General features: G+C 59.4%; 52 protein-coding genes and 5 tRNA genes (2 of these 57 only partly in view). 18 read left to right on the top strand and 39 right to left on the bottom strand.

The window, feature by feature from the left end; genetic code table 11:
- The 7 genes in view from B7E11_RS15745 to B7E11_RS15715 are tightly spaced (at most 24 nt apart) and all read right to left on the bottom strand, a layout consistent with a single transcriptional unit that may run on beyond the window.
- A protein-coding gene (locus tag B7E11_RS15745; RefSeq protein WP_080836313.1) for a hypothetical protein crosses the window boundary here: on the bottom strand, nucleotides 1-942 show its beginning. The gene continues 1350 nt to the left of window position 1, outside the view; 942 of the gene's 2292 nt are visible here — the first part of the coding sequence; it begins with the start codon at nucleotides 940-942; the stop codon falls past the left edge of the window.
- A gap of 17 nt (nucleotides 943-959) precedes the next feature.
- Nucleotides 960-1655 carry a hypothetical protein gene (locus B7E11_RS15740; RefSeq protein ID WP_080836311.1) on the bottom strand — a complete coding sequence of 232 codons (696 nt, stop codon included), beginning with the start codon at nucleotides 1653-1655 and terminating at the stop codon, nucleotides 960-962.
- Nucleotides 1642-1848 carry a Flp1 family type IVb pilin gene (locus B7E11_RS15735; RefSeq protein WP_080836309.1) on the bottom strand — a complete coding sequence of 69 codons (207 nt, stop codon included), beginning with the start codon at nucleotides 1846-1848 and terminating at the stop codon, nucleotides 1642-1644. Before B7E11_RS15735 ends, B7E11_RS15740 begins: the two co-directional genes overlap by 14 nt.
- Nucleotides 1849-1872: 24 nt before the next feature.
- The gene (locus B7E11_RS15730; protein ID WP_176220783.1) at nucleotides 1873-2718 is read right to left on the bottom strand and encodes a type II secretion system F family protein; all 846 of its coding nucleotides are present in this window, start codon (nucleotides 2716-2718) and stop codon (nucleotides 1873-1875) included.
- On the bottom strand, nucleotides 2718-3458 hold the full coding sequence (locus tag B7E11_RS15725) for a type II secretion system F family protein (protein WP_080836305.1): 741 nt from the start codon (nucleotides 3456-3458) through the stop codon (nucleotides 2718-2720). The genes B7E11_RS15730 and B7E11_RS15725 overlap by 1 nt, the downstream gene beginning before the upstream one ends.
- Nucleotides 3459-3462: 4 nt before the next feature.
- Nucleotides 3463-4698: a TadA family conjugal transfer-associated ATPase gene (locus B7E11_RS15720; RefSeq protein WP_245809743.1), complete on the bottom strand. Its 1236-nt coding sequence runs from the start codon at nucleotides 4696-4698 to the stop codon at nucleotides 3463-3465.
- The gene (locus B7E11_RS15715) at nucleotides 4692-5807 is read right to left on the bottom strand and encodes a P-loop NTPase family protein (protein WP_080836301.1); all 1116 of its coding nucleotides are present in this window, start codon (nucleotides 5805-5807) and stop codon (nucleotides 4692-4694) included. The genes B7E11_RS15720 and B7E11_RS15715 overlap by 7 nt, the downstream gene beginning before the upstream one ends.
- A gap of 253 nt (nucleotides 5808-6060) precedes the next feature.
- Here B7E11_RS15715 and B7E11_RS15710 point away from each other — a divergent pair, with 253 nt between their 5' ends.
- Together B7E11_RS15710 and B7E11_RS15705 are read left to right on the top strand one after the other, a co-directional pair.
- Nucleotides 6061-7275, top strand: a complete 1215-nt coding sequence (locus tag B7E11_RS15710) for a WD40/YVTN/BNR-like repeat-containing protein (RefSeq protein WP_080836298.1) — start codon at nucleotides 6061-6063, stop codon at nucleotides 7273-7275.
- 295 nt (nucleotides 7276-7570) lie between these two features.
- Nucleotides 7571-8500, top strand: a complete 930-nt coding sequence (locus B7E11_RS15705) for a hypothetical protein (RefSeq protein WP_080836295.1) — start codon at nucleotides 7571-7573, stop codon at nucleotides 8498-8500.
- A 65-nt stretch (nucleotides 8501-8565) separates the two neighbouring features.
- Here B7E11_RS15705 and B7E11_RS15700 read toward each other — a convergent pair whose 3' ends face one another.
- The gene (locus tag B7E11_RS15700) at nucleotides 8566-8946 is read right to left on the bottom strand and encodes a hypothetical protein (protein ID WP_080836293.1); all 381 of its coding nucleotides are present in this window, start codon (nucleotides 8944-8946) and stop codon (nucleotides 8566-8568) included.
- A gap of 329 nt (nucleotides 8947-9275) precedes the next feature.
- On the opposite strand from B7E11_RS15700, the gene B7E11_RS15695 reads away from it, so the two are divergent.
- Together B7E11_RS15695 and B7E11_RS15690 are read left to right on the top strand one after the other, a co-directional pair.
- A complete protein-coding gene (locus B7E11_RS15695; RefSeq protein WP_080836291.1) occupies nucleotides 9276-9404 on the top strand; it encodes a sporulation protein YjcZ in 129 nt (42 codons plus the stop codon).
- Between the two features lie 172 nt (nucleotides 9405-9576).
- Nucleotides 9577-10146, top strand: a complete 570-nt coding sequence (locus B7E11_RS15690) for a stalk domain-containing protein (RefSeq protein WP_080836288.1) — start codon at nucleotides 9577-9579, stop codon at nucleotides 10144-10146.
- A gap of 78 nt (nucleotides 10147-10224) precedes the next feature.
- Here the strand turns inward: B7E11_RS15690 and B7E11_RS15685 are convergent, their stop codons facing one another.
- The 8 genes from B7E11_RS15685 to B7E11_RS15655 form a co-directional block, all read right to left on the bottom strand.
- On the bottom strand, nucleotides 10225-11613 hold the full coding sequence (locus B7E11_RS15685) for a ComF family protein (protein ID WP_080836287.1): 1389 nt from the start codon (nucleotides 11611-11613) through the stop codon (nucleotides 10225-10227).
- Between the two features lie 18 nt (nucleotides 11614-11631).
- The gene (locus B7E11_RS15680; protein ID WP_176220782.1) at nucleotides 11632-12540 is read right to left on the bottom strand and encodes a DNA-processing protein DprA; all 909 of its coding nucleotides are present in this window, start codon (nucleotides 12538-12540) and stop codon (nucleotides 11632-11634) included.
- A gap of 142 nt (nucleotides 12541-12682) precedes the next feature.
- Nucleotides 12683-13513: an SDR family NAD(P)-dependent oxidoreductase gene (locus tag B7E11_RS15675; RefSeq protein WP_205428406.1), complete on the bottom strand. Its 831-nt coding sequence runs from the start codon at nucleotides 13511-13513 to the stop codon at nucleotides 12683-12685.
- 437 nt (nucleotides 13514-13950) lie between these two features.
- The gene (locus B7E11_RS15670; RefSeq protein ID WP_080836282.1) at nucleotides 13951-14571 is read right to left on the bottom strand and encodes a GNAT family acetyltransferase; all 621 of its coding nucleotides are present in this window, start codon (nucleotides 14569-14571) and stop codon (nucleotides 13951-13953) included.
- Complete coding sequence (locus tag B7E11_RS29620; protein WP_176220781.1) at nucleotides 14571-14747, bottom strand: hypothetical protein; 177 nt, start codon at nucleotides 14745-14747, stop codon at nucleotides 14571-14573. The genes B7E11_RS15670 and B7E11_RS29620 overlap by 1 nt, the downstream gene beginning before the upstream one ends.
- 761 nt (nucleotides 14748-15508) lie before the next feature.
- Nucleotides 15509-15594, bottom strand: a tRNA-Leu gene (locus tag B7E11_RS15665).
- 60 nt (nucleotides 15595-15654) lie between these two features.
- Nucleotides 15655-15730: transfer RNA gene (locus B7E11_RS15660), tRNA-Lys, on the bottom strand.
- 3 nt (nucleotides 15731-15733) lie between these two features.
- A tRNA-Glu gene (locus B7E11_RS15655) sits at nucleotides 15734-15808 on the bottom strand.
- Nucleotides 15809-15954: 146 nt separating this feature from the next.
- Here B7E11_RS15655 and corA point away from each other — a divergent pair.
- On the top strand, nucleotides 15955-16896 hold the full coding sequence (corA, locus tag B7E11_RS15650) for a magnesium/cobalt transporter CorA (protein ID WP_080836280.1): 942 nt from the start codon (nucleotides 15955-15957) through the stop codon (nucleotides 16894-16896).
- A gap of 402 nt (nucleotides 16897-17298) precedes the next feature.
- Here corA and B7E11_RS15645 read toward each other — a convergent pair.
- The 3 genes from B7E11_RS15645 to B7E11_RS15635 all read right to left on the bottom strand — a co-directional run bounded on the left by B7E11_RS15645 (nucleotide 17299) and on the right by B7E11_RS15635 (nucleotide 18019).
- A tRNA-Ser gene (locus B7E11_RS15645) sits at nucleotides 17299-17387 on the bottom strand.
- A 3-nt stretch (nucleotides 17388-17390) separates the two neighbouring features.
- Nucleotides 17391-17466, bottom strand: a tRNA-Asn gene (locus B7E11_RS15640).
- Between the two features lie 49 nt (nucleotides 17467-17515).
- Entirely contained in the window at nucleotides 17516-18019 is a 504-nt protein-coding gene (locus B7E11_RS15635; RefSeq protein WP_080836278.1) for a SprT family protein, read from the bottom strand.
- Between the two features lie 147 nt (nucleotides 18020-18166).
- Here B7E11_RS15635 and B7E11_RS15630 point away from each other — a divergent pair, with 147 nt between their 5' ends.
- Both B7E11_RS15630 and cmpA read left to right on the top strand, forming a co-directional pair.
- Entirely contained in the window at nucleotides 18167-18523 is a 357-nt protein-coding gene (locus B7E11_RS15630; protein WP_080836276.1) for a hydrolase/acyltransferase, read from the top strand.
- A gap of 162 nt (nucleotides 18524-18685) precedes the next feature.
- On the top strand, nucleotides 18686-18829 hold the full coding sequence (gene cmpA, locus B7E11_RS29040; protein WP_139787221.1) for a cortex morphogenetic protein CmpA: 144 nt from the start codon (nucleotides 18686-18688) through the stop codon (nucleotides 18827-18829).
- 176 nt (nucleotides 18830-19005) lie between these two features.
- Here cmpA and B7E11_RS15625 read toward each other — a convergent pair whose 3' ends face one another.
- The 8 genes from B7E11_RS15625 to B7E11_RS15590 all read right to left on the bottom strand — a co-directional run bounded on the left by B7E11_RS15625 (nucleotide 19006) and on the right by B7E11_RS15590 (nucleotide 27727).
- A complete protein-coding gene (locus B7E11_RS15625; RefSeq protein ID WP_080836275.1) occupies nucleotides 19006-21195 on the bottom strand; it encodes a Tex family protein in 2190 nt (729 codons plus the stop codon).
- A 67-nt stretch (nucleotides 21196-21262) separates the two neighbouring features.
- The gene (locus B7E11_RS15620; RefSeq protein WP_080836273.1) at nucleotides 21263-21871 is read right to left on the bottom strand and encodes a TetR/AcrR family transcriptional regulator; all 609 of its coding nucleotides are present in this window, start codon (nucleotides 21869-21871) and stop codon (nucleotides 21263-21265) included.
- 75 nt (nucleotides 21872-21946) lie between these two features.
- The gene (locus B7E11_RS15615; RefSeq protein WP_080836271.1) at nucleotides 21947-23095 is read right to left on the bottom strand and encodes a YhgE/Pip domain-containing protein; all 1149 of its coding nucleotides are present in this window, start codon (nucleotides 23093-23095) and stop codon (nucleotides 21947-21949) included.
- Between the two features lie 148 nt (nucleotides 23096-23243).
- Complete coding sequence (locus B7E11_RS15610) at nucleotides 23244-23594, bottom strand: type II toxin-antitoxin system PemK/MazF family toxin (RefSeq protein ID WP_080836270.1); 351 nt, start codon at nucleotides 23592-23594, stop codon at nucleotides 23244-23246.
- 4 nt (nucleotides 23595-23598) lie between these two features.
- Nucleotides 23599-23880 (bottom strand): CopG family ribbon-helix-helix protein, encoded by a 282-nt coding sequence (locus B7E11_RS15605; RefSeq protein WP_080836268.1) that lies wholly within the window; start codon nucleotides 23878-23880, stop codon nucleotides 23599-23601.
- 157 nt (nucleotides 23881-24037) lie between these two features.
- Complete coding sequence (gene alr / locus B7E11_RS15600; protein WP_080836266.1) at nucleotides 24038-25216, bottom strand: alanine racemase; 1179 nt, start codon at nucleotides 25214-25216, stop codon at nucleotides 24038-24040.
- Between the two features lie 179 nt (nucleotides 25217-25395).
- Nucleotides 25396-26568, bottom strand: coding sequence for an outer membrane lipoprotein-sorting protein (locus B7E11_RS15595; protein WP_080836264.1), 1173 nt, complete (start codon nucleotides 26566-26568; stop codon nucleotides 25396-25398).
- Between the two features lie 133 nt (nucleotides 26569-26701).
- Nucleotides 26702-27727: a peptidoglycan DD-metalloendopeptidase family protein gene (locus tag B7E11_RS15590; RefSeq protein ID WP_080836262.1), complete on the bottom strand. Its 1026-nt coding sequence runs from the start codon at nucleotides 27725-27727 to the stop codon at nucleotides 26702-26704.
- A 195-nt stretch (nucleotides 27728-27922) separates the two neighbouring features.
- Here B7E11_RS15590 and B7E11_RS15585 point away from each other — a divergent pair, with 195 nt between their 5' ends.
- The 4 genes from B7E11_RS15585 to B7E11_RS15570 all read left to right on the top strand — a co-directional run bounded on the left by B7E11_RS15585 (nucleotide 27923) and on the right by B7E11_RS15570 (nucleotide 32513).
- The gene (locus B7E11_RS15585; RefSeq protein ID WP_080836260.1) at nucleotides 27923-28663 is read left to right on the top strand and encodes a response regulator transcription factor; all 741 of its coding nucleotides are present in this window, start codon (nucleotides 27923-27925) and stop codon (nucleotides 28661-28663) included.
- Nucleotides 28653-30422 carry a sensor histidine kinase gene (locus tag B7E11_RS15580; RefSeq protein ID WP_080836259.1) on the top strand — a complete coding sequence of 590 codons (1770 nt, stop codon included), beginning with the start codon at nucleotides 28653-28655 and terminating at the stop codon, nucleotides 30420-30422. The genes B7E11_RS15585 and B7E11_RS15580 overlap by 11 nt, the downstream gene beginning before the upstream one ends.
- 119 nt (nucleotides 30423-30541) lie before the next feature.
- Entirely contained in the window at nucleotides 30542-31876 is a 1335-nt protein-coding gene (locus B7E11_RS15575) for a sensor histidine kinase (RefSeq protein WP_080836257.1), read from the top strand.
- Nucleotide 31877: 1 nt separating this feature from the next.
- The gene (locus B7E11_RS15570) at nucleotides 31878-32513 is read left to right on the top strand and encodes a response regulator transcription factor (protein ID WP_080836255.1); all 636 of its coding nucleotides are present in this window, start codon (nucleotides 31878-31880) and stop codon (nucleotides 32511-32513) included.
- Nucleotides 32514-33145: 632 nt separating this feature from the next.
- On the opposite strand, the gene B7E11_RS15560 is transcribed toward B7E11_RS15570, so the two are convergent.
- The 10 genes from B7E11_RS15560 to B7E11_RS15510 all read right to left on the bottom strand — a co-directional run bounded on the left by B7E11_RS15560 (nucleotide 33146) and on the right by B7E11_RS15510 (nucleotide 47182).
- Nucleotides 33146-36376 carry a glycosyl hydrolase gene (locus tag B7E11_RS15560; RefSeq protein ID WP_139787220.1) on the bottom strand — a complete coding sequence of 1077 codons (3231 nt, stop codon included), beginning with the start codon at nucleotides 36374-36376 and terminating at the stop codon, nucleotides 33146-33148.
- A 26-nt stretch (nucleotides 36377-36402) separates the two neighbouring features.
- Nucleotides 36403-38691 carry a helix-turn-helix domain-containing protein gene (locus tag B7E11_RS15555; RefSeq protein ID WP_080836249.1) on the bottom strand — a complete coding sequence of 763 codons (2289 nt, stop codon included), beginning with the start codon at nucleotides 38689-38691 and terminating at the stop codon, nucleotides 36403-36405.
- Between the two features lie 64 nt (nucleotides 38692-38755).
- Nucleotides 38756-40309 (bottom strand): extracellular solute-binding protein, encoded by a 1554-nt coding sequence (locus B7E11_RS15550; protein WP_080836247.1) that lies wholly within the window; start codon nucleotides 40307-40309, stop codon nucleotides 38756-38758.
- Nucleotides 40310-40368: 59 nt separating this feature from the next.
- Nucleotides 40369-41241 carry a carbohydrate ABC transporter permease gene (locus tag B7E11_RS15545; RefSeq protein ID WP_080836245.1) on the bottom strand — a complete coding sequence of 291 codons (873 nt, stop codon included), beginning with the start codon at nucleotides 41239-41241 and terminating at the stop codon, nucleotides 40369-40371.
- Nucleotides 41242-41261: 20 nt separating this feature from the next.
- Nucleotides 41262-42203, bottom strand: coding sequence for an ABC transporter permease (locus B7E11_RS15540; protein WP_240353476.1), 942 nt, complete (start codon nucleotides 42201-42203; stop codon nucleotides 41262-41264).
- A 407-nt stretch (nucleotides 42204-42610) separates the two neighbouring features.
- Nucleotides 42611-43219, bottom strand: coding sequence for a response regulator transcription factor (locus tag B7E11_RS15530; RefSeq protein ID WP_080836239.1), 609 nt, complete (start codon nucleotides 43217-43219; stop codon nucleotides 42611-42613).
- A gap of 421 nt (nucleotides 43220-43640) precedes the next feature.
- The gene (locus B7E11_RS15525; protein WP_080836237.1) at nucleotides 43641-44810 is read right to left on the bottom strand and encodes a sensor histidine kinase; all 1170 of its coding nucleotides are present in this window, start codon (nucleotides 44808-44810) and stop codon (nucleotides 43641-43643) included.
- Nucleotides 44811-44817: 7 nt separating this feature from the next.
- Nucleotides 44818-45504, bottom strand: a complete 687-nt coding sequence (locus tag B7E11_RS15520) for an ABC transporter permease (RefSeq protein WP_080836235.1) — start codon at nucleotides 45502-45504, stop codon at nucleotides 44818-44820.
- Nucleotides 45501-46235 (bottom strand): ABC transporter permease, encoded by a 735-nt coding sequence (locus B7E11_RS15515; protein WP_080836234.1) that lies wholly within the window; start codon nucleotides 46233-46235, stop codon nucleotides 45501-45503. The genes B7E11_RS15520 and B7E11_RS15515 overlap by 4 nt, the downstream gene beginning before the upstream one ends.
- Nucleotides 46236-46237: 2 nt before the next feature.
- Complete coding sequence (locus B7E11_RS15510; RefSeq protein WP_080836232.1) at nucleotides 46238-47182, bottom strand: ABC transporter ATP-binding protein; 945 nt, start codon at nucleotides 47180-47182, stop codon at nucleotides 46238-46240.
- Nucleotides 47183-47803: 621 nt separating this feature from the next.
- Between B7E11_RS15510 and B7E11_RS15505 the strand changes: the two genes are divergently transcribed.
- The 6 genes from B7E11_RS15505 (at nucleotide 47804) to B7E11_RS15480 (ending at nucleotide 53006) form a co-directional block, all read left to right on the top strand.
- A complete protein-coding gene (locus B7E11_RS15505) occupies nucleotides 47804-48286 on the top strand; it encodes a thiol-disulfide oxidoreductase DCC family protein (protein WP_245809742.1) in 483 nt (160 codons plus the stop codon).
- A gap of 12 nt (nucleotides 48287-48298) precedes the next feature.
- On the top strand, nucleotides 48299-49279 hold the full coding sequence (locus tag B7E11_RS15500; RefSeq protein WP_080836230.1) for a DoxX-like family protein: 981 nt from the start codon (nucleotides 48299-48301) through the stop codon (nucleotides 49277-49279).
- Nucleotides 49245-49922, top strand: coding sequence for a DUF4166 domain-containing protein (locus B7E11_RS15495; RefSeq protein ID WP_080836228.1), 678 nt, complete (start codon nucleotides 49245-49247; stop codon nucleotides 49920-49922). The genes B7E11_RS15500 and B7E11_RS15495 overlap by 35 nt, the downstream gene beginning before the upstream one ends.
- Before the next feature lie 109 nt (nucleotides 49923-50031).
- Nucleotides 50032-51405, top strand: coding sequence for a dipeptidase (locus B7E11_RS15490; protein ID WP_080836227.1), 1374 nt, complete (start codon nucleotides 50032-50034; stop codon nucleotides 51403-51405).
- 189 nt (nucleotides 51406-51594) lie between these two features.
- The gene (locus tag B7E11_RS15485) at nucleotides 51595-52323 is read left to right on the top strand and encodes a glycosyltransferase family 2 protein (RefSeq protein ID WP_080836226.1); all 729 of its coding nucleotides are present in this window, start codon (nucleotides 51595-51597) and stop codon (nucleotides 52321-52323) included.
- 5 nt (nucleotides 52324-52328) lie between these two features.
- On the top strand, nucleotides 52329-53006 hold the full coding sequence (locus B7E11_RS15480; RefSeq protein WP_080836224.1) for a glycosyltransferase family 2 protein: 678 nt from the start codon (nucleotides 52329-52331) through the stop codon (nucleotides 53004-53006).
- Between the two features lie 35 nt (nucleotides 53007-53041).
- Here B7E11_RS15480 and B7E11_RS15475 read toward each other — a convergent pair whose 3' ends face one another.
- Nucleotides 53042-53941: a LysR family transcriptional regulator gene (locus B7E11_RS15475; protein ID WP_080836222.1), complete on the bottom strand. Its 900-nt coding sequence runs from the start codon at nucleotides 53939-53941 to the stop codon at nucleotides 53042-53044.
- 126 nt (nucleotides 53942-54067) lie between these two features.
- On the opposite strand from B7E11_RS15475, the gene B7E11_RS15470 reads away from it, so the two are divergent.
- Nucleotides 54068-55321 carry an MFS transporter gene (locus B7E11_RS15470; protein WP_080836219.1) on the top strand — a complete coding sequence of 418 codons (1254 nt, stop codon included), beginning with the start codon at nucleotides 54068-54070 and terminating at the stop codon, nucleotides 55319-55321.
- Here the strand turns inward: B7E11_RS15470 and B7E11_RS15465 are convergent.
- Nucleotides 55285-56719, bottom strand: the 3' portion of a protein-coding gene (locus tag B7E11_RS15465; RefSeq protein WP_080836218.1) for a serine hydrolase domain-containing protein. 32 nt of this gene lie beyond the right edge of the window; 1435 of the gene's 1467 nt are visible here — the last part of the coding sequence; its start codon lies off the right edge, out of view; the stop codon is at nucleotides 55285-55287. The genes B7E11_RS15470 and B7E11_RS15465 overlap by 37 nt on opposite strands.

Here is a 56719-nt window from a genome sequence, read left to right as displayed (position 1 = left end):
TTCGAGCGCTTCCCATGCCTCTCGTTCCGCCTTGCGCAGCTTGTCCGGCAAATCGGACGCGATTTCCGCCATCCCGGAAGCGTATGCGTTCGTCGCCGCCGTATGCATCGCCCCGCCGGCAGGATAAGGCTCGCGAAACGGCTTTCCTTCCGCTGCCGCCGCCTCGCGGCGGCTGTTCCATTGCGCGACCGCTTCGCCGTGCGCCCGGCTGCGTTCCTCGTCCTCCATACGTTTCGTCCAGTAATCCGGATACATCAGCGCCGCGTCCGCGATGTCGGCGACATCTCTCGCCGGCCTTGTCCCCGACATGGAGACGGCCGGATCGGGAACGTAGCCCGCCATCGCTTTCTCCAGCTTTTCTCCCGCTTCCTTCTGGCGCTTCAGAACTTCCTCCAGAGCGGCTTGCCGGCGGTCGTAAGCCTTCCGCATCTTCTCCAGCACGTCGACCGTCCGCTTCGTCTCCTTCATCGCTTCGTCCACGCCGCGAAATCGCGACAGCAGCTCGATCGTCAAATCGATCGGAGCCTTGTACTTCATGTCCTCCAGCACCTGTCGGCGAAATACGTCGTGCGAAGCGAGCGGACGGCTTTCCGTCACTTCCGAGCCGTCCCACCTCGCATCCAGAAACCGGAACGTCCGCGGGCCGTCCTGCTCCAGATTGCCTTCCAGCGTTCGGCGAAACACATCGTTTGCCGGCTCGCCTCCCCGGATAAACAAGCCGTACCGGGCATATACTCCCGGATCGAAGGAGGACAGGACCGAGCGGGCGCCCGATTTCGCCGCGAGCTCGGCCTGCTTGCGAAAAGCGGCTACCCGGGCGAAATCGATCAGCAGGCCGTTCAGCAAAACGAAAGCCGCCGTCGCCGCGATAAAATAAACGGAAACGGCTCCTTCCGCGCGTTTTCTTCGGCCGGCGTCTTGTTCCTTTCGTTCCCACGGCAAGGGTTCCCCCTCCTCTCTTATTGGCTCTTTCGCTCTTCCAGGACGCCGGCGGCCTGTTTGCGGTAGGCGGCCGCTCCGCCCGCCGCGTTCCGGATTTTCACCGAGTAATAGCGGAGAAGATCGATTGTCCGCAAAAATTCCGCCGGCTCCACGATCGCCGCGGATGCCTTCATGCCGAAAACCGTCGTGCCGTTAAAACGGCGAAGCGGTTCCGGGGCCAGCTCGCTTTGCGCGGCGGTCGCGATTTCCCGCCATATCACCGAGTTTCGGTAGCTCATCTCGCCCGTGGCGGCCGAATCGATCGTCTCCGCGGAAGCGGAAAGCTTGCGGAGCGCGAGGTTTCCTTCGTCCGCCCCTGCTTCGGCGGGAAGCGGTACGCCGAAGTCCGATTCCGCGACGGCCTGTCCGAACAGTCCGGCCAACAGACGATCGTCCGTCAGGCGCCAATACAAACCGTCGTGAACTCCGTTCGGGTAAGCGCCGGTTCGGAACTCCTTGTTCGAATTCGACCAATTGAAAGCGGCCCTCTCCCCCGCTGTCGAAACGTTATAGTACAATATCGCGCCCTGGGCGATGAAAATGGCGAAAAATAGCGCGACGAACGTAAGCATCATGATGATCGGGACGACCATGGAAGCTTCCAGCGCAAAGCTGCCGGAGCTGTCCAGAAGGCGGCGGTGGAACGGAAGGCGTCGTTTTTTAAGAGAAGACATCTTCCGATTTCGTCTCCACTTTGTCAAAGAGCGAATTCAGGAATTCCGTAATTCTTTCCCTGAACAACACCACGATGACGATGATCACGGCGGCGATCAGCACGATTTCCAGGGTTCCCAGGCCCTCTTTGTTTCTCCAAAATGCCGTTAGCCACTTGGCGCCGGCGCGCTGCATTCCTCTTGTCAAGCTCATTTCGAAATTCCTCCTCCATCGTTTTCAGATCGACATCATAAACATAGCCGGCGTGCCGACGAGCACCATCACGATCAAAAAAATCAGCACGAGCGGGAACGCCATTTTGGAGGACGCCTGTTCGCCCAGCGTGCGTGCGACGGCTTTCCGTCTCTCCCAAAGCGTCTGGGACAACTCCCTCAACGAGGAAACGAACGTCTCGCCGCCCCGCTTCGCGTTCGTCAGCAGCGTCGAGGCGAACATTTTCGCTTCCGGCACGGCGCAGCGCCGACCGAACTCTTCCATCGCGATCGCCATCGTCTCGCCGCGCTTCATCGCTTCGAGCGCCGATCTCAGCTCCGCGTATAGCGGATGCCCGTCAGCCGCCTTCCTCTGGACGCAGCGTTCCAGCGCCCGCATGACGTTTTCGCCGGCATTGACCATCAACAGCAGCCGATTCAGCAGCTCGGGGAGCTCCAGCACGATCGACTGGCGATGCCGGTTCACCTTGTCTTTCAATTCCCGCCATCGCAGCAGCGGCATCAGCGCGGCAACGACCGCGCCGAACGGAACGAGCTCCGGGCTCTCGGCCGCAATGCCGAGCAAGCCGACGGAAAGAAAAACCGCATAGGACAACCCAAGAGCTTCCGCCGCCCAGCCGATTAATCGTTCTCTTGTGCACGCCCCGCCATGGAGCGCCGCCAGCGCCGCTTGCGGACGCTGCAGCAAGCCAAGCAGATGCCTGTAGATGGGGGGACGGTTCAAAAGCCGCGCCATCGGAGCCGCGAGAAGGTTCCGCTTCCCGCCCCCGCGGGCGGTTTTCAAAGCTTGCAGGTGCAGCAGCAAATAGACAAGACCGAAGAGGCTCCAAACTGAGATTGCGGCCGCCATCATATCCGGATATCCATCAAACGCGCCATCCACCAGCTGATCAGCCCCAGCAGCGACAAGCAGGCCGTCAGCACCACCCAACCGATGCCCTGCCGCAGGGCGGACATATAATCGCTGGCGATAACCTGCAGCAGAAAAACAAACCCAAACGGCATCGCCATCATCAGCTTCGACTCGAGTTTTTTCTGCGCGATCAGCACCGTCACTTCCTGCTCCACCTCCATCTTTTCGCCGATAAGACCGGCCGTTCTCCGGACGACTTCGACGAGATTGCCCCCTGCCCGCTTGCAGATCTGGAAAGCTTCCGCGAAGTTCCGCACCTCTTCCAGCCCGCTTCGCTCGGCAAAATCGGCAAGTCCCGCTTCGAACGGCTCGCCGTTTCGAAAGCGGATGTCGATCGCCCTGATTTCCCGAAGCAAATCGGCGTTCGGATCCCCGATCAGCATGGCGACATCCTGCTCCAGCACCGAAAAGGCGTTCTCCACCGACCTTCCTGCCGACAGCAGCGCCGACAAAGCGCCGAGCGCTTCTTTGAAATGGCGGCGAAGCTTGTCCAGTCGCTGCCTGCGAAGCTGCTCCCGCAGCAAGCGAGGCCCCCCCATTCCGCACAAGGCCGCCGCCAGCGCGACATACGGATTGCCGTAAAGCATCCATGCGGCTCCAAAGCCAAACAGGCTCCCGGCGCCAATGGCCGCGAGCCGCTGCTTGCGGCTTAAAACGTAGATCCGGTAATCGGTCAAAAGCTCACTCTCCTTCCTCGATTCCGGCAAACCTCAGCTTCCGCACGTTCGCCAACGGGGCGATTCGCGCAAGCATCCCCTCCTTCGGGCCTCCTCCTTCCGTTCCTTCCTCGAACCGAAACAGCGTGCGCAGCTTCACCTCCCCGTCCTTCATGCCCTCCATTTCGCATATTTCGGCCACCCTCCGGGAACGGTCCCGAAACCGGCTCAAATGAACGACGATATCGATCGCGGAAGCGATTTGCTGCCGAACGACCGGGACGGGCAAATCCGCGCCGCTGAGCACCATCGTTTCGAGCCTCGACAGCATGTCGCGGGCGCCGTTGCTATGACCGGTGCTCAAGCTTCCCTCATGCCCCGTATTCATCGCCTGCAGCATATCGAGCGCCTCCTCCCCGCGAACTTCGCCGACAATGATCCGGTTCGGCCGCATCCGCAGCGAAGCCCGGATCAGCTCGCGCATCCCGATGCGGCCCTTGCCCTCGGTATTGGCGTTACGGGTTTCGAGCGACACCAGATTGGGCACGCCGCGAATTTGCAGCTCGGCGGCGTCCTCGATCGTAATGATGCGCTCGTCCTCCGGAATCCATTGCGCAAGGGCGTTCAGGAACGTCGTTTTCCCGGAGCCGGTCCCGCCGCTGATAAAGATGTTGTACTTCGCCCGCACCAGGCGCCGGAGCAAATCGGCCGCCTCCTCGCTGACGGAGCCGCGGGCGACCAGATCGGCCATGGCGGGAGGCTGCCGGGGAAACCGGCGGATGGTCACGATCGGACCTTTAAGCGAAATCGGAGGGAGAACGACGTGCACCCGGGATCCGTCGTCCAACCGCGCGTCCACGATCGGCGACGACTCGTTCACGATCCGATTGACGCTGCCGACCATCGCCTGAATCAAATCCTCCAGCCGCTCCCGGCTTTCGAACTGGATGCCCGCGGGCGCCAGCTCCCCGAATCGCTCGACGAAAATATCCCCGTGCCCGTTGATCATAATTTCCGTAACGTCCGGATCGTCGAGCAGCGGCTGAAGGGCGTCCAGCCCCCGAAACGAATGGTAGAGCCGGCTTACCGCCGCCGCCCGTTCCGCGGCCGTCATCCTTTTCGCCTTCTCGTGCCGAAACAGCTCCCTTTCGATCAAATCCCGCAGATCGTCGTCCGACAAAGAGGCGTCCCAGGCGAGCTGCGCGCGGACCGCTTCGCGGAGTTCGCCGAGCTCGGCGGAAGACAGCCCCGAAGTCACCACCTTCCCGCACCGCCGACGCTGCCCGCTCCGGAATTCGCAAATCCCCACTCGTCGAGAAGCTTGTCGACCGCTCCGCCGAAAACCGGAGAAGCCAGCCATTGTTCCGGATCGTTCACCGTCTTCCACTGCGGGATATAGGGGAGCCGGCCGGCCGGCTCTCCTCCCGGCAACCGCCAACCGTTCCTCATCGCTCCGGAATATTTGTTCACCACGAAAGCCGTATGCCCGCGATCCGCCGGGAGCTTGTCCCGCCAATGCCGGACCAGCTTCTCCGTCTTCCGCATGCTGAGGACGTCGTCCAGCACGATCCATGCCACGCGGTCGCTGGCGTTAAGCAGCTCCAGATGCCAGTCTCCGCACCCGCAGTCGGGATCGGCCACGATCAGGTCGTATTTGCCGTGCGACCGGATGGCGGCGACCAGCTCGCGAAGCTGCTCCGCGGACATCGCAATCCGCTCGCCCGGATGATCCGGAGCGTCCAGGTAATCGAACCGCAAACGCTCGTCGTTTCTTCTGAGGCGGCCCCACTCCTCCGCCCCCCGGTCCGGCCGGGCGCGCATCGCGTACAGCAGCCTCGACAAGCTGTCGGGCTCTCCGCCGCGCCATAAAACGTCCGATGCGTTCAGAGCTTCCAGATTCAAATAAAAAACCCGCTTCCCCCGCTCGCCCGCCAATCTCGCGATGTTGAGCGCCAGCGCCGTTTTCCCGCAGCCGCCGGAAGCCGAAAACACCGTGAGCAACGACGCGCCTTCGATTGACCCGCCCCCTTTCTCTTTTCCGCCGCGCGCGAACGCCGTCAGCTCGGCGCGAATGCGGGACAAAGGCTGGTAGGCCGCGATTTCGGGAGCCCCTTCGCCCTCCCCTTCGGCCTCCGCCAGGGCAACGATCCGGTCGCCCCATCTCCCCATATCGGCCTTCGCCCGGAGCTCCCGGATAAACGAAGAATGAAGCAGCAGCAGCTCCGGTTCCGGACGTTCTTCCAGATGGCGAAGCAGCGCGATTTCTTGCGTAAACGTCGCGATCCGCCACCTCGGCTCGCTCTCGCGCAAATAGCGAGAAAGCTTGTCGACATACTGCAGCTCGGGCGCGGCCAACACCAATCGCAGCAAACAAGTCCCTCCCTTCGTCTTGCGGAAAACGCAAAAAACCGCAACCCCCGATGCGAGATCATCGGAAATTGCGGTGCTTCCGCCAAGCGTATTCAACGTATTTCCACTTTACCACGGCTTCCGTTGACGGTCAATGCTTCCACGAACAAAATACGGAAAATTTACTCCCTATTGGGAAAGCTACATAGCGGAACGAATGCGATCCCCCGATCCCCCATTCCCAGAGCGCCCCCGCGCGGAAAGGAAAATGAACATGCTTAAACATGCCGCAATCCCGATCGCCGGCTGCTTGCTGGCCGCGCTCGCTTTCGTTTGCGCCCCTTCCGCTTCAACCCCGGCGGACGCGGCAAAAGCCGCTTCCTCCGCTTCCGTTTCCGCTTCCAACGCCCCCTCGGGCGCCGAAACGGCCACGCCCCCGCGGCTGACGCGCGTCCAATTCGTCGATTCCGGGCATGGCTTCGCTGCCGGAACCGCCGAAGAAGACGCGACGAGCCGCCTGTGGCGAACCGCCGACGGAGGGAGGACGTGGGCGTCCTTTCCGATCGAAGAAGGAATGCGCGAGGCAACCTTTTCGTTCGCGGACGAGAAAAACGGCTGGGCAATCGGCCCGAGCGAATGCAACCAAGCCGGCGGCGACGTTCTGTGCGGCCGGATGACGATCCTGCGCACCGAAGACGGCGGCCGGTCCTGGCGCGGCCAGTGGACGGTCGCGGACCCGAGAGCCGGAGGCGACGCCGAAATCCAGGCGGTCGACCGCGACACGGCGTTCGTTCGGGTTCGCTCGGCGATCGGCAAAACGACCGACGGCGGCAAAACCTGGCTGGACGCCTCGATCGAAAATGCCGAAGAAGCCGCGCCCTATCATATTTCATTCGCGGACGCCGCCACCGGCTACGCCGTCGGCCGGCTCGGAACCGAATGCCCGGATCCCGGCCTCGTTCCGTCCGATCGCGACGCGGATTGCCGCGCCGCCGTCTGGAAAACGAAGGACGGCGGCCGGAGCTGGACGCTTCAGCGCCGAGCCCCGAAGCTCGGCGGCGAATGGACGCCCGCGGCCGTGCAGTTTGTCGACGCTGGCAAAGGCTTCGCCTTGTTCGTCAATCCCGAGACGCGCGGCTCGCTCCTGTATGCGACGGACAACGGCGGCGTTCGCTGGAAGCTGCGCAGCGACAAGCTGCCGGGCATTCGCCCCTATCCGGCCAAGCTTGCGTTCGTCTCGCCCCGCGTCGGATACGTGCCTTTGCGGACAGGCGCAGGCCCGGTAGAAGGCGGTTTGATGAAAACGACAGACGGCGGCTCGACCTTGGTCAAGCTGGAGGATCCTCGTCTCGTCAGCGTCGAGGATGCCGACTTTCTCGATCCGCAGACCGGTTGGATCGTCGCCATGAACCCCGACCGGCCCGGGTCGACGCTCCTTCTCGGAACGAAGGACGGCGGCGCTTCCTGGACCGATTTCACGCCTCGTTGAAGAAGAAAAACCGCCGCCTAACTTTCGGCGCCCGCCCCGGCCCGGTCCCGGGGCAGGGCAATGCATTTCCGTCGAATCTTGGCGATGATCGGCCATCGCAAGCTTGAATCCGGGGCCGGATTTCCCCTTGCAGCCATTCGGCATGAAACAATCCGGTCGTTCCCATCGTTTTCCCGACCTCCCGATGGTTGCGCCCCCGTCCGTCCGCCCGCTCCGCAAACCTCGGCGGCGAATTTGTGGAACCGCTTTATAGATTGTATACTTATTTTTAACATGAAAAATAGAGGGTGACCCGATGGAAAGCTTGAAACAGGCTTACGAAGTACTGGGACTTTCGGAGGATGCGACGAAGGAAGAGCTTGAACACCGCTATTACTTGCTGATGCGGCGGCTGCGGGCGCAGAAAATGCGAGAAGCCTCGGAAATTCCCGATGGCGAACGGCTCGACGAGGATGCCATAACCCGAGCCTACCGCTTTATCCTCGATTACGAGAAGGAGCAGGAGAGCCAGGCGTACATCGAGCAGCACTACGGCAAAAACAAGGCGAAAGCCGAACGAAAGCTGAAGCGGGAGCACTTTTTCCAATACTATAAGTTTCATATCCTGGGCGCCATTCTCGTGCTCGCTCTTATCGGTTACGGCATAAACAGCTATATCGATCACCGCGAGGAGCAGCGGAGGCTCGCCAGCCTTCCTCCCGCGAGCCTGTCGGTCATGTTTTTCGGCGAATATTTTTACGGCGAGGGCTTCGGCAGCGATACCGAGCCGCTCGCGGAAGATATCGTCGCCCTTTTCCCCGATTGGCAGCGCGTCATCGCCGGACTGACCTACGTGCCTTCCGAAATCCGCAGCGAGCAGGATATGGCCCTCATTCAAAAAAGCATGATCACCATGATCGACGATAAATCGGATTTATTCATTCTGGACAGGGACAACTTTTCGAAGCTGGCCAAGCAGGAAGCGTTCCTGCCGCTCGAGGAAGCCGCCGGCGAGGCGATCCGGCCGCTGCTGGATACCGATGCCGCCGTTGCGGAGACGCTGGAGCCGGGCCTAAACGAGGAAGATGAACAACCGGAAGAGCATGTCTACGGCATCGATCTGAGCGATACCCCGATCGGCGAAACGCTCGGCATTACCGGAAACGAATTTATCGCGGCGATTCGCGCGACCGCCGAACATCGGCAAAACGCCGAAGCGTTTATCGCGTATTTCGCGGCGCAATAACAGAAGCCCGAAGGCGATGTGACGCCTTCGGGCTTCTCCGTTTTTCGGCCTTCGCGGCTTTACGCTTATTCGGCGGCCGGCAAGGTGACGCCGTCCGTCACGCCGGAATCCGTGCCCTGAACCGGCAGGTCGCCCGCTTCCGCCGGCGTCTCGCTTTCGCCGATCGCTCCGGCATCGGCTTCCGCGTCTTGTTCGGCTGCCCCTTCGCCGGCCGTCCCTTCAGCCGCGCCGTCCGTCGCTTCGCCGGAAGCCCCGTCATCCAGGCTGCCTTCCGTCTCCATATCCGTTTCCTCATCCAATCCCGTATCCGTCGGAGCTTCTTCTTGTATCGTGCCCGTATCGGTTACGCTGCCGCCGTTCCCGTTATCGCCGTTCGACGAGCAGCCGGCGGCGAATGCCAGAAAAGCCGCCAACGCCAACATGATGGACCATCTGTTGAATTTCATCCGATATGACCTCCTTGAAATTTTTGCATGTATTGTCGCGAGTTGCTCCCGCAGTCTCCGGTTGAGCTATCGCCTCCCTCCCGCTACGATAACGGTACCCGCGAAACCTTAGCGCTTCCTTAAAAAAAGGCGAATATGAACGATCCTTCATTATTTTTACATTTTTCTCATCGGATCTTTTTCCGTCGCCCGCTTGTCTTCTTTCGGCCAAAATGCTTGTGCGCTCGCGGATATTTGCCGATCCGGGCGCCTGTACTGTCGATCTGCTTCCCCGCACATAGATTAACAGGGTGATATTCATTCACAATAATCAAACGGTGGTGATTGCCATGAGTTATCCCGTTGGAGGCGCTGCTTGCGAAGGTCCCAAGTACGGCGGCATGGGCGCAGCCGCGTTCGCTCTTGTTCTCTTCGTTCTGCTTGTCATCATCCTCAAAGCAGGCTACGGCGGCTACTGAGTTTTCGTTTTAAACGGTTTATCGGGCATCGCGCCGACAGGGCGCGATGCTTTTATCTTTTTTAGGCCGTAACCCCCGTCCCGAACCGCCGGATTCCATACGAACGTAGGAGGGCGAACGATGGCCTGTCGTGGTATAATGGACAACACACCGCAAAAAGGAGCTGATTTTGTTGAAATCCGCACGCATGCTCGTTGTCGGCGTTCTTGCCGGCATTTTGCTCGCCACGGCAGGCTCCGCGTTCGGCGCCTCCGCATGGAAAGAAGTAACCGCGCTGCTGCGGCCCGATTTCGTCGTGAAAATAAACGGAAAAACGGCGGACTTGTCCAACGATCCTTTGACCTATGACGGGACGACATATATTCCGCTCCGCGAAGCCGGGGAGTTGTTCGGTTATGATGTCGGCTACGCGAACGGTACGATTACGCTGAAAGACAGAGACGCATCCGCGGGCGGCGGCACGGAAGAAGGCATCGACTCGCAGGATTGGGTGGCGCTGGACGACACGGAGGCTTTGGGGATAAAAGCGGAGGTCGGCGAGCTCAGCGGAAACAGCATTTACAACGGGCTCACCTTGTCCGGCAACGGGATTACCGTCGAAGTGCCGCAATTCCGGCTGGACACCTCTCCGGGCGTAGCCGTTCATTCGTTGACGGACGGCGGAAAAATTACCATTAAATACGCCGACGGGAAAGCGTACTTATCGATCAAAAGCCTGCGCGAGCTGAAGCTGGTTTCCTGACGGACGCCCGCAAACCGCCTGCATCCGGTATTGAATCCGGGTGCGGGCGGTTTTTTTCGCGCGTACGGCGCAAGGTTGTCATTTCTTTGATTTCAGGATTTCGACGATTTCCGCATATCCTTTTTTCCTTGCGATATCGAGCAGGCTGTCGCCCATAGGGTCGCGGACGTTCAAGTTGAATCCCATGCCCGCCATTTTGCGAACCGCCTTGCTTCTTCCTTCGCGAACGGCTTCAATGATCGCTTCTCTTCGCTTATTCGAATGGAACGCCTTCACCTTGTTCTCAAGCATTTCTCCCGGGAAATCGGACTCAAGCGCCGCGAACAAAACCTCGTTCGTCAACGATTCCGGACACGCGTTTATGTAATCTTTCACAATTCGATCGTGCTTCGCCATGAGAGCCTGAATCAGAGGCTCGAAATCCGCAAGGCGGGTTCCTTCGCCCATCAGCCGCCGAAACGACTGCTCGTCTCCCGTTCTCACTGCCGTCGCAAGGCGGCTTTGCCGGTCGAGCTCCCGTTCCGCGCGACGCTGCGTTTCCAGCTTCTCCTCGGCCTTTCTTTTCGCCTCTTCCTGCTTTCTCTTTTCGGCGCGCGCTTCCGCTTCTTTGGCCTTTTGCTTCACATACTCGCCGTATTCCGGGGCATACGCTTTTCTCAGCTTGCCGTTATCGAACAGATAAAATTGTTCGACCGCGCCGGCTTTGACCCTTTGGGTCAGGGGCATGCCCGCGCTTTCGGCGGTTATCGCTCCGAGCTCCAGCAATTGAGGCGGATGTTCCCCCGCGGTCGACAGAATGGCGAGCGGCAAAACGTCCGCGGCCCCGCCCTCCAGCAAACGCTTCTTGGAAGCCGACATCGTATAGCCGGTCGTAATGATGTCGTCGAGAAGCAAGATCCGTTTATTTACGATTGCGGACGAATCCGTCAGACGGATCGAGCCCGCCGAGGCCTTGCGTTCCCCGGAACCCGAAGTTTTGGACGCCTGCCCGTTTTTTTCGAGCACTTTGAAATACGGAATCGACAAGCTTTGGGAAACCTTCTCCGCAATAAGCTCGAGCGGCTGCGTCGCCCGGATTTGGCTGGCGGGGCATGTGACGATACCGTCGATTTCGCGGCGGATCCCCGTTTTCAGGATGAACCATTGAACCGCTCCCGCGAACAAAGCGGCATTGGCGTGACGATAATGGTATTTCATTTCGATTATCGCCTTGGTCAACGTATCGTTATGATGGAGTTCCCGATCGGCCGTCAACGGAAAATAATAAGATAGGGCAAACGCTTCTCCTTTTGCAAAATACGGCCCCCGGATCAGCTTCTCGATGTCCTCGGGCGGAGAAGGCGTCAACGTCCGTTCTTTCCTCTTGCCGTTCAACGCGTCCAGCGCATGGCCGACCGCCACCCCGGCCGCGGTTCCTGCGGGTCCGAATATCGTTCCGATCGCCCCGCCGATCAATTTGCCGAGCATTGCAGCGCCTCCATGTCTTCACCTAGAAGTAATATGCGCAACGAACGAATCCAGACTGCCGCGATCAAACAGAGGCACCGCTTTGCCCTGCCCGATCAGGTATCGGTTGCCGGCAGCCTTTTCGTTGGATTTTAAAAACTTTCGCGGATGGTCGAAGCAGCCCAGCCCTTTTCCCTGTTCCAGACAGAAGCCGACGGTATGCATCGTTCCTCCGGTTATGCCGGTTTCGATGACGATCAGCCCGTCCGCAAGACCGACCTGCAACCGGTCCCGTTCGACGTACATGTTGCTCTCCGGAACCGATCCGAGCTTGTACTCGCTAAGCAGGCAGCCGCTGCCGGTCTCGATTTGGCGCGCCAGTTCCCGATTTCGGAACGGATACACCATGTCGAGCCCGTGAGCCAGCACCGCCACCGTCCTGCCGCCGGCAGCAAGGCAGCCTCTATGCGCATGCTCATCGCACCCAAGCGCCAGGCCGCTAACGACGGCCAAGCCGCTGCGAGCCAAGTATTCGCCGTATTTGAACGCGATCCGGGCGCCGTACTCGGACGGCGAGCGAGTCCCCGCCACCGCCGCCGAGGCTGGAGCCTGAAGGCAGTCGATGTTCCCCTTGGCGTACAGCAGAACCGGGGGCTTGGGAATCGTTTTGAGCCTTGCCGGAAACGGCTCGTCAAAAAAACCGAGCGCCCGTATTCCGAGAGCGGCGCATTGCTCCAATTGACGGACCGCCCGCTCGCGGGCCGACGCGAGACTGCCGTAGTCCGGCGCCGGCAGTCTTTTCAGACAGCTTTTGCACGCAAGCATCGCTTCGTACAGATCGCGCAAATCGTTCACGGGACCGTCGAGCAGCCCCAGCATTTGACGCACCGTGGCCTTTCCGACCCTCGGCAGCTCCAGCAGCGTCATGATCTGAAGCGTATCCAGCATGCGTTCACCTGTTTCCTTAACCCGTCTAAGCTCTATGCGGTTTATTCTACCATGCGCGGAAACTTTTTTTCTGCGTCTCCGCACAAAAAAACGCCAAAGTTTTCTTAAACTTTTGGCGAGGATGCTGCTATCGAGAACAAGGCTAGCCGAGTCCGCACAACGCCAAACTGCGTTCGTACAGCATCTCCTGCTGCTGTATATCATAGGAAAACGGTCCCGTTTGCTTTTTCGTTTCTCTGTTGTAATAGTGCCCCGTCGCGCCTTCAAGGGAGGGATCCATAGCCAGTCTCAGCGATGGCCGCGCCCCTTTTTCCGGAGCGGACATAAACAGCTTTAAGAGCGGCCGAAGAAAGGACGGCACCATTCGCGCAGATTGAGGCGTATAGATCACCCCGGGATGAACCGCGTTGACCGTTACGGCCGTGCCTGACAGCTTGCGGGCAAGCGCGTAAGTGAACATGACGACGGCCAGCTTGGCAGCGCGATAAACGTTCATTGCGCGATAGTCGCCGGGATCGATCAATTTCTCGAAATCCAGGCTTACGGCCTGCATTTCCGAAGCCACGTTTATAATGCGGGCGGGCGAACTTTTCTTCAGCGTTTCAAGCAAAAGCTGCGTCAAAAGAAACGGCGCATAATAGTTCAACGCAAAGGTCAGCTCCATTCCCTCCGCGTTTTTCCGATAATCTTTGAAAACGCCGCCGGCATTATTGATCAGCACGTGCAGGTTGTCATGCCGGCTTAAATACTGGCTTGCCAAAGACCGGATGCCATCGCCGGCCGTCAGATCCGCCAGCAGCAATTCGACCTTCCGGTTCCCGCTGAGCCGAATGACCTCCTCTCTGGCTTCCTCCCCGCGCTTTCGGTCCCTTGCCGTCATGACGACATGCGCCCCGGATTTCGCGAGTCCGAGAGCGGTTGCCTTGCCGATTCCCGAATTCGCTCCCGTTACGAGACAGATCTTCCCGGTCATGTCCATTGCCTCCCGCCCCCTCCCGATTGAATGGCGCTCTTGCGCGGATTGCATTTGCGTGATAATCGCCAAATTCGTAATATAAATAAACTTGCCGCTGCGGTCTTTGTCCGGTATTTTGGATCATATTTCAAACATAAGGACTCGCCTGTCTTCGTCAATTGGACTAGCTGTGCAGACGTCTACGGGATCGAAAAAATGATCTTCATATGGGAAGATCAGGATTATATATATCTGCAATCTAGCATACAAGCAGTCGTCCGTTCAAGAATTGAACGCGGAAATCTGCGCTTGCCAAATTTGCTCAGTTTGTTGTTGAATACGACTGAACTAGATTTCATTTTTGACGCCGTGCGATCGAATAGTTCATTACATACCAGATACCGTCCTTTTACACGTAAAGCAAAAAAAGCAACGAGGCTTACTCTCTCGTGCTTTTATAAAATATCCTTTAATTGTTTTACCATCATGCAATATCCATTTTCTGTTTCAAACGCATCAATCAGATTAAATCCATTTGCTTTATAAAAATTAATAATTTTTTCTACGTTCTCACATTCTAGATATAATATACGACCGCCCACAATACGGTGGGCCTCAGCAATCTTTCTATAAGCAAGTTGGAGAAGATCATTACCACTACAACAATTAGCTGAGCGAGCTTCATCACTAAAATTCTTTCCTAATTGCCCCAAAAGGTAACCTTTAATAATAAAGGTACTTTGCTCAGTTTTATGCCCAATTCCCATTAAACGTTTTTGCATACTATTTGTTAGTTTGCGAAATTGTTTGTTAGGAATTGAAAGAGGTTTATTAGAAATAGAAAAATATCCGACGAGAACTGGATTAGATTTGTAAGTAGACATAACTAAATAAGTCCTAGCCAAATCCATTTTTTCGAATTGAATGGCTTTATTATGCAAAAAATATTCTACATCTTCGGCACCAGAACTATCTTGAGCTTTATAAGTGCTGAACGAAAAGAGGAGTTTTTTAATATCCTCCTCTGTTGGTATTGATCTAATCATATCATTAAGGGAAATGACATTTAAGGACATTATTTCCCTTTCAAAAAGCCTTCCATAATTCTTTGTATTTTTTCAGTCCGCACGACATCATTAACCGTCAGCTTGATTTCATGATCCACTCTTTTGGATTTTTCAATCGCATCGGCCAATTTCGAACTGGACTTCTGATTAAATTTGAACTCTGAAGTAAAGCTTTTGGTAGCCATAAATGTTGCCACCTTTCGTCGTCAATTCCTGATCAACGCCAACACCAATATCTTACCCTAAACTTATCGGTTCGCATAGTGGTAAAAAAAATTTCACAATTCATTATATTTATTCATATTCAACGTAACTCGAGATGTTCCGGTTTTAACTTCTCTTTTCGTTAATTAAATTATCCCCATTTTCAACAATTTTGAATCAGTTTATTTCATCATAACGCGCACTCATTTTTTCTGAATTGAATCAGTTCATCAAGTAAAAGATAAAATCAGAAATTATCCGTTCAATTCTAACTTTTTATCCTCCACTTTAACATGGCATTCGTACGACAACTCAAATATAGTTTGTAAGCCGAGTTCCGAGCGTACGCCAATCGATCCATTCGATAATTCCCCCGGTTTCTCTTGCACGGTTGGCTACGCATATTTGGGGCAGTTATTGATCTTTTGCAGCCGCGAGTCGATCTCGCCCGCCCCCCACTTGATTGCAAGGGATGACCGATACGTGTAACGATGCATTAACCAAGGTGTTCAAAAGTTGGAAAGGTGGACGATAAAAGCATACCCGGGAGTCAAAAATGTATTAGTCATACAGTGGGATTTGGGGATCAATAAAATCAGATGAAGAGGGAGTGAAACTTTAGACAAGTATGTGACTAAAAATTGGCGTGTAACGGCCTCCGAAAAGCATTCCTCCTTCCGCTCCAGTAAAATGACAAAAATAAAAATCCCTTATGTATCGAGGGATTTCATCGATTTAAGTATGGTGCGGTCGGCGGGATTCGAACCCGCACGCTTTGTGGGCGCTACCCCCTCAAGATAGTGTGTCTGCCAGTTCCACCACGACCGCACGTTATAAAGTTGTTGTCGTCCGAAGCGCATGCTTTCCGCGATTCGAATCATATCGAACTGGTGAGCCATGAAGGACTCGAACCTTCGACACCCTGATTAAAAGTCAGGTGCTCTACCAACTGAGCTAATGGCTCGCATGGTGACCCGTAGGGGATTCGAACCCCTGTTACCTCCGTGAAAGGGAGGTGTCTTAACCCCTTGACCAACGGGCCGGATATCACTCGAAGCGTCCGCTTACCAGCAGCCCTTTCAGACGACAAAAATGATTATATCCGAATCCCGCGTGGATAGCAAGCCTTTTAGCCAAACTTTTTTTTGGTTATTAATATGCTACCTGATGTCAAAAGGAGGGGTCGAAATGGCGAAGATGATCTTATACGATACCCGGTCCCAATCCGCCCGGGAGACGCAGATACGCATGCCGGAAGAAGGCGAGGTGGCATGGATCCCGCTGATCGGAAAAGCGCACGGGGAAACGGAACGGATATTGACCGACGTTTTCCGCTGCCACCCGCTGCTCGTCGAGGATTGCGTCGCCAAAAACCAGCGTCCGAAGCTCGATCGGTACGAAAATCACCTGCTGCTTACCTTTTTTCATATCCGTCGCGATTTGTCCCTTGTCGAGATGGAACACGTCATCGGTCCTAACTACGTCATTACCGTCTGCGCCGACGAGGTGGACTCGATCGCGGAAGCCGCGGCCGATTTTAAACGGAACGAACTGAGGCACATGGAATTCAGCGGCGCCATCCTGTACCGGCTGCTCGACAAGTGCGTGGACGATTACATCATCGTATCGGACAAGATCGACGATAAGATCGAAAAATACGAGCAGGCCATCATCGTCAATCCCCATGTCAAAATCTCGGGCGAGGTATTCCGGTTAAAGCGCCGGCTGCACACGTTAAGACGCATCCTTTTCGACGAAAGAAACGCGATCGGCGAGCTCAGCCATCAGCGTTTCCCCTACAGCCGCAAGGAGGCGGACGTTTATTTTACCGACATCCACGATCATATTTCGCAGGTGCTCGACTCCATCGATTCGTTCCGGGATTCGCTGACCGGGCTGCTCGATTTGCAGGTGAATATGAAATCCGACCGGATGAACGAAATCATCAAAACGCTCACGATCGTCAGCTCGATTTTTTTGCCGCTTACGTTCGTCGTCGGGCTGTACGGGATGAACTTCCGGTATATGCCGGAGTTGGACTGGCCTTACGCGTATCCGCTGCTGCTCGTCATCATGATCATTATTGCAGGTTCGCTGTGGTTTTATTACAAAAAGAAAAAGTGGCTTTAAGCCGCCGGCAAGTAAAACGGTTTAGACGGGGGTTGAACTGCGAGGCGAGCGCAGGCTGCGGTAAGGTGCAGGCGGCGAGGGCTTGGGACATCTGGCGAGGGCATTCGAGGCTCGGCGGGGCTTCGTTGGATTTTGTCCAATCAAAAAACGGCTTTAACGCAAAGTTCGCTGGCTCCGTTGGATTTTGTCCAATCGAGCGAGACCGCTTTCGCCCTTTTCAGCCGAAATGGCCGTTTCTCGTTGGATAAAATCCACTCTAGCTCCGCTTCCCCCCGTTTTTAGCTCCGTCCGTTGGATAAAATCCAACACAGGCTTCATGGCTCTCTCCTTCGCAAAACGAAAAAAAGCCCGACCGGACATCCGGCCAGACCTTTATGTACGTGTCGCCAATCAAAATTACGATGGCGGAGAGAGAGGGATTCGAACCCTCGCGGCTGTTACACCCTAACGCTTTAGCAAAGCGCCCCCTTCGGCCTCTTGGGTACCTCTCCGTATGGCTCCCCGAACAGGACTCGAACCTGTGACAACTCGATTAACAGTCGAGTGCTCTACCGACTGAGCTATCAGGGAATATGATTTGATTTAGAGCGAAGCTCTCGAAGCGACATGAATTAATTTATCATGGTTCGAGGAGGAAGTCAAGCGGTTTTTCGAATGAATTTTTTTGCTCGGCTTCCACCAGCTTCAGCTTTCCCCGGCACCGCCCGCACGCGTATTTGCGCGGGTCGGTTTTGCGCTTGCGCGGATAGGTCATGCCGCACGAACGGCAAACAAGCAAATATTTGATCGGCAGGGTTCTTCGCGCCCCCGGCAGCGTTTTGCAATATAGCGTCGCGCCGACTTTGGCGAGCAGCGCTTTAAATTCCGGATCCCGATGCCGGTATCCCCGCCCCGCCAAATGCAAATGGTAATGGCAAAGCTCATGCTTGATGATGCGTTCGGTTTCCTCGCTTCCGTGCACCGCGAGCTGGCGGGGGCTGATCTCGATGTTATGGCTTTTCAAAAAGTAACGTCCACCGGTCGTCCGCAGCCTCCCGTTAAATGTCGCTTTATGCTTGAAGGGAAGCCCGAACGCGCTTAGCGACACGCTCTCCACCCAAGCTTGCAGTTCCGCGTCGGTCATGCGTTCTCCTCGTTTCCGTATCGTCTCGGGCCCGCGCGATCGAGGCGCGTCGCGACCCGCCCGTCCTGCCCAAACTACTTGAATTGTAGCCTCTTCTTGGGCTACACTGTCAAGTAGAAATTGCCCGAGGGGAGAACCGCAAACGCCATGTCCAAGATGTCCTACGTCCTGCTGCAGCGGAAAGACGGGAGCCTGCTTTTTGTCGAGATGCCGGCTTCTCACGCCTATCAATTGAGCGCATTGAATTTGCGGTTGCACAAGGAGCTGTCCAAGCTGACCGCCGACAACGTTCCCGAGCTGCCCGCAGCCGTGGCCGAATGCTCCGGTCTCGAGCTGCTGGACGAACAAACGGCCCCCGTAAGCGGCTTGCGCTATATCGACGAATTGGAGCGAACGTTCGCCGCGATTCGCGAATCGGCGTACCCGCTCGTTTCGCTGCTGACCGAAATTCGCGCCCTTCAGGCTCAACTCGAGCAATGGTACGAGGAGGAAGAGCTGCTTTGATGAAAGCGGCTTAAGCGCCCCCGAAGCCGGCAGCCCGTTGCCGGCAGCCCCGAGCCTCTGCCTTGCGACCCGTTTCGCCCGGCTCGCCGCATCGGACCTGCACGACATTTGCCCCGCTCCCATATGCTATTAACACAGCATGACGGGAGGAGGTCGGCAGCGATGCCGCAATGGCTGTGCAATCAGCTCATGCGAGCGTACCTGAAAAAGGACCGCAGGCAAATTAAAATGCTGAACGACTGCTGGTTTTTCTACCAGCGGCAAACGCCGTCGCAACAGACGACGGCCACGCGTTCCCAGCACTGAGCGTAGCGTCTTCTGCGAACGGAACCCGCTCGGAAGCCTAGCAGCGGCAAGGTCCGCCGCCCGGCGCGGGCCCCGACGATAAAGGCCGCCCGCATCCCTTGAGCGATAACTCGCGGGATGCGGGCGGCCTTTTGACCGTTGTCGGGAGAACCCGAGTGAGCGAAGTTCCCGCTCTCCTAACCGTCCAGCGGTCCTTTCATCGTCAAGCTGACCCTCCCCTTTTTCAGGTCGACGCCGAGCACCCAAACGGTGACCGTATCGCCTACGGCGACAACCTCGGTCGGGTGCTTGACGAAGCGGTTGCTGATCTGGGAAATATGGACGAGCCCGTCGTTTTTGATGCCGATATCGACGAACGCCCCGAAATCGACGACGTTCCGCACCGTTCCCTGCAGCTGCATGCCAGGCCGCAAATCCTCGATGTCGAGAACGTCGGTGTGGAAGATCGGCGGCGGCAGCTCGTCCCGCGGGTCCCGCCCCGGCCGCAGCAGGCTGTCCACGATGTCTTTCAGCGTCGGTGCCCCGACTTCGAGGCGCCGCGCCATATCCGCCAGATCGAGCCGCTGCAGCTTGGCGCGCAGTTCCTCCGAGCCGATCGCGGACGGCGGCGATTCCATCATCGCAAGCAGCCGGTCCACGACGGGATACGACTCGGGGTGGATCGGCGTCCGGTCGAGCGGGTTGGCGCCGTCCATGATTCGCAGAAAGCCGACGCACTGCTCATACGTTTTGGCGCCCAGGCGCGGCACTTTCTGAAGCTCGGCGCGGTTTGCGAACTTGCCCTTCTCTTCCCGAACCTTGACGATGTTTTTGGCGAGAGTCGCGTTGATGCCGGACACGTAGGCGAGCAGCGACGGCGAGGCCGTGTTGACGTCCACGCCCACGTGGTTGACCGCGGATTCGACGACGCTGCCGAGACTTTGCTCCAGCCGCTTCTGCGTCACGTCGTGCTGGTACTGGCCGACGCCGATCGCCTTCGGCTCGATCTTGACCAGCTCGGCGAGCGGATCCTGCAGCCTGCGGGCGATCGAGACGGCGCTTCTCTCCGCCACGTCGAGATCCGGGAATTCGTCCTGCGCGAGCTTGGACGCCGAGTACACGCTCGCCCCCGCCTCGCTGACGATCAAGTATTGCAGCCCCTGCTCCGGCATCCCCTTCATGACCGAAACGACGAATTGCTCCGTCTCCCGCGAGGCGGTCCCGTTTCCGATGACGATCAAGTTCACCCCGTATTGCTTGATCAGCCTGCGGAACAGCGCCTCGGCCTCCGCCTTCTTGTTGTGGGGAGGCGTCGGGTACGCCACCGCGACTTCCAGCAGCTTGCCCGTATCGTCGACGACCGCGAGCTTGCAGCCCGTCCGGTATGCGGGGTCGACGCCCAGGACGACCCGCCCTTTGACCGGCGCCTGGAGCAGCAGATTGCGCAGATTTTCGGAAAAGATGCCGATCGCGTGCTCTTCCGCCTTTTCCGTCAGCTCGCCGCGCAGCTCCCGCTCGATGGAAGGCGCGACGAGCCGCTTGTAGGCGTCTTCCGCGGCCGCGGCCAGATAGTCCCGGGAGACGGACGGCCCCCGCACGACGCGGCGCTCCAGCTCCGCCACGACGCGCTCGGCGGGCACCTCGACGGAAATGGCCAGCACCGACTCGCGCTCTCCGCGATTCATCGCGAGCACGCGGTGCGGCGGCAGCCGCTTGACCGGCTCCGAATATCGATAGTACATCTCGTATACCGATTCCGCCTCCGCGTCCTTGGCCTTGCTGTGCAGCACCCCGTGGTCCCAGGTGAACCGGCGCACCCATTTGCGAATGTCCGCGTCGTCGGCGATGCCTTCGGCGATAATGTCCATCGCGCCCTGAAGCGCTTCCTCCGGGGTCGCGACGCCCTTCTCTTCATCGACGTAACGGGCCGCTTCCGCCTTCGCGTCGCCCTGCCGATGCTGCGCAAGCAGCCATTGGGCCAGCGGCTCCAGCCCGCGCTCCTTGGCGACGCTGGCCCGCGTCTTGCGCTTTTGCCGGTACGGCCGGTACAAATCCTCGATCTCCTGCAGCTTGACCGCTTTTGCGATCGCGGCTTGCAGCTCCGGCGTAAGCTTTCCCTGCTCGTCGATCAGCCGAAGCACCTCGCCCTTGCGTTCCTCGAGCTGCTTCAAATACGCCCTGCGCTCCTCGACCGCCCGCAGCTGGTTTTCATCCAGCTCGCCGGTCATTTCCTTGCGGTAACGGGCGATAAACGGAATCGTGTTGCCTTCGTCCAGCAATCCCGCCACCGTCCGCACCTGAGCCGGCTTCAACCCGAGCTCTCCGGCGATCAGGGCGATCATTCGCTCCTCCGCGCCTTTTTCCGGACTTTTCGTCAGTTCGCTCATCTCCAAACAGGCCTCCTTGAAAAATACGAAAAACAAGCGCTTCCGGCCGGAAGCGCCTGCGTCATCGTCATCGTTGCGTATCCCCGTCTCCGTTAAAATGAAGTCCGCCCAACACGTAGTCGGTCAAATGATCGACAAGCTCCTGGGCCGACTGCGGGGCTTCGGTCATCAGCGGCTGGAAATAGTCGCTCTTTTTGTGAAACAGAATCGTGCCGAGAACGGACAGAAACGCATGGTCAAGCGAACGGAACCGAAAAACGCCGCAACGCCGCCCTTCCTCCAGCAAATCACGCAGCTTGCCCCAAATCGGGAACATATGCTTGCGAACGAGTTCCCTTCGCGGCGTGCCGAGCGAAATCTCCTGCTGGACGATGAGCATAAGCTCCGGTTCTCGGTAGCGGAAATGGGTCACCTGCTCGATGATGAAGCATATTCCTTCCACCGGATGAAACGACCGGTTCAGGCTCTCCAGAATCAATTCCTTCGGCAAAAAAAACTCGAAGATTGCTTCGAAAATTTTCTCTTTGCCGCCAAAGTAATACGAAATCAAGGCAACGTTCGCTCCGGCCTCCTCGGCGACTTGCCGGGTTGTCGTCCGGTCGAAGCCCTGCTGCGCGAACAGCTTCTTTGCAGCAAGCAGCAAACGCAGCTTTACGTCCTGTTCCGCCGAATCCATGAGTCCCTCCCGCTTCGATCAGGATTAAACTCTATTATGAACCAGAGCATGTGCGGGAATCAAGCGCTCCCGAAATTACGAGCGCGGCGCGACCGGAGCTTGGGCGGGGATCCGCCCCTTCTTGAGCGCGACGGCCCCGGCGCCGACGCCGGCCCCGATCGCGGCGATCAGCAGCAGAATGCCGATCGCCCGACCGGCTCCCGCGCCTCCGAACAGCACGTCCATGCCGCTTTCCACCGCATAGGTCGCCGGCAAAAATTTGCCCAGCTCCACATAGAAGTCGCCCAGCAGCTCTCTCGGCACCATCGCTCCGGACGAGACGAGCTGAATCGACAGAAGCAGGATGTTGAACAGCATGCCCGCCGGTCCGAACAAAAGCAGGAACATTTGGGTAACGAACAAAAACGACAGCAAAATGACGAACAGCAGCCCCCATAACGCGAAGAATCCTTGCTCCGCCTGGCCGCCGAGCGACAGGATAAGCGCCGCCCCGACCAGCGACACGACGATCGCGGCCGCGAGGTTCAACAGGGAGCGGGCGCCGAAACGCCGCCAGCGTCCGGCGGAAGCGGCCAACGCCATCGACGACTGCTCCAGGTTCATGCTCATGATCATCGAGCCGACAAAGGACGCCAGCACCATCATCATCGGCACCATCTGGTTGTTCATGCCCGCAACCGGATTGACCGACCGGACGTTTCCGACGACCCGCTCGGCCAAAGCGCCGGATGCCGCCGAAGCTTGCTCGGCCGGCTGCCGCGCCTGCAAAAGCATTTGCTCCACGCCTTTCCCGACGGCCGCCTTGTTCGCTTGGGCCGTCACCTGCGCGGAAATCGAAGTCATCATGCTTTTGATCAGGGCGGGATTGGATTCGTTGACCACGTATTCGATTTCCGCCTGCCGGTCCGCTGCCGCCGCGTCGGCGGAAAACGTCGCCGGGATACGGACGATCATTTGCAGCTCGCGCTTGTCCAGGCGATCCATCGCCGCGTCCATGCTTTCGAGCAGTTCGGTCTGAACCGGCAACCCGGCCCGCAATTGCGAAACGGCGTCTCCCATTAACGCGTCTTCGTTGACGATGCCGACATGCAGCCGGTCCATCCGGTCGGTTACGCCTTCGTATCCCGTCATCCAGACGATCGAAAAAATCAACTGAAACATAAGGGCGGTCGCGATGCCAACCCACGTTGTCGGCCGTTTCATAAATAGCTTTATCGTTTTCATTTCTCCTCCACCTGTCTCTCTAGTTCTAATCACTTGTTCTAATCACTTGTTTTAATCGTTTGTTTAACATACGGCACAAACAGCCCGCCTGTCAACCTTTGCCGTGAAAAAACAAGGCGATAACCGCTTTCTCCGGTTGCCGCCTGGTTTAAAAATCGATCAGTCCGACGCTGATTTGCAGGGCGTCGTCCACTTTGCGCATCATTTCTTCGTCCAAGTGCGTAATTTTATCGGTGAGCCGCTGCTTGTCGATCGTGCGGATCTGCTCAAGCAGAACGACGGAATCCCGTTCCATACCGTGCAATTTCGAATCGATCTCGACATGCGTCGGGAGCTTCGCCTTCTGGATTTGGGCCGTGATGGCCGCTACGATTACGGTCGGACTGAAACGGTTGCCGATATCGTTCTGAATGACGAGCACGGGGCGCACGCCGCCCTGCTCCGAACCGACAACCGGAGACAAATCCGCATAGAATACATCCCCGCGCTTGACGATCAATGGGCTACACCCCGCTTACGAGACGTTCGAGCGTGCTTTCGGCGTCTTCTTCCGCTTGGAAAGCTTCCGATGCTATGTTCAGGTTGATTTTGGCCATTTCCAGGTAACCGCGCTGCATGGAGTCGCGAATCAAACGTTTCTTCCGCTCCACCAGATATTGCTTCATCGCCTGCCGAATCACTTCGCTGCGGTTGGAATTTTCCTTTGCCACCACAAAGTCCACTTCTCTTAGAAGATGATCCGGCAAACTGATCATGATTCTCTTCGTATTATGCGCATTGGCCACCGAACAAGCACCTCCAAAGATTTTCCAGCCCTCAATAATTTCCAGTATGTCGGTCCCAGGTAAGAAATATACGGGTCGAAGCCAACATTGTATCATTCGCTTTCCGGCGCGCTTTTCCTGCCGGCGAGGAGCATAAAACGAATATTTTGCTCCCGGGCTACGCCAGCGGGTTGACGACTTCCGCGATCCTTCCGCCGCGCACGTAGACGCGGGGAACGCGGGCGGCGATCATGCAAGTGATTTCATAGTTGATCGTGCCGAGCAGAGAGGCGACTTCTTCGGCCGTGATCGTCTCGCCGCCCTGCCGCCCGATGAGCACGACCTCTTCTCCCGGCTCGAACCCGGCCGATCCGTCCCGCGCGGCGTCGTCCAGCCGGATCATGCACTGATCCATGCAGATCGTGCCGAGCACCGGCACCCTTCTTCCGCGAAGCAGCGCCTCGGCTTTGCCCGACAGCATCCGGCTGTAGCCGTCCGCATACCCGATCGGCAGCGTTCCGATCGTTTCCGTGCCGGTCGTCACGTAGCGGGCCCCGTAGCTGATGCCTTCGCCGGCGGAAACGGTCTTCACGTGCACGAGCTGCGTTTTGAGCGTCATGACCGGTTCCAGCCGAACCCGCTCCTGCCGGACCTCCGCGCTCGGATACAAGCCGTACATGCCGATTCCGAGCCGCAGCATGCCTCCGATATGATCCGGCAAATCGATGCCGGCGGCGGTGTTGCCCGCGTGAATGATGCTCAGCGGCAGCCCGCTGCGCCGGACGTAATCGACGACGGTCGCGAACCGTTCGGCTTGCATGAGCGAATGGGATTTGTCGCTCTCGTCCGCCTTCGCGAAGTGGGTGAACATGCCCTCGACTTCCAGCTGCGGAAGCGCGCACGCCCGCTCCAGGAAACGCTCGGCCGCCCGTCCCGGAAGCACGCCGAGACGCCCCATGCCGGAGTCGATCTTCACGTGCGCCTTCAGCTTGGGGCCTTGCGCCGGCAGCTTCTCGATCGCGGATAAGCTGTCGTCCCGATACAATGTAACCGTAATTCCTTGTTCCCTCGCAAGCGCGAGTCCTTCCGGCGGCGTATACCCGAGCACCAGCACCGGGGCCGTTATTCCCGCCCTTCGGAGCTGCAGCGCTTCGTCCAGAAAGGCGACGCCGAGATAATCCGCGCCCGCCGCCAGGGCTCCCCTGGCCGTCTCGACCGCTCCGTGTCCGTAGGCATTCGCCTTCACCGAGGCGAGCAGCCTTGTGCGGGACGGCAGCCGGCTTCGGAACGCCTTCACGTTATGCTCCAGCGCATCCAAAGAAATTTCCGCCGCCGTCGGCCGAAAAAAAGTATCCACGAAAGCCCGTCACCTACTTTATTCTGTCAAAGCCAGCTTTAAACCTAATAAAGTAATGTTACCGGGAGACCGCAGTACTGTCAACGAATGAACGGCTTCCAACGTTTACCTGGTGCCGATCCCGGAGGGCCGGCGGATACGCGAAGAGCCGGACGCGTTATGCCGGCTCTTCGTTTTCCTTATTTTCCCGACGAATCGACCATCGATTGCGCGATTTGGACCATGTTTTCTTCCGGAAGATCCGCCGTCGTCAGCCGGTAATCCATTCCGTCGTATGTCCATGTCAGCGTCTTCGTGTCGCCCGTCGTCAGATGCCCCATCGTAAAGCCCATATCGAGCGCGATGCCTTCGCTCGTCGTCGCGGCCGTCTCTTTCGCTACCGTCTCCATGATGGTAAAATCGTAAGTTCCGGTATAGCGGAGCACGACGCCGATGCTTCCGTCCGCGAGATCGACCTCGAAGACGTCCTTCTGCTCCACGCCCTCGGGCAAATAGTCCGGATCCGGCTCGACCGTCACCGGAGCCTCCTCGGGAAGGCCCGCTCCCGGCTCCCCGGCCGTCTCTTCGCCGCCCTCGATCGCCCCGCCGGTCGGCTCGTCGGGCGCCGTGCCCGGCTCCGCCGACGGTTCGCCTTCCGCGCCTTGGCCGTCGTCAGCCCCGTTTACGGCGTCGCCGTCTTCTTGCGCTCCCGTTTCGCCGCCAGGCTGACCGGCGTTCGGCGCCGCCATATTTTGCTGCATATCGAATGCGGAGCTTTCGAATTTTTTGCCGAACGTGAAGCTGTCGAACTTCACTTCGACCATCAAATTGGCGTTCGTATCCGTCACTTCCACATGGCGCGGGGCGTAATCGGATTTGGACAGCCAAATTTTTTGCCGCGCGAACGAGCCGTTGTTATAGTTGCTCGCCATGACGTCGAACACGTAGGCGTCTTTGTCGGACGCGAACTGCCGCGAATTGTCGAGAACGATGCTCTGAACGAGCGTCTGGTACAAGTAGACCTGGCCTTGATTTTCCGGCCAGTCGCTCTGGAACCGGTAGCTTTTGTTCAGGCTCGGCGTCAGCACGAATACGCCATCGTCGTTGCGGAGCACGATTTGGGTAATGTCCTTTTTGGCGTTGGTCAGCGCGATGCGATAGTAGGACGGCTTCTGGTACCAAACTTCGACCTTGTACTCCTGCGGCTGCTGGCCGGTATGCAAAATCATGGTGCCGCTTCCTTCGTAGCTTTCCATTTTTCCGATGACCTTGTCCAAATCCTTTACGACCGTGTCCGCGTTTTTGCTCCCGCAAGCGGCCAGCAATCCGGCCAACAGAGCAACGACGACGATCAACGGGATCCGACGACGCATGCAATCCACCCCTCTGCACAGTTGGTTAATCCATGGTTCATTCTTATGAGGGGACTTGACCTAATATGCAGACGAGTTCCGGCTTGTTCGAAAGACGAGCTTGCAGCCGGGAACCGCGGATCCCGCCGAATCGTTACGAAGGCCGGACCGTCTCGCCCTGGACGGGACGGAGGCCGTCCTCCCAGCGAACCCGCAGCGCTTTGCCGGCAAACAGGTCCGGGCCGTCCGATAGTTGAAAATGCAAATGCGGCTCGGTCGAATTGCCGGAATTGCCGCCGAGGCCGATCGTTTCTCCTTTGGTCACGGCATCGCCGACCTTCACCGTCGCGGATCCTTTTTTCAAATGCGCCAAATAGCTGTATTCCCCGTTTCCGTGATCGATGACGACCATATTGCCGGCGGGCTGGTCTTCGTTCACGGTCCCGACCGGCTCGTTGTCCGCGATATCGTTCACGACTTGAACGACCGTGCCGTCCCGGGGCGCGACGATTTCCCGTCCGAACGCGTAATAGCTTTCGTTGCGCGCCGGATCGCCTTCGTACGAAAACCCGTCCTTGACCCGGATGAGATCGTACGCGTAGCGCTGGCTTTCGAACTCGTAGTGGTAATTCAGCAGGACGTTGTCGCCGCCCCAAAACACGAACCAGTCCTCTTTGACCGGCAACCCGTATTCGAGCTTCGTTTCCGCCTTGTCGGTTTCCGGGAAGGTTTTGGCGTCGAGGAGCCTTAAACCCGAAATGCGGCCTTCCCCGTCCATAATGACGGTAAGCCCCCTGTCGCCGTCCCTCTCTTTCCAGGCCGCGTATTGGCTGCCGTTAAGCTTCAGGACGGACTGCGGCTCCCATTCGCCAAGTCCCTCGCTGAACCCCTGCACCGTCTCGCTGAAGTCGGAAAGCGAAATCTCCTTTTGAAAGTCCTCGGTAAATTGCCCGTAAACGTTCGCGTAGTCCCCGTCCAGCAGCGCTTGTCCGATTTGTTCGGCTTCGTAGCGCGTCGCGGGGGGCGCCTCCGTCCCGGACGAGGGGGAGGCCTGTTCCGGGGAAGCGCTTGCCTCCTGCGTTCCTTCGGCCTTGGTTCCCGCCGGTTCCTCTCCTCCTCCGCCGCCGCACCCCGTCAAGACGACCATCGCCAGCACCAATGCCAAACCTTGCACTCTCATCTCTCTCCACGCCTTTCCTTCGTTTGGTCTCTTTCATCTTAACGAACGAATATTGCGGAAAAACAAACCGAGCCTTATATTTGGCTTAATTCGCTTCCCGAAAATTAAGGTTCCGTTAAGATTCGCTTCGCTTATCCGGAAAGGCGGCAATGGTACAATAGAGGGAACATCGGATGAAAAAGGAGCTTTCCAAACGTGAACGAGGCTTTAATTCTCCTTGTCGACGACGAACAGTCGATCGTGACGCTGCTGGAGACCGTGCTGCGCAAGGAAGGATTCGCGAACATCGATAAAGCCGCGTCTGCCGAGCAGGCGATCGAATGCTGCACGCGGAGGGAGTATCGCGCGATCGTGCTCGACGTCATGCTTCCGGGAATGAGCGGCGTCGAAGCCGCCCCCCTGATCCGCCGGATCACGAACGCTCCGATTTTGTTCTTGAGCGCGCGGACGACGGACCTGGACAAGCTGACCGGATTTGCCGTCGGCGGCGACGATTACGTCACCAAGCCGTTCAATCCGCTGGAAGTGGTCGCCCGCATCAAGTCGCTGCTTCGCCGCTCCGGAATGCCGGCCGCGCCAGCCGCGAATTCCGCGTCCCTCCCCTCGCCGAGCGGTCCCGTATACGATTTCGGCAGGTTCCAGGTCGACGAGGCCGCCGCCGAGCTTCGCGTGAAAGGCGGGATCGTGTCGTGCCCGACGCTCGTGTTCCAGCTGCTGCTGTTTTTGTGCAAGCACCCGAACCGGGTATTTACGAAAAGCGAGCTGTACGAGCGGGTATGGGGCGAAAACAGCGTCAACGACGACAACACGGTCATGGTGCATATTCACCGGATCCGGGAGCGGATCGAGCCCGACCCGTCCCGTCCGAAATATTTGATCAACGTCCGCGGCCTCGGCTACAAGCTGATCAAACAGGAGGCGGGAGATGAACGTTAAATGGCGGCTAGCGTTCCGCCTGATCGTCTGGCTGACGCTGGCCGGCATCGCGCTGCTCGCGCTCGCGGGAGGCGCCGTATACTGGAGCTACCAGCAGCTGATGCGGATCGAAACGGCGAGAGATTTCGAGAATGCCGGACTTTACCGGCTCGTGCAGACGCTGCGGAACGAGGGAGGCGATCTGACCTTCGATCCCGAGCTGCTGTCCATTATCCGCGACAGCGGCGGCTGGCTGCAGCGCATCGACGAAAACGGCCGGGTGACGGACGCCTATTTCACCCCGCCCGACGTGCCGGACGCCTACGGTCCGGGAGAGCTCGTCGCGTACTGGATGGGCAAGACGGAGTTTCCGTATCCATTGTATTTATGGATTCAGGAAAAGGACGGCGTCACCCACACGCTCGTTTACGGGCTCTCGAACGAGGACGATCGGCTGCTGGAGCAGTTCGCGGAACGGGGCGAAATCGGCGAAGGATCGATCGCGCTGCCGGAGGAACTGGCGAACCGGCTGCGGCGGTCGGGCGCCTGGCTGCAGGTGCTCGATTCGTCGGGCGCGGAGCTGGCCTCGAGCAACAAGCCGCCCGGCGCGCTCGGCCGCTACTCGTTGCAGGAGCTGGCGCTCCGCTCGGTATATGCCGACCGTTACGGGGCGAAGCTGACTTCGTTTTACGAGGAGGCGACCGGACGTACCTGGGTGCTGAGCGAGCCGCTGTCCGGCTTTGCGCCCGGCGAGGGGCCCCTTTTCCCGCCGGAGGCCGGCGTGATCGTCGCCGCGGTCGGCGGCGTGTTCGCCGCGGCGATGGCCATCTTCGCGCTCGTCGCCTATGGGTTCGGCCACCGGTTCGGCGCTCCGATCGTCCATATGCTGAACTGGATCCGCGCGCTGGACGAGGGCAAGTACGCCGAGCCCGCGGGCCGCTCCGGCCCGTCGCGCAGCCGCAACCGCAGAGGCCGGACGAAAGGCGGCTACCGCGTGTTCGGAGACGTCGTCCGTTCGCTGGACTCCCTGTCCGAGACGCTCCGCCGCAACGAGCGGCTGCGGGCGGAGAACGAGCGGCTGAAGGACGAATGGATCGCCGGCGTTTCCCACGATTTGAAAACGCCGCTCTCTTCGATCAAAGGCTATGCGCATATGCTGAACGCCGACGCTTACGAGTGGACGGCCGAGGAGGTGCGGTCGTTCGCCAAGGTGATTCTGGACAAATCGTCCCACCTGGACGAGCTGATCAACGATCTGACGCTCACGTATCATTTGCGGCACGGCGGCCGGCCTCCGTCCCTGGAGACCGTCGATATGAACGACTACCTGGCCGAAGCCGTGCGGGATGCGTCCAGCCATCCGCAATATCCGGAGAACGGCGTTCGCTTCGCGCCGGACAGCCGGGCCGCATGGCTCGACATTTACAGGCCGTGGTTCCAGCGAATCGTGGACAATCTCGTCGCGAACGCCCTGCTGCATAACCGGGAAGGAACGATGCTGACCGTCTCGGTCCGGGCGGAGCCGGACGGCGGGCTGTCGATCCGGTTCGAGGACGACGGGGACGGCATGGACGAGCGGACGGCCGAGCGGCTGTTCGAGCGTTATTACCGCGGGACCGATACCGAAAGTTGCGCGGAAGGCACCGGCCTCGGCATGGCGGTGACCAAGGCGCTGGTCGAAGGCCTCGGCGGGACGATCGAAGTCGACACGGCACCCGGCCGGGGGACGGCCATCGCCTTGCGCTGGGATCGTTCGCTCCCGGAGAACCGCGCCGGATAAAAACGGTCATCCGATTTAAAACCGAGACGAATCGAAAGCTGTCGTCCGGCGCTATCGGTCGCCCTCGCCGCCCGAGTATGGTAGATTGGTTTTAAAGGCTTTCGAATGGGATGGTTGCGATGCTCCTTTATTTTTTCGCGCTGACGGGCGCGGCGATCGTGCTTCTGGCGGGCAACCCGCGCGGCGAAGTCAACCGGTGGGCGGCGGCGTTTCTCGCGCTCGCGGCGATCGGAGGGTTGACCGATGTTTTGCGGGACGCCGGCTGGACGCAGGCCGCGCGGGCGGTGCAATACGCCAACCTCGTTCTGACGCCGTACGCGGTCGCCGTCTTCGCTCTCGTCTATTCGCTGCCGGCGGCAAGCCCCGCCCGGATTCGGCTATGGAAATGGCTGCTGCTCATTCCGCCCGCGTCGATGCTGGGGGCGACGCTCGCTTTCGGCCAGGGCATCGATTACGGCTGGCTGCTCGCTTGGGCCGCGCCCTGTTACGCCGGCGCCTGCTTCCTGCTCGTCGCCGCGCTTTTGAAAGAAAATAACCGCGTCAAGCGGCGCAACCGCCTCATGACGACGCTTATCATGGTGCCCAGCCTGCTGGCCGTTCTATTTTTGATTTACGCGGCCAAGCTGATCGCGCCGGATTTCGATTTTTTTCGGTACGTCTCGCTGTTTTTCGTCTACTCCTTCGCGGTGGCCGCATTAAGCCTGTTCGTGTACGGCGTGCTGGGCATCAAGCTGCGCGTGGAACGGGACCCGATGGAAAGCGCGATGCAGGCGGCCAGCTCCGGCACGCATCTGCTCGCCCATTCGATCAAAAACGAAATCGGCAAAATCGCCATCGGCGCGGAAAACGCAAAGCGCTCCCTGTCCGGCGCGGACGAAGCGGCAAGAGAGCATTTGGCGCTGATCGAGAGCGCATCGGCCCACCTGCTCGCGATGGCGGAGCGCGTTCACGGCCGGACGAAGCGGATCGAGCTGCGTCCGGAGCCGTGCCGGCTCGATCTTTTGGCGGAAGCGGCGGCGGCGCGCAACCGGGAGCGGGCGGACCGGAATCGAATCGATCTCGTTTGCGACTTCTCGGTTCGGCCGACGCTGCTGTGCGATCCCCTCCATGTCGCGGAAGCGCTGGAGAACGTGCTTTCCAACGCGATCGAGGCGCTCCCCGGCGGAGGAACGATCGTCATCGGGCTCGCGCAAAACCGCAACGGCGTATCGCTGTCCGTCGAGGACAACGGAATCGGCATTCCCAAAGACCTTCTTGGCAGGGTGTTCGAACCGTTTTACAGCTCCAAAAGCAGGGATGGCAATTTCGGTCTCGGGCTGTCTTACGCGTACAACGTGATGCGCGATAGCAAAGGGTCGGTCGAATTGTCCAGCCGGGTCAACGAAGGGACCCGCGTCACGCTGCATTTTCCCGCTTCGGCCGTGCTGAATTCCTTAAACGGAGGAGATCTTTGACATGGAACATATCAAAGTGCTTCTGGTCGAGGACGATCCCGAATGGATCAAGGCGCTGACGAGCTATCTCAACCATGAAGAAGACATTCTCGTCGTCGGGGCGGCCATGCGGAAAGAAGAGGCCGTGCGGATGGCCCGGACGCTGGAGTTCGACGTCGTGCTTATGGACATTCAGCTCGGGGAAGGCGGGCTCGACGGCATTTACGCCGCCATGGAAATCCACGACATCCGGCCGGCCAAAATCATCATGCTCACCTCGCTGTCGGACGAGCGCGTCATCACGCAGGCTTTTACGGCGGGAGCGGTCGATTACGTGGAAAAAAGCCGGTTCAAGGATATCCCGCACGCCATCCGCACCGCTTGCCGCCATCCGGCCGCGATGGACGCGCTGCTGAAGGAATTCGCCCGGCTCAAGCGGGAGGAGCAGCTCAAGGCGTTGACGCCCGCCGAGCGGGAAGTGTTCGAGCTGATCGAAGAAGGCTACACGCAGCCCCAAATCGAGCAAAAACTGTACAAGGCCGAAAGCACGCTGAAAAACCAGGTCAACAAAATATTGAAAAAGCTCGGCGCGAAAACGAGCAAGCAGGCGGTCGAGAAAGTGCGGCGCAAAGGGCTTTGCGAAGAAGATAGGAAATAAGCGTCACCCTAGCCGGTTCAGATGGGTAATATTTACCCAACTGACTCGGCCCACGTGCGTCTAGCCGGTTCAGATGGGTAATATTTACCCAACTGACTCGGCCCACGTGCGTCTAGCCGGTTCAGATGGGTAATATTTACCCAACTGACTCGGCCCACGTGCGTCTTGCGGTTCAGATGGGTAATATTTACCCAACTGACTCGGCCATGTGCGTCTTGCGGTTCAGAGAGAATCCGCTACTCAACCGGATCCGCGAGGGTCGACCCGGCCTTCCCGGTGGCTGAATTTGAACATTCCTTTGAACGGGGTAGGAACGGGTTTCGACATCCTTGGACGGCGGACACGTTTGGCTGTTGGATACGGCTATGAAGGCGTGCGGCTGGCGGGATAAAAGTGAATTTTCGGGCACATTCGGAGTTTGGCTCGCGGTCGGCGGCATGAAGGCGAAATTTTCGGGTACACCATTTGCGGAAATGAAAGCGCGTCTTCCGAAGGACGGCACTGTCGGACGCATGCTTATCGTTTGAACGGCAAGCGGCATCCCCAACCTGCCAAACTCCATGCATGGTTAGAAATACCCCAGTTGAAAAAGCGCGGGGATCGCCTCCAGAAAGCGATCCCCGCTCCCCGCGTTAGCGCAACGCAGGCTGAAGCGTATGCGTCCGATCGTCGAACGTCCTTCCTTCCAACAGGCCGATCAGCGTATTCGTCACGATCACCTCGACCTTGTTGTCGCCCGTTCGAAGAAGCTCGACCGGTCCGAACCAGACGTACGGCGTCCATGGACGAACGCCGAGCGAGACGCCGTTCACCCGTATTTCGACGACGTCGTGGATGGCTTCGTCCCAGTCTTCGAACCGCAACTCGAAGCGATCGGCGGCGACCGGCAGGCTGTCGATCGCCGCCGTCCGCTCGAAAATCAGGCTGCCCGCGAAAAACGGAAACCCGTCCGTAACGCCGCCCCGCAGCTCTGCCGCTTCCGGAAGTACCGTCAACGCGACGCCCTGCTCTCCGCCGCGAACGCCAAAGTCGCCGAACAGGTAGATCGCGTCCGCGACCCCGTCCCAGTCCCGTTCGACCGTGACATCCACGGCGATCGTATTCCGCCCGAGCCGCAACGCGTTCCGAACATCGCGGACCCTGTTGGCATGATCGTACACGAACCGAGGCGCGAATTGATCCGGAGCGAACGGCGTATCGTTCACCCAAAGCGTATGCGCCCCGGAAATCGCGCCCGCGTCCCGGAGCGCGAAGCAGGCTTCCGGCAGCCGTTCGACGTCGAACGTTGCCTCGTATCTGCAGCGGACCGGATAGGCGATGCCCAGCCGCATCGGCGTGCCGAACAGTTGGCGGAACCGCAGCGGCAAAGCGAACGCCTCTTCGGAAGCGATGTCCTCGCATTGGTCGATAAACGTCTTTGCCTCGACGAGACCCGCGCGGACAAAGCCCTCCGCTCCCTCGACCGACAAGACGAACTTGTCGAACCGCACGGCGTTGGCTCGGTCCGCGGAGACGCGCCACGGTCCGGCGCTTTCGATCCGCCACGGCCACGGCGGCGAAGCCTCAGCCGAACTTGCGCCCGCGGCCGGAGCCGCATGCACGGGGTCCTCATGCACCGGGGCCACATGTACCGGAGCCGCATGCACCGGGGTCGCGTGCACCAGGGCCGATGCATACGGCGCCAATTCCAGCCGCACGTCCCACGACCCGTCGGGCCTTCGCTCCGCGGCGAGCGGGGACGACTCGCCTGTCTCGGGATCGAGCAGCTCGAACCGCATCCCCCGGGCGCCCGGCTCGCCTGCCACGCGCAAAACAGGCGCGATCCATCCGTCTTCCTGATGCGTCAGAAAGATGAGCGAAGCGCCGTCCTTCAACAAACGGCGATGCAGCAGAAGCGTCTTTCTCTCCGAATCCGCGCGAACGGCAGACGGCAGCCGCTTCTCCAGCAAAGGCACCAACGAAGACGGCGAAACCGGCGTCAGCGCCGCCCGCATCCCGGCAGGCACGGCGTCGCCGGGCCGCAACGATTCGGTCGGCAGCTCGCCGACCGCGATGACGAGTCCGCCCGCCTCGCGAAACGCGACCAGCTTCCGCCAAGCCGGCTCCTCCAAATTCGTCATCGGGGGCAGCACGACCGCTTCGTATCTCGCGTCCCCGAGACGCAGAGTCCCTTCTTCAATCGAGGCCTCCCCGAGCAGCTCCGGGTCCAGATGGTCGAAGTCCCGCTGGGCGATCGTCAGCGTTTTGCAGACGCCGGCCCATGCCTCTTTCAGCCGCTCGAGCTCGGCTCGTTCCGCTTCGTCGTTTCCGCCGTATTGAAACTCGTGAAACGGATTGCCGAGATGCGTCCAAAAGGTCGTGGTCGGATCGACGACGGCGATCGGGCGGTCCGGCCGCCCGCGGCTCATGACGTAAGAAATCCGTCTCACGTAGTCCCCCAGCTTCGCAAAATGCGACCAATACGGATTTTGATAAAACTGGGAAGGCGGCGCGTCGTGCTTCGCGAGTCCGTCGATCGAATAAAAAAAGGCATGAAAATTGAAAAAGTTCGTTCCGAGCGCGGCCAATCGGTCGATCATCCACCGCGCGTCCTGCAGCGTCATCGACCAGCCGACGCTGTGGAAGCATTCGATCAGCACCCGCTCGCGGGACAGCTGGTTCGCGAGCGAACTGATCATCTTCGGGTTGTAGCGCAGACTGTACGCGCAGCGCCCGTGGCCCAAAATCCAGTCGAGCGAGCGCCCCAGCTTCTCGTGGCCGCTGTCTCCGCCCGGCACATGGCTGAATCGTTGCGTCGTCATGCGCACCGAAGGCACCTCGGCGGCGTAACGCAAGCCGTGCTTCTCGCACCAATCGCAAACCTGCTTATGGTACGAGCTTCGCAGCAGCTCGTGCACGGTTTGATAATAATCGTAGCGTACCCGCGCAGCGCCCTCGGCCGCCGAATCGTAGAGCGCATGAATATGCTCCAGAAGGTCATACCCGTTTCGCGCAAGGAACGCATCCGGCAGCCTCGGAGACCACGGCATCGGTCCGAGCAGGCCGATCTCGTCGGTGAACATGCCCTGAATCGTCGAGCCGAAAAATTCGCCCAATTCTTCCGCGTACCGGTCGTGCGTCAACGCGATGAAGGCGGCCATCGCCTCTTCGTTGCAAGGATCGACGAACGTGCCGTAATACTTGAAATCCTTAACTTCCTCCTCGAGGAAGCAATGGACTTCCCAGGACTCCGCTCCCTTCGGGGCCGTCCATGCCAACCGCTTGACCGTGTCGTACGTAAAAAACCGTTTTCGATTGTACGCGGTCAGCCCGGCTTTCTGAAACACCGGCTCCGCCTGATGATTGCCGACATGGCGGGAAACGTCCACGGCCCGCGGCCAATCCCGCCGCCCCGTCGCCGCGTCGATCGGCACCGCCCGCGCGGAAAGCAGCCGCGCCCATGGCAGCATCGCGTCGCACGTGCCGCCGCCGGGAACCGGCACCGTGCGATGCTGAAGCGTATATTGCTTCGCCTCCGGATGCGCAAGCGTCACTTCTCCACCCGCGATCCCGCTTGGGTACGGGTACTCGTCATACAGCCATACCTCCAGCCCGTACCGGGCCGCCGTCGCGACCGCCAGCCGAACCTTGGCGAACCATAGATCCGATAAATACGGGATTTGCAAGCCTTGCCGCGGGCAAATGAAGAACCCTCCGAGCCGGCCGGACGCCATCTCTTCGATCTGACGAACGATCTCGCCGTCTTCCATCGCTCCGTTCCAAAACCAGAACGGATGAATGCCGTAAGCCGAAGCCGGCGACCGGAACGCCTCCATTTCAAACGCTCGCGTCGCCGCGGCTTTGCCATCCGATCTTGTTCTCATCATCCTACCGCCTTTCGGCGAAGGCGTCAGCCGCCGGTTCGGCTTATTTCCCGATAATGGGTCGGCGTGACGCCTTCCTTCTTTTTGAACAGCCGGTTGAAATAACTGTGCTGATAGCCGACGCTTTCGGCCACCTCGCTTATTTTTAGGTCCGTATCCCGCAGCAGCTCGCGCGCCTTTTCGAGCCGGATATCGGTCAAGTAATCGATGAAATTGACGCCGACGATTTCTTTAAACATCTTGCTCAAAATAAACGGGCTGATTTTCAATCGATCGGCGCACGAATCGAGCGAAATATCCGAACGATACGATTCGCGCAGCAGCTCCGCCGCCTTCTCGATCGTTTGCCGCATTTGCGCATTCTGCTTTTGCGACAGCTCGCGAATGAACGGGCGAATCACCTTGCGGTCGAACCAATCGGGCAGCGCGTCGGATTCGCGAACGTGCAGCAGCTGCTCGTACAGATTCGCGCCTTCGTATACCTGCTGGGCGTTGAGGCCCGATTGCAGCACGACGCGCAGCAAGCTCCCGAGAAGATGCAGCATGCCCTGCTTCAACGCCCCCTCCTTGACCCCCGCCTCCGCGAACGCCTGCACAAACGCGCGCACGCCGGCAACCGCCTCGTCGGCGTTGCCGACTCGCACGGCGCGCAGCGTCTGCCGCTCAAGATCGAAGGGGTAATCCGGCGCATGGTCGCGCCCGGCGTCGTCCATCTTCTCGATGTCGATGATCAGATTCCCTTCCCCCGCGTGACGGAAGCCGGCCGCCAGCTTCGCCTCCTCGAACAGAACCGGCACCGACTTTATCGAGGCCGTCGTGCGGCCGATGCAGATGACGGCCTGCAGCTTCAAGTACCGCTCGATCGACGCGAGCAATTCCTCGCTCGCCCGGTAGACCGCTTCCTCGAACTGCTCCCTCGACATGCGGCTCGGAATCGCCACCAGCAGCCCCAGCGACAGGTCTTGAAAGTTGACGACGTCCGCCCGGATCGGGAACGTGGCGACGATCTCCTCCACCATATTGGCGGCGGCGAACGTCACGAGTCCCTCATCGCCGTCGGAGAATCGGCCCTCAAGCTTCGAGAAGCCGAGCAGCTGGATAAGCACGATGCAGAACCGACGGTCCCGAGCCTCGCCGCCGAACGATTCGATCCGGTTGATCAGTTCATCGTCCGTATACGCGTACATATAGCCGTGAAGCAGCTGCATAAGAAAACCTTCCCGCAGCTGCGGCAGCTGTTCGTCCAGTCGCCGCTGCAGGATTTGGCTTTCGCGGGACAGATGGTTCCAGTGGGTTTCAATGAGCTCGAACTCGTTCCTCGCTGCCCGCTCCGCCCCGGCCTCGGGCTTGACGACGCCTGCCAGCTTCATCAGCCTGTCGATCGGCGAGTACAGCCGCCGCGAGACGAACCACGAGCCGACGGCCGCCAAAAGCAGCAAGCCGCCGCTCGTGTACAAAATCATTTTCGAAAGGAAAATGACCGGCGCGGTAATGCTCGTAAGCGGCGCGGCCGACGCGTAATGCCATTCGACGCCCATGCGCGCAAAGCTGCCGTGCGTGACGGAGTACCGATTCGATTCCCAGTCCAACAAAAATGTCTCGGCGCTTTTTTCGGTTCGTAAAATCTCTTCCATGATGACGGCATCAAGCTTCGACGGCGCGTTTCCCTCCGAAATCGTGTACAGCCACTGGCCCTTGGAGGCGTCATACAGAAAGGACGTTCCCTGGTTGTACGGCGTAAGCGTTTGGACGAGCTGCAGAACCTTTTCTTTTTCCAGATACAAAACGAGCGCGCCGAAGGGATCGGCCCCGCCTAGACTGTGGATCTTATGAACCAGCATGACCGTCCCGTTGCCGCCCGACCAATACAACGACTTCTCCGCGGACAGGAGCGCTTGATACGGCTCGCTTCGCTCCGGCGTCAGACGATCGTACCGATCCGGCGTAAATACGACCGATGCGGGCTCCCGCAAATACAACTCGACCCGGCCGATCAGCGGGTTCGATCCTTCCATTACGAGCAGCGTCCGGTAAATCTCGTGAATTTCCTGGTAGTTATTCGCAAAATCGAGGTTTTTCAGGTTTTCGGTAAACTGAGGGTCGAACGCCCAATGCGCCATGGACTGTTCCAAATACGAAAACTGTTCGTCCATCGTCTCCACGGTTTGGACGAACTGCTCGTCATGCACCTGCTGCAGCTCGGTTTCGATTTGGTTTTTGCTCACGATATACAGCACCCCGCCCACGATCAGGCCGGGCAGGCTGGCGAAAATAAGAAACGTGAGCAGGCTTTTGCGATAGTGTCCTCGGAGCATGGGCAGACCGTCCCCCCGGGCCAACGCCCTCCTCGTCGCGTTCGAAGGGAGGGCGTGCCGTTCGTTACTTGTTTTTATAGGCTTCGTTTATTTCTTCCGTCATCTTCTTGAAGGTTTCGTTCGATGCGAGCGAAGCGACGAAAGCATCCCAGTCTTCGATCGTCTTCTGGCCGAGAATGACCTTCGTCTTCAAATCCTGCACCGTTTTGCGGAATTCCGGCAAATACGACTGACCCGTTTCCGAAACCAAGGGGGCCCCGACGTTTTCGACGCTCGTCTTTTCCCGCTCGTCCTGGATTTTCTTGTAGAGCTCCTTCGCTTCGTCGGGGAACGTCACCTTCACCGAGCTCGCATAAGGGTCTGCGACGTATACGATTTGGCTGTATTCTCCGATCGCGTCGGCGGTGATCTTCTCGGCGTTCAGCACCGCTTCTCCGTTCTGCAACGTATGGTGGATGCCTTCGATGCCTTGCTGATGAAGCTTGAAGACGCCGTCCGCGCTCCAGCTGTCGAGCATGGCCAGAATTCTCTTCATCTTGTCCTCGGATACCGTTTTCGGAATCGCGTTCAAACCGGAGTAACCCGAGCCTTTCGGATTGTATTCGTTTACATTCGTAAGCGGATACAGATCGGTAAATGCCAAATCCGGCACGGTCGCTTTCAAGGCTTCGTAATATTCCTGCATCGCGCCCGCCTTCTCGACCAGAATGCCGGCTTTCCCCGCCTTGAACATATCCTTGACCTGCGAGAGCTTCAGCGACGCGAAGTCAAGCGGGATCAACCCTTCGCGATACGCATTCGTCAAATAGACAAGCGATTCGCGCGTTTCCGGGGTCACCGTCAAATTCACCAGCGTTCCGTCTTCTTGAAGCTTCCACTCGCCGTATGCCCGATTGAACATGCGCTCTACCTCGGCCAACAAGCCCATGCCGTCCGGATCCGCTTGCCCGGCGAGTCCGATCGTGTCGTTTTGGCCGTTGCCGTCGGGATCCTGCGTTGTGAACGCCTTCATAACCTCGTACAATTGTTCCGGCGTCGTCGGCTCCGGCAGCCCTACGTTCTCAAGCCAATCCTTGCGGATGATGTAGAACGCCTCTCCTTCGACAGGCCGCGGGCGCGGTACGCCGTAGTTGGCGCCCTTGATCGAAGTCATCTCCCACGCGATCGGAGCGATTTTGTCCTTCAAATTCGGGTACTGATCGATGTAGGGCGCCACATCCCAGAAAGCCCCTTGCTCCGCCGCTTTCCGGAAAACCGGATCGGACGGATTCGCAACGAGAATCAAATCCGGAATATCGCCCGAGGCAAGCGTGACGTTAAACTTGTCTTTATAGTTATTTGCGGATACCCACTCGATGTCCAATTTCGTGTTGGTGGCCTCTTCGATCTTGAGCTCGACCGGATTGTCGGCGGCAGGCGGCGCCGCGCCGAAAAACTGGCTCATGATTCGAATGCTCTCGGGCGTTGCCGCCTGCGACGACGGCCCGGATGACGCCCCTCCTTGCGTTTCGCCGGCTCCGCCTCCGTTGCCGCACGCCGACAGCGCGGCGGACATGGCCATCAGTCCGGCAAGCAGCCATGCCGCCGGCTTCTTCCTGTTTTTCCATAGACGAATCATCGAAGATCCTCCCTTGTCCATTTCATAATATATGATACGGTTTCATAGAGAAACCCTTATCATCCCTTGATCGAACCGACCATGGCGCCTTTCGCGAAATGCTTCTGCAAGAACGGATAGACCGCGACGATCGGGGCGATGGCGATGACGACGGCGGCCATCTTCAACGTTTCGCTTGGCGGAGGCTTCATGAGCGGATCCACTTCTCCGAGGCTGCTGCTTGACGCATCGATCAGCATGTTCTGCAGCAGCACCTGAATCGGCCATTTATCGGAGTCGTTCAGATACAACAGGGCGTTAAAATACTGGTTCCAGAAGGACACGGCGAAAAACAACCCGAAAGCCGCCAGCGCCGGCAGCGAGAGCGGCAAAATGATCCGGAAAAACGAAGCGATGTCGTTGCAGCCGTCGATCGCGGCGGCCTCGTCGAGCTCCTCCGGTATGCCGTCGTAGAAGCCCCGCATCAGAATGACGTACCATCCGCTCGTAAGCGAGACCAGGATGACCGACCAGATGCTGTTGATGAGCGACAGCTCTTTAATCAGCAAGTAGTTCGGGATGATGCCGGGGCCGAACAGAATCGTGAACAAGATGCACAGCTGGATTAAACGACGTCCTCTCATCCGCCGCCGGGACAGCGTGAAGGCGAGCGCAGACGTGACAATCAGGCTGCATGCCGTGCCGACCGTCGCCAGGAAGGCGCTGACGCCGAGCGCTTTCGGGAAGGCGGGCGTCGACAGCAGGTAGCTGTACGATGCGAGCGACCACCGCTCCGGAAACAGGACAAGAGGTTTCTGAAGATATTCGATCGGATCCGTGAAGGAAACGACGAACACGTAATACAGGGGGAACGCGGTCACGATCGACAGAAGCCCGAGCACGGCGGCATTCGCCATTTGAAACCCGCGATCCCCAAGCCTTTTCGACGGCATGGGAATGACCCTCCTTTTCTTCAATAGACGCCTTCTTCGCCGAAGCGCTTCGCGAGCGAGTTGGCGAGCAGGACGAGCGCAAGGCCGACGAGCGATTTGAAGAGGCCCACGGCGGTGCTGTAACTGAATTCTCCCTGCTGAACGCCGACGCGATAGACATACGTATCGAACACCTCGCCGACTTCGGACACCGCTCCGTTATACATAAGGAACACTTGCTCGAAGCCGACCTCCATGATGTCTCCCAGACGCAGGATCAGCAGGATGACGATCACGTTCCGGATCGCCGGCAGCGTAATGTGCCACATCTGGCGCAGGCGATTGGCGCCGTCCATGCGAGCCGCTTCGTACAGCTGCGGATTGACCCCCGCCATCGCGGCAAGAAAGACGATCGTGCCCCAGCCCGCTTCCTTCCAGATAGATTGGATCGTCAACAGGAGCCAGAATCCGTCGGGATTGGTCAGGAAGTCCACCCGTTCGAAGCCGAATGCCGCCAGCAGCTGATTGATGACGCCGTCCGCCCGAGAGAGCAGCATGAAGCTGAGACTGGCGATGATGACCCACGAGAGAAAGTGCGGCAAATAAATGATCGATTGCACCGTCCGTTTGTAAAGCTCGCTGCGCACCTCGTTGAGCAGGAGCGACAGCACGATCGGCAGCGGGAAGAAGAGAAACAGGTTCATCAGGCTGATGCCCATCGTATTGCGAAATAGCATGAAAAAATCGGGGTTCGAGAAAAATCGCTGAAAGTGCTCCAGGCCGACCCACTCGCTCTTTCCCATTCCAAGGAACGGAGAGTAGTCCTGGAACGCGATCAGGATGCCCCACATCGGCAAATATTTAAAAATCAGGAAATACAAAAGCCCCGGCAAGGCGAGCATATATAAATATTTGTCTTTGACGATGCTCCGCCATAAGCCGGGGGAAGCGGCTTTCGACGCCGCCGGCCGCACCCCTTGCATCGAAACCGGTTTTTCCAAGCGCATCACGACCTCTCCATCGACTGATCTGTTGATGCCCCTTATCGTAAGACTCGCGTGTTTTTCCTGCAATTGGACTTTATTGCCCGTCGCAAATTCCGGTTTGCACTTTGTTGCGGGATTTGACTTATTCTGAAAAAGCAGGCGCAGCAAGGGCCGCCCCGGTCGGGACGGCCCTTGCCGCAGCCCGGCGGAAGAGGGGAGTGGCGGAATTCGCGCGGCAACCGTACGATCGCATTCGGCCCGAGATTCGAATGGAAGACGAGGGCGGGAATCGGCTTGGATGCGAAGCCCGGTTTCGTCTCGCCGAAGAGAGCGAAAACGGGCCGACCGGCGCAAAGCGGATTATGCAAGGAGATAAAGGGGGAGTGAAGGCAAAGGGGGGACGGCTATGTCGGTTTCCGCCAATAATAAATGGCCAGCTGCGTGCGGTCGCGCAGCTGCAGCTTGTCGAGAACGACGGACAGCGTATTGCGAACGGTTCCTTCGCCGATCAAAAGCTGGGCGGCGATTTCGCGGTTGGAGCAGCCGTGCGCGACGAGCTCCGCGATCTCTTTCTCGCGCGGCGTCAGCTCCTCCGTCCGTTCCCGGTCCGGCTGCACGAGCCGTTTGAGCGCATCGCCGTCCAGCACCGACGTGCCGGACATGAGCAGCCGCAGCTGCTGGGCCATGCCGCTTGCCTTGCCCGACTTGATCAAATAGCCTTCGGCTCCGGCCAGCAGCGCGAGACGAATGCTTTGTTCGTCCTGGAACGTCGTCAGCATCATGATCCGGATTCGCGGCCATTGCGCTTTGATCTGGCGCGTCGCCTGGATGCCGTCGGCGCCGGGCATGCGGATATCCATCAGCGCGACGTCAGGCTGCGTCTTCGCGCAAAGCGCGATCGCGGCGGCGCCGTCGCTTGCCGTGCCGGCCACCTCGATGTCCCGCTCGCGCCCGAGCAGCAGCTCCAGGCTTTGGCAGACGAGCGGATCGTCGTCCACGATGACGATTTTCATCGCCGCATCTCCTTTCTCGCTCCTTGCTTGGCCGGATTTGGCCGAGCACCCTCCCGGATGAAACCTGCAATTACGCAGGCTTTTCCTGCAAACCGCGATGCTTGCGGAAGCAGAAATACAATAGTGCAGTTTTTCTGAACGAACGGGCTCAAAACAGAACCTTCGCTCCGGCAAAACCTGCACATTCGTATGAATTTCACCCTCTGTCGGCCGTTTCGGCTTAAAAGGATGCAGATTTGCAGGTTCCGATGATTCGCCGGTCAGATAACGAAAAGACGATTCCGCCGGCAAAAGCTCCCCGTCGCAAGCTTGAAGCCCCTCGCCGGCTGGCCGGAGACGTTCGCTCTTTATTAACCGTCTTGCCTAATCGCCAGAGCCGCCATTGCCGCACATGCTGCGGCGTCCTTGACGTCGAAGCGGCTTACAGGCCTTCGCGCTCCGTTTCCTCCGGCTCCAGCGGCAGCACGCACACCAGCTTGAAGCCCTCGCTCCTGTCGACGGAAAGGCTGCCGCCGACGGCGCGCGCCCGCCGACGCAAATTTCGCAGGCCGATGCCGCCGCCTTCGTTCGCGGCTTCGCCTTCGCTCCGCCCGATCGGGCCCGCGGCGCCGTCATCGTGCACGTCAAGCCGCACGATATGCGGACCGACGTCCAACGATACGTCGACCCTGTCGGCATCGGCATGGCGCGCAACGTTGGTCAGCGCCTCTTTCAGGCACGCCTCCAGTATCGTCCACTGGTAGGCGGGAATGCGCGCCGTATCTCCGAAGCGGTGAAACCGGATCGGACAGGCGGCAAAGTCGCGGCATACCTCTTCGAGAAGATCCGCGCCGACCGGCGTCGCCGGAATCATGGCGCGCACCGTCTCGCGCATATATGCCGTGCCGCTCGCCAGCCTTCGCTCGGCTTGACCGAACAGGTCGTCCGCCCGCGGATCGCCCTCCTTCCGCAGCTGGTCGAACGCCTGAAGCGCCAGCGCAGCCGCGGTCAGCTCGTGCCCCGCGTGGTCGTGCAGCTCGGCGGCAATCCGGCCGCGCTCGGTCAGCGCCGCAAGCCGCGCCGCATCGACGTTCGCCTGCAGCAGCTCGGTTTTCAGATGCTCCAGCTCGTAACGATCGCGTCGCGCGCGGTCGGCTTCCCGCCGGCTGGCGGTCAATTGCACCGACCACGCCCGCATCGCCCAGCCGCCCAACGCCCCCTGCGCGAGCACGGCAAGCGAGATCAGGGCGGGCCGATCGGACAGCAGCAGAACGCTTGCGGCCGGAAGCGCCAGCCACAGCCTGCCGGCGAGCGCCGCTTCGAACGCCGGCAGCGCCAGGGCGTACCACGCCTCGGGCCAGGCCGCGGTGCAAGCGAGACAAGCCGCCTGGTCGAGCAGCACCGTCCATCCGGGCAGCGCCAACCGCCAACGGGCCGCCGCCATGATCGCAAGAAACAGCAGCAGGACGACTCCCGCGACGCCGCTTCGGCCGGACAGCCAAAGCGCGGCGAGCAGGAGCAATCCCGCGAAACGCCAGAGCGCGATGCCGGTTCCGGGCGTCCAGGCGTCCGATCCGGACGCCGCGCCAAACCCGCCGGGTCCGTTCGTCATGGTCGTGTCAGGCCATCCTCCTTTTGCTGCCGGTCAACACGAACAGCAGGGTAAACATCAGCAGCATGCCGACCGGGACGATCAGCTTCGTCCAAGCCGCTTCGAACGAAGCCAGCGTTATGCCTTCGGCCAGCCAGTACGTGGGCAAAATCATCGCCGCGCGCCGCATGAACGGCGGCATGATTTCCACGGGCCAAAATAATCCGCCTACCAGACATAGTAGCATAATGACACCGCTCATGACGCTGAGCGACGCTTCCTTGTTGCGGAACAGAGAGCACCACGCGAGCGAAAAGCCGATCGCCGTCATCGCAAAGCAGGCAAATAGCAAAAACAGCGCGAACGGAGCGGGAAACACCTCCCCGTGCGCGAGAATTCCGCCGGCGACGGCAACGGCGGCCTGCGCGATCAGCAGCAGCGCATAGGCCAGCAGATTTTGCAGCAAATACCGGAAATGGGTGACCGGCGCGGCTCCGATGCGCACGACGACCCGGCTCATCCGGTCTTCGAGGATGATATGCACCAGTTTGGCCGCGGCGAACAGCTGAACGATGCCGAAGTACCGGTAGCCGACGGGCAGCGGCGACCCCTCGTTCGGCGGCCAAAACATGACGAGCAGCGGGGCGACCAGCAGCAGGCCGAGGTTGTAAACATTCCGCAAGCTTCGCTTGAGCGCGAAAACGAAGATGGTCATATCAGCCTCTTTCTCCCCAGCAGCGCGGCAGCCCCGGCGCATATCGCCGTCGCGGCCAGCAGCAGTCCCAAAAAGACGTAAGCCGGGGCTTTATCCGTCTCGTGAGCCATCGCGAAAATCGCGTTCATCCCGAGCGAAATCGGGTTGCCGTACGTAGACAGAAAATCGAAAAACGGCGTATTCGGCAAAGGAAACATGATGCCCGCAAGCAGCATCGAACCGAGGCCGTAGACCTCGGACAGCCGTTCGGCCGTTTTGAAACGGCGGACCGTCAACACAAGAAGGAGGCATACCAGTTGCGACAGAAACGAAACCGTCAGAACGACGAGCATGACCCAGGGCAAAGGGCCCCAGTTCGCGCCGTAAACCCAGTCGGTAAACAGGATAAGAACGAGCCCCTGAAACGCGCTGAACAGCGTGCTGGCCAGAAGCAGCGAATAGCCGTACGCGTCGATGCGCAGCGGGAGCGAACGCATCCGCCATTTAAACGGACGGAACAAGTCTTCATGAAAATAATGCAGCGTATACGAGCCTCCGATCGTCTGGAAACCGATCACGAAGCTGGCCGCGATCCAGTCCATCCCCGTGCGGCCTTCCCCGCTTGCGCCGATTTGTCCGCTGACGAGTCCGATGACGGAAATGAGGCCAAGCGGGGTAAGAACGAGCAGCGCCATCGCCAAATAGGAGCGCGAAAGCCGCAGCAGCGAGTACCGGAAAAGATGCCAAAACATCGCTATTCCCTCCCGCCGTCGCGCAGCTGCTTGCCGGTCAGCGTCAGAAACACGTCCTCCAGGTTCGGCTTTTCCGCGTTAACCGAGCGAACCCCGCCGGCCTCCCTCGCGATCGCCAGTACCCGGTCGAGCGTATCCGTTCCCGCCCGGGAAACGATCAGCAGCCTGGAGCCGTCCCGCGCGACCGTCTTGACGCCGTGGATCGCCCGCAGCTTGGCGAGCAGCGGCTCGCCGGGCTCCGCCACTTCCAGCGTCATTTTTTCTTCGTGCTGGATATGGCGGACGAGGTCGTCGACCGTGCCCTGGGCGATGACGTGGCCTTGATCCAGAATGACGACGCGGGAGGCGAGCGCCTCGACCTCTTCCATGTAATGCGTCGTATACAATATCGTCGTCCCCCTGCGCCGAAGCTCCCGGACGGATTCGAGAATATGATTGCGGGACTGCGGATCGATGCCGACGGTCGGCTCGTCCATGATGAGCAGCTTCGGGCGGTGGACAAGCGCGCAGGCGATATTCAGGCGCCGCTTCATGCCGCCCGAAAACTTGGCCGGCGTCTTTTTGGCGTGCTCCGACAGCCCGACGAACGCCAGCGTTTCCGCTATCCGCGTCTTCAGCGCGTTCCCCTTTAACCCGTAGATGCCGCCGAAAAAAGCAAGATTTTCCCCAGGAACCATATCTTCAAAAATGGCGATATCCTGCGTGACCAGGCCGATGTCCCGCTTGATGTCGAGAAGGTGGCGGCGCTGGTTTTTGCCGAAAACTTCGATGCTTCCGGAATCGATGCCGACCAGACCCGCCAGGGCGTGAATCAGCGTCGTTTTGCCTGCGCCGTTCGGGCCGAGCAGTCCGAGAATTTCGCCTTCGTGAATATCCAGATCGACATGATCGAGCGCCAGAGCGTTTCCGTACCGTTTAACGATATTGCGCAGCTTCGCGACTTGCATCCGATCCCTCCGTTCGAGACGATTGTCTTCTTTCATTATGACGGGAAGGACGGAAAAGTTTATAGTTACAAATGTAACGATTGCGGCGGAAAAACGCCGCCCCGGGGTACTACATTCCGTAGAACCCTCGTTTTCTTTCGATCTATGCAAGTTGGAACTGCACGCAAAGTCGGCAACGGTCTAAAATAAAACCATCAAGCATGCATGGCGCCGCGGCGGGTTCCATAAAAAAAAGCCTGACGGCGTCCTTGGAAAAACAGAACTCCCGGGGATGGTGAAGGGTGGAGAATTCGGGCGGAAGGTCGAAGCGTGCGCGCGGCATGCGTAATGAGTCCTATTTACCCGACTGAGTGCTGCCGCATACGTCTAGCCGATTCAGATGAGTCATATTTACCCAACTGAGTGCGGCCGCATGTGTCTAGCCGACTCAGATGAGTCATATTTACCCAACTGTGTGCGGCCGCATGTGTCTAGCCGATTCAGATGAGTCCTATTTACCCAACTGACTCCGGCCGCATGCGTCTGTCTGGTTCAGGTGAGTCCTATTTACCCAACCGGCTTCAGCCGCATGCGTCTAACCGGTTCTTTTATTCTGAAAAAGCTGCAAAGGGGGAACCCGGCATGGACATGCATCATGACGACGGCGGGCGCCCTGAGCGCCCCGCATCACGCCGGGAGCTCCGAACGCCCCGGAACGGCGAGCCCGCCATCCTGCTCGTGGACGGGCACTGCATCCTGTGCCAGGGCATAACCCGTTTCGTCGCCAGGCACGATCCGCGCGCCCGCTTCCGGTTCGCCTCGCTCCAGTCCCGGCTCGGAAAGCGATGGCTGGCCGAAAGCGGCATGGCCGCCGACCGCCTCGATACGTTCGTCCTGATCGAACGCGGACGGCATTATACGAAGGCGGACGCCGCGCTTCGGGTATTCCGCGGGCTGCCCTGGCCGTGGCCGCTGCTGTACGGTTTGCGAATCGTCCCCTCCGGCTTGCGCAACGCGGTTTACGATTGGGTGGCGCGAAACCGGTACCGCTGGTTCGGAAGAAGCGAGGCGTGCCTGGTGCCTGACGAACGGCTGAAGAGCCGGTTTCTCGAAGACGAAGAGTAAAGGAGAAGCGTGATGAAAAAAGAACCCATTTACGTGGAGCTGCCCATCCGCGCCGACATGGACGCGCTGTGGCGGCATACCCAGACCCCGGAGCTGCACGAGCGTTGGGATTTGCGCTTTTCCTCGATAACGTATTTGCCCCGGCCGAACGACGGTTCCCCGCAGCGGTTTCGATATCGGACGCGGATCGGATTCAGCCTCGACATCGAGGGAACGGGAGAAACGAAAGCGCGGACGGATTTGCCGGACGGCGGACGGCTGTCGACGCTGCGGTTCGGCTCGGAGCAAACCATTTCGCTCATCCGGAGCGGCGGCGGCTACTGGCGCTACAAGCCTGCGGGCGAGGGCGTCGTCTTTTCCACCCGGTTCGATTACGAGACGCGGTTCGGCGCGGCCGGACGCCTGTTCGACAAGCTGCTGTTCCGCCCGCTGTTCGGCTTCGCGACGGCGTGGAGCTTCGACCTGCTTCGCCTTTGGCTGGAGCGCGGGATTTCGCCCGCGTCCCTCATTCGCCAGGCTCTCGTTCATTACGGATGCGTCGCCGCGCTTTCGCTGCTCTGGCTGTATCAAGGCCTCGTGCCCAAGCTGCTGTTCGCCGAAACCGGAGAGGCGGAGCTGCTGCGGACGGCCGGCTTGTTCGCCGGCTTCGAAACGGAAGCCGCCTACGTTCTCGGCGCCGCCGAGATGTGCGCCGCGCTGCTGATCGCGGTCCTGCACCGCCGCCGCTGGCTGTTCGCGCTTCATGGCGCGGCGCTCGCCATTCTTTGCGCCGTCGCCCTCGCGACGGCGCCCGAAACGGCGGCGGCTCCGTTCGGCCCCGTCCCCCTCACCCTATCCATGCTCGGGCTCGGCTCGCTCGCCGCCCTTACGCTTCGGGACTTGCCGGACGCCGGACGCTGCAAGCGAAAGCCCGAGGCCCCAGCCTTGTCCAACACCCCCTCGAACGGAGGAACGCGCGATGACATCCATTTATCGGCAAGCATTGGGAACTGATTTCGATCGGCTTCACCCCCGCATCCGGGAGCGCTTCGGCTTCGGCAGCGAGGATGGCGTCGCTTCGGTCGGCTTCGGGGTCATGGACCGGATCTGGTATTCCAAAATGGCCGCGCTGCCGCTTCATATCGGAACGTACCGCCGCATCCTGTTTCCGCAGGGCGGGGTGCGCGTACCTTTTTCCATCGACAACTACGCTTATAAGGACGGCTTCGGCCGGGAAACGGTCACCTGGTGCCGCTCCTTCCGGTTCCCTGATGCCGTGCGCCGGTTCGACGCCACGATGATTTACAGCCGCAAGCGCGGCAAAATCGTCGATTATCTGGGGACGAAGCAGCATTTGGCGGTCGACCTCGATGTATCCGTGGCCGAAAACGGCGGCATCCGCATCCGCTCGGGCGACCAGCGGTTTTACGAAGGGCGGCTCGCCTTTCGTTTTCCCGCGCCGTTTACCGGCGTTGCCGACGTTTGCGAATGGTACGACGACCGCCAGGAAACGTTCAAAATATCGGTTCAGGTCGTCAATCCGCTGATCGGGACCGTGTTTCGCTACTACGGCCGTTTTCAGGCGCAGCTGCGCGAGGTGGGGCCGGGCGGCATTCCGGCGGACGTGCTGCCGATGCGGGAGGAGATCCGGGAGTGACCCGGAGGGTTGCAGCGCGCGCTGCTTTGCGAACGGAGCATTTTCTATGCCGCGCAAGGAATGGTAAAATCAAGGGAACCCCATCCATTTCCGAAAGGATCGTGTTCCCATGAGTTACGCGGATTATTTCGCCGGTCAGCGCGAGCGGCATTTGGACGAATTGAAGCAATGGCTGGCCATTCCGAGCATCTCCGCCTTGTCGGAGCATAAGAAGGACATCCAGGCGGCCGCAAGCTGGCTCGCCGACGCCTTGACGAGGGCGGGTATGGAGCAGGTGGAAATCCATCAAACGGACGGGCATCCGATCGTGTATGCCGAGCATATGCACGCGCCCGGAAAGCCCACGCTGCTCATTTATGGCCATTACGACGTACAGCCGGTCGATCCGCTGCATCTGTGGACAAGCCCCCCCTTCGAACCGGAAATCCGCGACGGCAAGCTGTATGCGCGGGGAGCCACGGACGACAAGGGGCAGCTGTTCTTGCATATCAAAGCCGTAGAGGCGATTTTGCGGCAGGAAGGAAAGCTCCCGGTCAATATCAAGTTCTGCATCGAAGGCGAAGAGGAAATTTCGGGCAAAAGCCTGCCCCAATTTTTGACGGCCTATAAGGACAAGCTTTCGGCCGATGCGGTCGTCGTTTCGGATTCCTCGCTGCTCGAGCGCGGCAAGCCATCCATTTGCACCGGACTCAGGGGCCTCTGCTCGATGGAAGTGACCGTATCGACCGCCAATACCGACCTCCATTCCGGATCCTACGGCGGCGGAGTGCCGAATGCGCTGCACGCGATGGCGTCGCTGCTCGCCTCGCTTCACGACGAAAAGGGCCGCGTCGCCGTGGAAGGCTTCTACGAAGGCGTTCCCGAGCTGAGCGAAATGGAGAAGGCCGATATGGCCAGCTACAATCCGGACGAGCGGAAGCTCGCGGAAAAGCTGGGCCTGGACGCGCTGTACGGAGAGGAGGGCTTTTCGTTCGCCGAGCGGATCGGGGCAAGGCCCACCCTGGAAGTGAACGGCATGTACGGAGGGTTCCAGGGAGAAGGCAACAAGACGGTCATCCCGAAGGAAGCCCACGCCAAAATCACGTGCCGGCTCGTGGGCGGCATGGATCCGCAGCGGACGCTTGACCGGATCGAACGGCATATGAAAGCGTACATCCAGCCCGGCGCGAAGCTTCATTTCAAACCGGGCGAGAAAGCGCTCGCCTTCAGCTGCGATCCGACCCACCCTTTGCTGCAGCTGGCAGCCGACGCCTATGAGGAAGTGTACGGCGCGCGCGCCGTATTCACGAAGGACGGCGGCTCGATCCCGGTCGTGGCGACGTTCGCCAGCGTCCTGGGCGCCCCGGTCGTCATGATGGGCTTCGGCCTTCCGGACGAGAACCTGCACGCGCCGGACGAGCATCTCAACCTGGACAATTTCGATAAAGGGCTGCTGACGCTCGTCAACTACTTCCGCAAGGCGGCGCAAGAAGCCGTTTTTTGACCGTATGCCCACATGCATGCGCAAGCCCCCTCTCCCGCCGGGGCGGGTCAAGCGCCTTTGGAAAAAGGATGGACGAATTGCCGTTCATCCTTTTTTTGCCGATTTGACGCGCCGCCCGCCGTTCCCCCCTTCCGTTATTTTCATATCGTAATATGACTTTCTTTTATCCGACACGGAGGGGCTGATCGCATGGAGGCCCGCCAAGGCTCCGCGAACGCCCGCAAGGGCGTTTCCATCATTACGTGCACGAAGCGCCGGAACTATTTGGGGAACCTGCTGCAAAATTACGCCAGGCAGCGCTGGGCCAAAAAGGAGCTGATCGTCGTCGTCAACGCCGATACGATCCCTCTTGCGCCCTATCTCGAGCTGGCCAAAAAAGCGAAGCGCGTCCGCATCTACCGCCTGCCGGAGCACGTTTCGCTCGGCGCCTGCCTGAATTTTGCCGTCCGGCAAGCGAAATACGATTATATCGCCAAGTTCGACGACGACGACTATTACGCCCCCCTGTACGTAAGCGACGCAGTGCGGGCGATGGAAAAAACGGGCGCCGACATCGTCGGCAAACGATCTCACTATATGTACTTGAACGGAACGCGAACGCTCATTCACCGGTTCCCGGGCGACGAAAACCGGTTCGTTTCCAGGCTTCCGGGAGCGACTCTCTTTTTCAAGCGCGCCGTTTTCCGCAACGTTCGGTTTCCTCATCTCAACGTCGGGGAGGACGACCGTTTCTGCCTTCGAAGCAAAAAGAAGGGATACAAGATTTATTCCGCGGGCAAGCGCCACTTCGTCGCCATCCGCAGGAAAAATTCGTCGGGACACACCTGGATCGTCAGCGACAAAGAGCTGATTTCCCATCATCGGACGATTCCGAACGTGAAGGACTACAGACGGTTCGCGCAAGGCCGGAAGGGGTAACGGACATGCGTAAGGTAACGGTTATCACATGCACGAAGAGGCCGGGCCAGCTGCGGAATCTTAGCTACAAGAACAAGGAGTTGATCGTCATCCTCAATCATCGCGATCTGAGGAGGAGCGATTACGAAGCGGCGGCGGCCTTGTACGGCAACGCGAGAATTTACCGGCTTCCCGAGAAGGCCACGCTCGGAAGCTGCCTGAATTACGGCGTGCGGATGTCCGATTCGCCGTATATCGCCAAATTTGACGACGACGATTACTATTCGCCGCATTATTTGGCGGAATCGATGCGGATCATGGAACGGACGAAAGCGGACATCGTCGGAAAACGGGCCCACTTCATGTATTTGAACGGCAAAAAGACGCTGCTGCTGCGCTACTCCCGCATGGAGAATCGCTTTGTCCGTCTCGTGCAGGGCGCGACGCTGCTCGCGAGACGGCGCGTATTCGCCAAAGTGACGTTCCCGGACCGCACCCGCGGCGAGTGCGTCCGGTTTTGCGCGGACAGCGCGGCCAAAGGCTTTAAAATCTATGCCGGCAGCCGATATAACTTCGCCGCCGTCCGCCAGCCCGGTTCGAAGGGCCACACCTGGATCGTCAGCGACAAAAAGCTGCTGGCCCGGCTGGCCAAGGCGATCAAGGCGGCCGATTTCAAAACGGCGGTCACCCGGGAAGTCCGGTAAAGGCCGAATTTCCCTTCTTGGCCTGCGCGATCCGTCTAAATACTTCCAACAGACCCTGTTTTATCGAACATTTCTAATACGAACCTTAAAAAAAGACCGGCCGTGGGCGGCATGTACCGGTCCTCGACCCATGCGACGCCCATCTGCCTTCGGCAAGGGGGATGGTCAACCGGCAACAACCTCAGCCGGTTTTCGTCCAATCCTTGCACCCCAGGGATCAGCGATACCCCGAGCCCCGAAGCGGTCAAACCGGCTACCGTATGCACCTCGTCCCCTTCGAATACAATCGACGGGGTTATCCCTGCTTCTTTAAGCAGATTGTCGGCAATCGTTCTCAGGCCGTATCCTTTTTTGAACGTAATCAACGGTTCGTCCCGAATTTCTTCAAGCCGGATGCTATTCCTGTCCGCCAGCCCATGGCCGGCGGGGACGGCGACGAACAGTTCCTCGGTCCACAGATGAGCCCAACGGAATTGTTCGGCCGCTCCGGGGGACGCGATCATGCAGATATCGATGCCCCCTTCCGCCAGTTGTTCCAGCAACGACGTCGTCGTGTTTTGGGACAATTTAACGCGAATTTGCGGATGGCGCTCGCGGAAGCCCCTTAACAAATCGGGGATGACGGACATGCCCATCGTATGCAAAAAACCGAGGGATACCTCCCCGGCCTCCGGATCCAGCATCCTTTGGAGCTCCTCCCTCCCTTCCTCGTACTCCCTCATCATGTTGTCTACGCGCTTCAGAAACCGACGTCCATACCGATTCAGCACGATCGAGCGGCCTTGACGTTCGAAAAGCGGGACGCCGAGCTCCTTTTCCAATCTCGAAATGGCCCGGCTCATGGCCGGCTGGGTGACGGATAACCGCTGCGCAGCTGCGGTCATATGCTCCATATGCCCTACCACATAAAAATATTCCAGCTGCTGCCACTCCACCGTGTTTTTACCCCCGTCGTCCTCATGCCCGCGAGTTATCGTAGACATAAGCAGAATGCATTGGACCCGCCCGAATATCGGCCCCTATACTGAATTCGTAACCGAAACCGAATTGGAGCGAAAAACATGCCGCATCTAGTAAAAAAAAGCCGAAACGGTCGGCGCATTTCGCAAAGCGTCGGGCTGGGCAGCATCGTGACGTTTGCCGTTCTGTACAGTCCACAGCCCGTCGCTCACCTTCTCTCTGCGGAATGGAACGTCTCTCCCGCCGCCGCTGGAGCCTCGATATCGGTCGCCACATTCCCGCTCGCGTTCGCGGCGCTTCTTGTCCCCGCGCTCTCCTCGATATGGGGAAGAGTGGCGATCATGCGTTGGTCGCTCGTATTCGCCTCCGTTTTCGCCATCCTGTCGGCATTCGCAGCGAACGTTCAGCAATTCCTCGTTTTCAGGCTGCTGATTGGTCTATCCGCCGCCGGGTTTCCCGCCGCGGCGATGGCCCATTTGACCGCCGAATTTTATTCGAAGGACGCTATGCGGCAAATCGGTCTTTACGTCGCCGGAACGGCTGTCGGAGGCTTTGCCGGAAGAATGCTGGTCGGCGCGGGGGCCGACCTGTTCGGCTGGCGGGCCGGCGTGCTCGCGCTGGGCGCCGCTAGCCTTGGCTGCAGCATCGCGTTCTGGCTCAGGCTGCCGGAATCTTCGAACGGCCGCCCGCGAAGCCGCCCCTTCTTCGGAAGCTGGCTGATCGGCCTACGGACAAGCTTTTCCTCACGCCGGCTGCTGGCCTTGTATGCGATGGGCTTTTCGCTGATGGGCGTTTACGTCGCCATATTTAATTATATCGGTTATGCCCTGAACGTCACCCCTTACTCCATCGGGCAAACGGCGCTAGGCCTGCTGTTCGTCGTCAATCTAGTCGGGACGTGGAGCTCCGTGCTGTTTGGCAGGCTGGCAGCCCGCCGTTCGCGCCGCTTTGCGCTTGTACTGGCGACGCTGATCGCGCTCGGCGGCATCGCGCTTGCCGGGCTGGATTCTCTGGCGGCAAAAGTGGTCGGCTGCGGCGCGGTCGCGTTCGGTTTCTTCGCCGGGCATGCAGTGGCAAGCGGCTGGGTCGGCCTGCTTGCCCCCGGCCAAGCCAAGGAATCCGCCCCGGCGGTTTACCTGCTTTTTTACTACGCGGGTTCGAGCATCGTCGGCTGGACGGGCGGCATCGTTCTGCGCCAGTATGGCTGGGACGGCCTTGTCGGCGCCGGTTTCGTCCTGCTCGCGTCGACCTTGGCGACGACGTATCCCTTGCTTCGGACGGCCTTTTCGACATCGCCGGCCGCGGTAGGGGAACCGGCTCACACGAACTCCCCGACCCACTCCCGGCGTACTTGAACGTGATCGAAATGCACGTACTCAAGATACAGCCGGCTGCCGTCGAACCTGCACGTCAGCCGGTTGCGAACCGGCGTCTCCACCCGGCATACGTCGATGACCAGCTCGCGATCCGAAAGCCACGTTCCGAGAGCATAAGAGAGTTCGCCGGCAAGCACGTTCTCCCCTCGCCACCCGTCGAAGCCGAACGAAAGACGCCGCTCCCTGCCTTCGGTCCGCCAGACAAACGACCCCGATGCTTCGCCGAGCTGCAGTGCTACCTCCGTAACCTCGTCTTCCTTGTTCCGCGCCAGGCAGCGGAAGCTTCCGGCATAGGCTGCTGACCGCTCCGGGCGCGGCTCGGCGATCGACAGCCCCTCAAGCTCCCGTTCGAGTTCCGCGGACGCCGCGCCGGAGTCGGCGGGAACGCCGTCCAGGCTTGGCAGAAGGTGCTCCCACACGAGGTCGAGCACTCCCTGCATGTCCGCAGTCCCTCCGTTGATGGCGACGACAGCGTCGCGGTCGGGCAGGACGACGCAGAACTGTCCCATCGTACCGTCCCCGCGGAAAGCGTTATGCCGGCACTGCCAGAACTGGTAACCGTACCCCTCCATCCAGTCCGGAAACCGGTCCGGGGGAAGATCGTTCGTCGCGGAATCCGTCTGCGGCGCCGTCGCCGCCCGAATCCATTCCGCCGAAACGATGCGCTTGCCGTCCCACATGCCCTCGCCAAGAAGAAGCTGGCCGAGCTTGGCGACATCTTCAAGCCGAAGCCGCAGGCCCCAGCCTCCGATCGTGCCGCCAAGGGGGCACCGCTCCCAGGACGGGCTGCCGATGCCTAGCGGCCGAAACAGCCGCTCAACGGCATAATCCTCCAGAAGGCGGCCCGTCGCCTTCTCGATGACAGCAGCAAGCATATGGCTCGCCCCGCTGTTGTAGAAAAAACACCTGCCCGGCCTGGCCGCGGCCGGTGTTTCGCAAAAAGCGCGGACGAAGTCCCCGTCCTCGCGGTTGCCAATGCTCCGGATCAGCTCGTCTTCCAAAAAAGCGCGTTTTAGCTTTGACGTCGTTAAATTGCGGTCGTGCCCGGTCGTCATCGTCAGCAGATGCTCGACTGTCAGGCCTTCCATGCCGGATTCCCGGAACGCAATGGCGTATTCCGGAAAAAACCTGGCGACGGGATCGCTCACGGACAGCATGCCTTCGTCCGCGGCGATTCCGGCCGCGATCGATACAAAGCTTTTCGTCAATGAATTTGCGATGTGGGGCCGGTCCGGCCCGTAAGGCCGCCACCACCCTTCCGCGGCCACGCGGCCGTGCCTGAGCAGCATAAAACCGTGAAGGCCGATCTTCCGCTCGTTTGCCGCGCGGACGAATGACAGCACGCCGGAAGGCGCCACGTCTGCCTCTTCCGGTTTC

It is taken from the genome of Cohnella massiliensis (assembly GCF_900169535.1).
Lineage (GTDB): Bacteria > Bacillota > Bacilli > Paenibacillales > Paenibacillaceae > Cohnella > Cohnella algarum.
This window is presented reverse-complemented; position numbering and strand designations above follow the sequence as displayed.

Excerpts from the sequence above, each read along its gene's own strand:
- B7E11_RS15615 (WP_080836271.1), bottom strand. The coding sequence starts at position 23,095 with ATGAAAACGATAAAGCTATTTATGAAACGGCCGACAACGTGGGTTGGC.
- B7E11_RS15515 (WP_080836234.1), bottom strand. The coding sequence starts at position 46,235 with ATGTTTTGGCATCTTTTCCGGTACTCGCTGCTGCGGCTTTCGCGCTCC.
- B7E11_RS15590 (WP_080836262.1), bottom strand. The coding sequence starts at position 27,727 with ATGAGAGTGCAAGGTTTGGCATTGGTGCTGGCGATGGTCGTCTTGACG.
- B7E11_RS15635 (WP_080836278.1), bottom strand. The coding sequence starts at position 18,019 with ATGACCGACGCGGAACTGCAAGCTTGGGTGGAGAGCGTGTCGCTAAGC.
- B7E11_RS15625 (WP_080836275.1), bottom strand. The coding sequence starts at position 21,195 with ATGAGCGAACTGACGAAAAGTCCGGAAAAAGGCGCGGAGGAGCGAATG.
- B7E11_RS15710 (WP_080836298.1), top strand. The coding sequence starts at position 6,061 with ATGCTTAAACATGCCGCAATCCCGATCGCCGGCTGCTTGCTGGCCGCG.
- B7E11_RS15675 (WP_205428406.1), bottom strand. The coding sequence starts at position 13,513 with ATGACCGGGAAGATCTGTCTCGTAACGGGAGCGAATTCGGGAATCGGC.
- B7E11_RS15480 (WP_080836224.1), top strand. The coding sequence starts at position 52,329 with ATGCGTAAGGTAACGGTTATCACATGCACGAAGAGGCCGGGCCAGCTG.
- B7E11_RS15620 (WP_080836273.1), bottom strand. The coding sequence starts at position 21,871 with ATGGATTCGGCGGAACAGGACGTAAAGCTGCGTTTGCTGCTTGCTGCA.
- B7E11_RS15705 (WP_080836295.1), top strand. The coding sequence starts at position 7,571 with ATGGAAAGCTTGAAACAGGCTTACGAAGTACTGGGACTTTCGGAGGAT.
- B7E11_RS15525 (WP_080836237.1), bottom strand. The coding sequence starts at position 44,810 with ATGACGAACGGACCCGGCGGGTTTGGCGCGGCGTCCGGATCGGACGCC.
- B7E11_RS15740 (WP_080836311.1), bottom strand. The coding sequence starts at position 1,655 with ATGTCTTCTCTTAAAAAACGACGCCTTCCGTTCCACCGCCGCCTTCTG.
- B7E11_RS15485 (WP_080836226.1), top strand. The coding sequence starts at position 51,595 with ATGGAGGCCCGCCAAGGCTCCGCGAACGCCCGCAAGGGCGTTTCCATC.
- B7E11_RS15540 (WP_240353476.1), bottom strand. The coding sequence starts at position 42,203 with ATGCAAGGGGTGCGGCCGGCGGCGTCGAAAGCCGCTTCCCCCGGCTTA.
- B7E11_RS15545 (WP_080836245.1), bottom strand. The coding sequence starts at position 41,241 with ATGCCGTCGAAAAGGCTTGGGGATCGCGGGTTTCAAATGGCGAATGCC.
- B7E11_RS15735 (WP_080836309.1), bottom strand. The coding sequence starts at position 1,848 with ATGAGCTTGACAAGAGGAATGCAGCGCGCCGGCGCCAAGTGGCTAACG.
- B7E11_RS15580 (WP_080836259.1), top strand. The coding sequence starts at position 28,653 with ATGAACGTTAAATGGCGGCTAGCGTTCCGCCTGATCGTCTGGCTGACG.
- B7E11_RS15685 (WP_080836287.1), bottom strand. The coding sequence starts at position 11,613 with ATGCTCGGCAAATTGATCGGCGGGGCGATCGGAACGATATTCGGACCC.
- B7E11_RS15570 (WP_080836255.1), top strand. The coding sequence starts at position 31,878 with ATGGAACATATCAAAGTGCTTCTGGTCGAGGACGATCCCGAATGGATC.
- B7E11_RS15555 (WP_080836249.1), bottom strand. The coding sequence starts at position 38,691 with ATGCTCCGAGGACACTATCGCAAAAGCCTGCTCACGTTTCTTATTTTC.
- B7E11_RS15730 (WP_176220783.1), bottom strand. The coding sequence starts at position 2,718 with ATGGCGGCCGCAATCTCAGTTTGGAGCCTCTTCGGTCTTGTCTATTTG.
- B7E11_RS15575 (WP_080836257.1), top strand. The coding sequence starts at position 30,542 with ATGCTCCTTTATTTTTTCGCGCTGACGGGCGCGGCGATCGTGCTTCTG.
- B7E11_RS15495 (WP_080836228.1), top strand. The coding sequence starts at position 49,245 with ATGACATCCATTTATCGGCAAGCATTGGGAACTGATTTCGATCGGCTT.
- B7E11_RS29620 (WP_176220781.1), bottom strand. The coding sequence starts at position 14,747 with ATGGCTACCAAAAGCTTTACTTCAGAGTTCAAATTTAATCAGAAGTCC.
- B7E11_RS15510 (WP_080836232.1), bottom strand. The coding sequence starts at position 47,182 with ATGCAAGTCGCGAAGCTGCGCAATATCGTTAAACGGTACGGAAACGCT.
- B7E11_RS15550 (WP_080836247.1), bottom strand. The coding sequence starts at position 40,309 with ATGATTCGTCTATGGAAAAACAGGAAGAAGCCGGCGGCATGGCTGCTT.
- cmpA (WP_139787221.1), top strand. The coding sequence starts at position 18,686 with ATGCCGCAATGGCTGTGCAATCAGCTCATGCGAGCGTACCTGAAAAAG.
- B7E11_RS15470 (WP_080836219.1), top strand. The coding sequence starts at position 54,068 with ATGCCGCATCTAGTAAAAAAAAGCCGAAACGGTCGGCGCATTTCGCAA.
- B7E11_RS15695 (WP_080836291.1), top strand. The coding sequence starts at position 9,276 with ATGAGTTATCCCGTTGGAGGCGCTGCTTGCGAAGGTCCCAAGTACGGC.
- B7E11_RS15520 (WP_080836235.1), bottom strand. The coding sequence starts at position 45,504 with ATGACCATCTTCGTTTTCGCGCTCAAGCGAAGCTTGCGGAATGTTTAC.
- corA (WP_080836280.1), top strand. The coding sequence starts at position 15,955 with ATGGCGAAGATGATCTTATACGATACCCGGTCCCAATCCGCCCGGGAG.
- B7E11_RS15505 (WP_245809742.1), top strand. The coding sequence starts at position 47,804 with ATGGACATGCATCATGACGACGGCGGGCGCCCTGAGCGCCCCGCATCA.
- B7E11_RS15500 (WP_080836230.1), top strand. The coding sequence starts at position 48,299 with ATGAAAAAAGAACCCATTTACGTGGAGCTGCCCATCCGCGCCGACATG.
- B7E11_RS15670 (WP_080836282.1), bottom strand. The coding sequence starts at position 14,571 with ATGTCCTTAAATGTCATTTCCCTTAATGATATGATTAGATCAATACCA.
- B7E11_RS15700 (WP_080836293.1), bottom strand. The coding sequence starts at position 8,946 with ATGAAATTCAACAGATGGTCCATCATGTTGGCGTTGGCGGCTTTTCTG.
- B7E11_RS15630 (WP_080836276.1), top strand. The coding sequence starts at position 18,167 with ATGTCCAAGATGTCCTACGTCCTGCTGCAGCGGAAAGACGGGAGCCTG.
- B7E11_RS15530 (WP_080836239.1), bottom strand. The coding sequence starts at position 43,219 with ATGAAAATCGTCATCGTGGACGACGATCCGCTCGTCTGCCAAAGCCTG.
- B7E11_RS15595 (WP_080836264.1), bottom strand. The coding sequence starts at position 26,568 with ATGCGTCGTCGGATCCCGTTGATCGTCGTCGTTGCTCTGTTGGCCGGA.
- B7E11_RS15680 (WP_176220782.1), bottom strand. The coding sequence starts at position 12,540 with ATGCTGGATACGCTTCAGATCATGACGCTGCTGGAGCTGCCGAGGGTC.
- B7E11_RS15490 (WP_080836227.1), top strand. The coding sequence starts at position 50,032 with ATGAGTTACGCGGATTATTTCGCCGGTCAGCGCGAGCGGCATTTGGAC.
- B7E11_RS15560 (WP_139787220.1), bottom strand. The coding sequence starts at position 36,376 with ATGAGAACAAGATCGGATGGCAAAGCCGCGGCGACGCGAGCGTTTGAA.